The following is a 57,432-nucleotide window of genomic DNA, read 5'->3' as shown; positions in this document are numbered from 1 at the left end:
ATGCGCGGCATTCGATTTCGCGGCGGCTTCCACGATTTCACAATCGAGGCGGGAGGGGTGCGGATATTCCCCCGTCTGGTGGCAGCGGAACATCACACCTCGTTTATCGGTGAGTTGACGCCGAGCGGCAATGCGCAACTTGACCAGCTCCTGGGAGGAGGGCTCGAGCGCGGCACCAGTGCACTGCTCTTGGGCGCCGCCGGTGTCGGCAAGTCTTCTCTCGCGCTGACCTATGCGATCGCAGCGGCAGATCGCGGTGAGCATGCGGTGTTCTTTGCCTTCGATGAAGGTCGCGGTACGGTGGAGGCCCGGGCTCGAACGCTAGGCCTGCCCCTTGAAAGCCATCTGCAATCGGGACTCATCCGATTTAAGCAAATCGATCCCGCCGAGATGTCGCCCGGCGAATTCGCCGCCAATGTGCGCAACAGCGTCGAAAAGGATAACGCCCGAATTGTTATCATTGACAGTCTGAACGGCTACCTCAACGCAATGCCGGATGAGCGATTTCTCATCCTCCAGATGCACGAGCTCCTGAGCTACCTCGGACAGAAAGGCGTGCTGACCGTCCTGATCCTCGCTCAGCATGGGCTGGTCGGTCCGATGGAGACGGCTCTCGATATCAGCTATTTGAGCGATGCCGTGCTCATGCTGCGCTATTTCGAAGTCGGCGGAGCGGTGCGGCGTGCCCTCTCAGTCGTGAAGAAGCGCAGCGGCAATCATGAAAATTCCATCCGCGAGTTTCGTCTTGGCAGTGCCGGCATCACGGTAGGTCCTCCGCTGAGCGGGTTCAGCGGCATCTTTTCCGGGAATCCACGTTACTCGGGCACGGAGATGCCGGAAGGGCTGTCGGAATGAGCGCCGACCGCGATCATTGCGTCCTCGTGTTTGCTCCGATCGGCCGCGATGGACCGGCATCGGTCGAGCTTTTCCGTAATTCGAATCTCCTGGCAATCAATTGTCGTGGTCTGCCTGAACTGGTCAGCGAGATGTCGGCGGGCGTGGGCGCGGTGCTTCTCGCCGAGGAGGGCTTGTTCGGGAAGGATACCCAGCCGCTGGCACATTGGATCGAGCGGCAGCCACCCTGGTCCGACCTGCCCTTTGTCATTCTCACCAGCCACCGCGAGCAGCCGGCGGTGGTTGCCTGGCGCCGCAGCATCGTCGAGACGCTCCGCAACGTGTCGCTGCTCGAGCGCCCTGTTCAGCCGATCACGCTGACGAGCGCAATTCAATCCGCAATGCGGGCCCGCCGGCGGCAGTATGAAATTCGGACCTTGCTGCAAGCGCGCGAGCGGACGGCCCAGGAGCTCGAGAAGCTCGTGGTCGAGCGCACGCGCGCGCTAGAGGAGGCCAACACGCATCTGCGGGCCGAAATGGAAGAGCGCGCCCGCGTCGAGGAGACCCTTCGTCAGGCCCAGAAGATCGAGGCCATCGGACAATTGACCGGCGGAGTAGCTCACGACTTCAACAATCTGCTGATGGTGATCTCCGGCGGATTGGACATGCTCGACCGGCAGACAGATCCTGATCGGCGGCGTCGTCTGTTGGAAGGAATGGTTCAGGCGGCGCAGCGTGGTGCCGGCCTGACCAGGCAGCTTCTGGCTTTTTCACGGCGGCAGAAGCTCCGGCCCGAGGCCGTCGACATCCCAGCGCAGATCGGCGGCATGCGCGAATTGCTCGATCGGAGCCTGAGAGGCGACGTTCACGTCGAGTTCGATTTTCCGGAGGGGCTTTGGCCGGTTGAGGTCGATCCGGGAGAGCTCGAACTGGTCATTCTCAACCTGGCCGTCAACGCCCGCGATGCGATGCCGAACGGTGGCACGATCGTCGTCCGTGGCGAGAACCTGGCCGGCCTGAACGAGAACGAGATCGCGGGCGATTACGTTCGCCTGTCCGTGGTCGACAGGGGCGTTGGAATGAGCCCCGAGATCCTGGCGCGGGTCTTCGAACCGTTCTTCACGACCAAGGACGTCGGTAAAGGCTCAGGCCTGGGGCTTGCTCAGGTCCACGGATTTGCGACGCAGTCACGCGGAATGGTTCGAATAAAATCGATCGTCGACGAGGGCACCAGCATTGAGCTCTATTTGCCGCGATCCAGGAATGTCCCCTCGGGTGAACGGCATCTCATCGACCTGAACAGGGCGCGTCCCAAGAGGGCTAATCATGGCCGGGTTCTTCTCGTCGAAGACGACGACGAGGTCGCCGCGCTGGTCAGCGAGATGCTTGCGCAGCTCGGTTACCAGGTCACGCGCGCGGCCAGTGCCGCGGCGGCTCTCGGTGCCCTAGCGGACGGCCGCTCCGTCGATCTGGTGTTTTCCGATATCATGATGCCGGGCGGCATGAACGGTGTCGAACTCGCGTCCGAGATCAAGAGACGACGAAGCGACATCCCGGTCCTGCTGACGAGCGGATACGCCGAAGCCGCGGTTCACGACGCCGAAATGGCCGGCATCCGGATCCTGTCGAAGCCCTACCACATCGACGAGCTCGCCGCAGCGCTCAGCGCTGCAAAGTTGGACTTTGCGACAACCGCAGGATCTGCCTTAGCGAAGACTCGGGGCTGACCATTCGCGCGACAATCAACGGCGGGGCTATGGCTTGCGGGCGCCCCTCTGCAATTGTGCGCTCGGCCATCGTGCCGCGGCGTACAACAATGCGACGCACGAATGCAACGCGGTCGCCTCTCGGTTGCGAAGACACGCATTCGGCTCTGCGAGTTAAACATTTCCGCCGCTACGCTTGGGCTGTGATGATTGCCAAAATCGGCCCGCAAATGCAGCCACTTTCAGCCGCTATTTGAGACCATTTCAGCCAAACTGTTATTGGTTTCTTTGCAGGGGCAGGGACCTTCAGTTTGGAGCCCTGCAATGTTCAAGTCGGTTCTTTCCGCGTGTCTCGTCGTTGCCTTTAGTTTCGTCGCTTCTGAAGCACGGCCCTATCGCATTCATCAAGCAGCCGAATGCAACGTCACGATGCCCTGCGACTTCTCGTATTCGCAAACGCGCCGTGAGAGGACTTCCAGGTCGTTCCTAACTCCCAGGTCCTCACTCCAATCCTATCGCGCGACGCAACTGACAGCGGCCGACGCAGGCGGCGCCGCGACGGCGAGCCTCTCGGGCGGTCGCATCGTCGGTAGTCGTCCCGCAGGTTGCCCTTCCTCCTTCTGCGGCTGCGGGGCTGCTCTGCGCGTGTTCGGCCGTATCGTGCCGGAATTGAATCTTGCGTCGAACTGGCTGCGCTTCCCGCGGACATCACCCGCACCGGGAATGGTCGCAGCCCGACACGGACATGTGTTCGTCCTCGAGCAACACCTAAGCGGGGATACCTGGCTGGCTTACGACGCCAACTCGGGCGGACACGCGACGCGAATGCATGCGCGTTCATTGCGTGGCTACACGATCGTCAACCCGCGCGGCGGTTCGGTCGCTTGAGACGCCGGGCGACAGGTGCGTCACGAGACCTGGTGCGCCATCGCGCGAAACACCTTGTCAACCCCGCACTGAAGTAATATTCGTATTTACAGAAGTTCGGATAAGGCGTAGTTTGCGCGCATCCCAGCCTGCTACAAGGGCGTTTCGCGATCGTCACGAGACGTGGGCCGGGAGGCGGTGGCCGCGACTGCGTCGACGCGCTGGGCAGGCTGCAGGGCGGGTTTTCCCGTGAGCAGCTGCACACGCGGTACGACACGGCGCTGACAGCCTCCTCGTTCGGTCTCGATGGCGAGCGCACGCCAGGCATCGAGGACAGGGGCGGGGAGGTGCGCGGACGGCAAAATCGTGTGGTCCTGACGCCCGGGGTCTGTGCGTCAAGTCTTGTGGTGATGCTCTGCCCAACCGGGTCAGCACATCAGCCATCCGCAAGGCGACGGGGGCAATAGTGCATCGCTCCCCGGGGAGAGCGCGTCATAAGCCGTAAAACCATTCGCGCAGGGAAGGCCGGTTGCCGGCGTCACCTGTCGTCCACCCCGTGCGCGTCTTGCTCGCACACGGGACTACGGGTGCCAGCCGGCGCCCGGCCTTCCCTGCGCCCTTTCTTTCGAGAGGGTGCTAAGGCTAGAGCAAAGCTCGGGCAAAATGAGCCGCGAGAATGCGAAAGTGTGCCTGCAAGCCGGGAACGGGAATTGGGTGATCGCGACGGGACGATAGAGCTACGCGCTCTCCGTCTCCCGGTGCACGTCGTGCACAACGAGGCCCATGCCTTCGTCGGGCATCTTGATCCAGTCGCGGCGCTTCAGGGTGCGCTTGGTGTCTTCGTAGCCGGAGGTCCAGTGCTCGCGCATCGAGGTGCCCGAGAATTCGTGGTCCTTGGCGTCGCCCTCGTAGGCCTTCTGCTGGTAGATCAGATGCAGGATCGCGATCTCAGGCATGTGGCGCAGGCTCGACTTGAGTTTGCGCTCCTCCTCGGAGAGCTGCTCGTCGGGCAGCTTGGCCAAGGCCTTGTAGAGCAGGACCTTGAGGTTGTGGGTTCGGCGGTAGACGTCGGTGTTGTGGCGGGTGCGCGAGGAATACATGATGTCCTTGTGGCGGGCCATCACGTCCTGGATCGAGCGCGGCAGCACGCCGCGTGCGCTGAACAGGTCGACCTGGAACACCAGCGAATTGAGCGCGTCTTCCTGGTCGAGCAGGTGCTGAAGCGGCGTGTTGGAGACGATGCCGCCGTCCCAGAAATGATCGGTGCCGATCCGCACCATCGGCAGTGCCGGCGGCAGGGCGCCGGAAGCCATGATGTGCTCCGGCTCGATCTCGTCGTGGGAATTGTCGAAATAGATGAAATTGCCGGAGAGCACGTTCACGGCGCCGACCGCGAAGCGAACCTTCTTCTCGTTGATGAGGTCGAAGTCGACGAGCTCGAGCAGGCTCTCTTTCAGCGGCATCGTGTCATAATAGCTGGTGGCGGTCCGGGCGCCGACCGGGCTCAGCCAGGGATTGACCTGATGCGGGCTGAAGAAGCCCGGTTGGCCCATCGCCGACGTCATCCACGCGCTGGTGAGATTGCGCCACTGGCGGAAGATGTCTCCGTCAGGCGTGTAGTGCCAGATCTTGCGGTTGGTGATGCGCTCCCAGAAGATGCGCAGCGCCTCGAGCCGCTTCTCCGGCTTGTTGCCCGCGATGATGGCGGAGTTGATCGCGCCGATCGAGACGCCACAGACCCAGTCGGGCTCGATGCCGGCCTCGTGCAGCGCCTGGTAGACGCCGGCCTGGTACGCGCCGAGCGCGCCGCCACCTTGCAGCACCAGCGCAACGCGGTCGCAACGCTCGGGCCGCCAGCCTCGTGCGGGAGGCTGATGCGTCTGATGGGGCGGTTGCGGCGTCCGAGCGTCCATGGTGTGCCTCCTGGCAAGCATGGAGATCATGCTTCAATGACAGAGGCCAAACGATTGCGTCGGGCGGTGACGGCGTGATGACATTCTGGCGCCGATGCATCGCTTGCATGCACCATGACCGCCTTGGGAATGGCTGCGGTCGTGCGGCTGACGGAAATCCTTCACATCGAAGTCAATGACGGCGGCTAGCAATCTGCATCGCCGCCTGACGCTGCCGGGCGGGCATCACGTGAGCGCCACTAGAGGAGACCAGCGATGCGCAGGGAAGAGCTGCTGAGACTTCCGTCCATGCCGGCGGCCGGGCCGAGCTATCCGGCCGGGCCCTATCGCTTTGTTGACCGCGAATTCCTCGTCATCACCTACGAGACCGATCCGAACCTGATCCGCGCCGGCTTGCCGGAGCCGCTGGAGCCGATCGACCAGCCGATCGTGCATTACGAATGGATCAGGATGCCGGACTCGTCCGGCTTCGGCAGCTACACCGAATCCGGCCTCGTCATCCCCGCGCGCCTGCACGGCGAGGAGGTCAACTTCGTCTCGCAGATGTATCTGGACGATGATCCGCCGATCGCCGCCGGCCGCGAGATCTGGGGCTTTCCCAAGAAATACGCCCATCCCAAACTCGAGATCGTCAAAGACACGCTGACGGGCACGCTGGAATATGCCGGCCAACTCGTCGCCATGGGCACGATGGGCTACAAGCACGAGAGCATGGCCGGCAACGGCGATCTGACCCGGGCGACGCTGTCGAAAACGCAGATCAATCTGAAGATGATCCCCGGCGTCGACGGCCGCCTCGAGATCTGCCAACTGGTCGCGATCAACCTCATCGACATCGTGCCGAAGGGCTCCTGGATGGGGCCCGGCCGGCTGCATCTGGTGCCGCATGTCAATGCGCCCGTCGCCGATTTCCCGGTCCGCCGCTGCCTCGGCGCGCATCATTACATCGCCGACCTGACGCTGCCGTTCGGCCGCGTCGTGCACGACTACATCAGGGAAGCCGAGTTGGCCACCACCGGGCTGGCCGCCGAGTAGGGCGTCATCATCAAACTGTAACAATGCCGTAATTGAGTACCCGCGAAGGTCCGGGAGATGCCGTCAGCCATCTTCCGGAGCGGGGCATTCGTTGACGGTGGGAGTTGGTATGGCCGAGCCGGCTAAGCTTGTCAGCACGATATCGGATTCCGTGCCTTGCATTCCCGGCCTGGTGTGGGCATTCCGCCTCCACAGCGACGGCGGCGCCGAGGCGCTGCCGATCGACCAGCCGATCGAGTTCAGTCACGACGGCCGGCTCTGGTTGCATTTCAACCTCACGGACACGCGCGCACGGCCGTGGATCGCCGCATCACAGCTGCCGCCGCTCGCGCGCGAGCTCTTGCTGTCCAACGACACCTTCCAGCAGCTTCACGTCATCGACCACTGCGTCTACGGCGTGTTCTCCGACCTCGTGCGCGACATCGGCAGCGCGACGGAGGAGACCGCGTTCCTGCGCTTCGCCATGACCGAGCGGCTCCTGATCAGCGGCCGCCATCAGGCTCTGTGCTCGGCGGATGCGACACGGCGGGTGCTCGAAGGCGGCTACCGCGTCGACAATGTCGCCCATCTCCTCGAAAAGATCGTCGATGAGGTCGCCGACACGCTTGATAGGATGGCCGATAAGCTCGGTCAGGAGATCGACGAGATCGAGGAGCGGATTCTGGCCGACGACGCCAAGCCGGAGATGCGCCGCAATCTTGGCCGGCTGCGCCGGACCTGCGTCAGGCTGCATCGCCAGCTCACCGGCCTGCGTACGCTGTTCCATCGCCTCGACCAGAAGAACACCGACCACCTTTCGCCGGACCTGCGTATCCAGGCCGGCAAGCTGGCGCAGCGGCTGGACGGCCTCGACCACGACATCGTGGAGCTGCGCGAACGCAGCCGCCTGCTCGAGGAGGAGCTGCGCTTCAAGAACGAGGAGCAAAGCAACAACCACCTCCACACGCTCTCGATCGTGACCTCGCTGCTGCTTCCGCCGACGCTGATCACCGGCATCTTCGGCATGAACACCAAGGGCCTGCCTCTGACCGAGGTCGAGAGTGGATTTTTCTGGGCGGCTCTCCTGATGGCCTCGTCGGTCGGTGCGGCCTATCTCTTCATGCGGCGTACCGGTATCTTCAAGTAAAGCACGCCAGTCGGTATCAGCCGTGATCGGGACCGCACATCTATTTCCGCTGCGAAATGCGGCCGCGATTGTGCTGGCCTGGACGATGGCGAGCACCATCGCGCTGGCCGGCGCCAAGGACGAGAACGCGGCGGAGTGGCTAGCTCCAAAATGGTTCAACGAGTGGCATGACGGCCTCGCCAACAAGGGCCTGAATTTCGGCGCCGCCTACATCGCCGACAACATTGGAAATTTGTCCGGCGGCGTTAGGCGCGGCGCCATCCATTTCGGCCGGCTCGATCTTTCGGTCGATGCCGATCTCGACAAGCTGGTCGGCTGGAGCGGCGGCCGCTTCTACGCCAACGCGTTCGTGATCTACGGGCGAGGCCTCAGTCGCAACTACATCATGAATCTCGCGACCATCAGCGAGATCGAGGCGTTGCCGGACCAGCGGCTCTACAATGCCTATTTCGAGCAGAGCTTCTTCAACGACCGCTTGAACATCAGGGCCGGCCAGCAGGCCGCCGATGTCGAGTTTTTCGACAGCCAGACCGACGATCTCTTCATCAACGGCACCTTCGGCTGGCCCGCGATCAAGGCCTCGAACCTCCCGGCCGGCGGCCCGGCGCCGCCGATCGCGGTCCCCGGCATTCGCATCAAGGCCGCGCTGTCGGACCAGGTCACCCTGTTCGGTGCAGTGTTCAATGGCGATCCGTCAGGCCCGGGCAATCAGGATCCGCAGCTGCGCGACCATCATGGTCTTGCCTTCCGCGTCAACGACCCGCCTTGGGTGATCGGGCAGGTCCGCTTCAACTACGACCTCGATATCGGCGGCCGTTCGCTCGCCGGCAATTTTACGCCGGGCGCCTGGAAGCATTATGGCTCGTTCGACAGTCAGCGCTTCGCCACGGATGGGCGGTCGATCGCCGATCCCGACGGCAGCGGCATTCCGGCAAAGCTTCGCGGCAATTACGGTATCTTCGCGGTGATCGAGCAGGTGCTGTACCGGCCGCCGGAGGTCAGGGAGAGCACCACTTCGGCCTCGATCCCGGGTGTCACCGCGTTCGGCCGCATCGCCTACAGCCCGCCGGACCGCAACCTGATCGATCTCTATCTCGACGGCGGCATCGGCTTTGTCGGCTTCGTATCCGGTCGTCCGCTCGATCGCTTCGGCGTGGCGGCGGCCTACATGCGCATCTCGAACTCCGCGCGCAACCTCGACGTCGATACCCAATTCTTCACGGGCATCCAGAGCCCAGTGCGCAGCAACGAGACCCTGATCGAGATGATCTATGAGGCGCACATCAAGCCGGGCTGGCTGATCGCGCCGTACTTCCAATATGTGTTCCGTCCCTCGGGCGGCATCCCGAATCCGGACGACCCGAGCGGTGTTGCGCGGATTGGTGACGCCGCGGTCTTCGGCGTCACCACCACGATCAGGTACTAAGCCATCGCGGCTTGCGGCTTTGGCTTCGGTTGTCGCGAGAGCGTCAGCACGATCAGCGAGGCGAACACGCAGAGCGCGCCGGCGATGAAGAAGGCGGGCAGGTAGCTCTGATAGACCGTCCGCGAGAAACCGGCCCCGAAGGCGGCGGTGCCTGCACCGAGCTGGTGGCCGGCAAAGATCCAGCCGAACACCAGATTGGCGCGCTCGGGCCCAAATTTCTGCGCGGTGAGGCGCACCGTGGGCGGTACGGTTGCGATCCAGTCGAGCCCATAGAACATCGCGAAGATCGAGAGCCCATAGAACGAGAAATCGCTGAAGGGGAGGAAGATCAGCGAGAGCCCGCGCAGGCCGTAATACCAGAACAGCAAATAGCGGTTGTCGTAGCGGTCCGACAGCCAGCCCGACATGATGGTGCCGAAGAAGTCGAAGATGCCCATCGCGGCCAGCAAGCCCGCGGCCTGCACCTGCGGGATGCCGAAATCGAGGCACATCGGAATCAGATGCACCTGCACCAGGCCATTGGTGGATGCACCGCAGACGAAGAACGTCGCAAACAGGACCCAGAACGCGCTGCTCTTCGAGGCGTCGCGCAGCGTGCCGAGTGCAACGCCCGTGATCGAGCCATGGCTGACGGGCGGCGCGGGCAGGGGTGTGGTGCCTTTGTCGCCAAACGGGCGCAGGCCCACATCGCTCGGTCGGTCGCGCATCACGAGCAGGACCGCGAGGGCGGAAACACCGAGCGCGATGCAAACAAAACCGAGCGCAAGCCGCCAGCCGAAGCGTTCGGTGAGGCTCGCCAGCAGCGGCAGGAACACGAGCTGACCGGTGGCGACGCTCGCGGTCATGATGCCGACGACGAGGCCGCGCCGCGCCGCGAACCAGCGCGTCGCGATGGTGGCGCCCAGCACCAGCGCGGTCATGCCGGTGCCGATCCCGATCACGACGCCCCACAGCGCGACGAGCTGCCAGACCTCTGTCATGCCGAGCGAGAGCACCAGCGCCGAGACCACGATGAGCTGTGCGGTCAGGGTGACGTTGCGCAGGCCGTAGCGGTTGAGCAGGGCAGCCGCGAACGGCGCCATCAGCCCGAACAGGATGAAGCGGATCGACAGCGCGGAGGAGATCTCCGCCGTGCTCCAGCCGAACTCCTTCTGAAGCGGAACGATGAACACGCCGGGCGCGCCGACCGTTCCGGCGCTGATCAGCGCGGTGAGGAAGGTCACGCCGACCATCACCCAGCCGTAGTGGATATTGCGGCGGCCGAGCGTTGCCGCGAGCCAGTTCGAGATCATTGGGCCTCAATCTTGATGGGCAGGATTTGAAACACCTGCGCGAGTTTGCAGAATGGCACGGGACGCGTCCGTCTGAAATGACGGAGTTCCCTCATTTCCGGACTTTTACGTCAGTGCGTCAGGCGCTCCACCGCGATCGCGGTGGCTTCGCCGCCGCCGATGCAGAGCGCCGCCACGCCGCGCCTGAGGTTTCGCGCCTCGAGCGCATGCAGCAGCGTCACGATCAGCCGTGCGCCGGTGGCGCCGATGGGATGGCCGAGCGCGCAGGCGCCGCCGTTGATGTTGAGCTTGTCGCGGGGAATGCCGAGATCGCGCTGGGCCGCCATCGCCACCACGGCGAAGGCTTCGTTGATCTCGAACAGATCGACATCGCCGGCGCTCCAACCGATCTTGTCGAGCAGCTTGCGGATCGCCGGGATCGGCGCCGTGGTGAACCATTGCGGCTCCTGGCTGTGGGTGGCGTGGCCCTTGATCTCTGCGAGAGCCGGCAGGCCGCTGCGATCGGCGAGCGAGCGCTTCGTCAGCACCAGCGCGGCGGCGCCGTCGGCGTTGGCGGAGGAGGCCGCCGGCGTGATGGTGCCGTTGGCGCGGAACGCCGGCTTCAGCCCGGGGATCTTTGCGGGATCGACCTTGAGCGGATGCTCGTCATTGGCAACGATGCGGGGACCTGCCTTCTCGCTCAGCGTGATCGGCGCAATCTCGGCCTTGAACGCGCCGCCCTCGACCGCCTTGCGCGCGCGGCCCAATGTTTCCATCGCATAGGCGTCCTGGTCCTTGCGGGTGAACTGATAGGCTTCGGCGGTAGCCTCGCCGAAATCGCCCATGGAGCGGCCGGTCTCGTAGGCGTCTTCGAGGCCGTCCATCATCATGTGGTCGATGATGCGGTCGTGGCCGGCGCGGTAGCCACCGCGCGCCTTGGCGAGCAGATACGGCGCATTGCTCATGCTTTCCATGCCGCCGGAGACGACGATCTCGGCCGAGCCGGCGCGGATGATGTCGTGCGCCAGCATGGTCGCCTTCATGCCGGAGCCGCAGACCTTGTTCACGGTGGTCGCGCCGGTGGCGTCGGGCAAGCCGGCGGCACGCGCGGCCTGGCGCGCCGGGGCCTGGCCCTGACCCGCGGGAAGGACGCAGCCCATGAAGACCTCGTCGACCTTCTCCGGCGCAAGCTTGGCACGCTCGAGTGCCGCGCCGATCACGTGCGATCCGAGCTTGTGCGCGGGGAGCGGCGACAGCTCGCCCATGAAGCGGCCGAGCGGGCTACGGACGGCGGAGACGATGACGACGGGATCGGCGGCTTCGGCCATGGAGGAGACTCCCTAAAATGTCACATATGTAAGATTATGATCATCATATGATGCGGCGCAAAAAATGCAACTGCGTCGGGCATGAGAAAATCTTGTGGTTCGCATGAGATTTGGTCGTGCGAACGGAAGAGGTTGTCCCATAACCTGCTGTCATCGCCCGCGCAGGCGGGCGATCCAGTACGCCGAGGCGGTTGTGATTGAACCGATGGCGCTCGGAGTACTGGATGCCCCGCCTTCGCGGGGCATGACACCGTTGCTGATGGCTCTACCGCTTCCGATTCACAAACGCGCCCATTAGCCGCGTCGGCTCGTCCGTCAGGAACGACTCGCCGAAGACTTTGACGCTCAAATTCACCGACTCCGTCAGCGGCAGCTCCTCCCATTGCCGCAGTAGCGCTTTCTGCGAGCGCAGCGCCTCGGGGCCGCATTCGAGGAGGGCCTTCACGAGATGCTCGACCTCGGCATCGAGCCCGCCCTCCGGCGCGACCTTGTCGACCAGTCCCCACGCCAGAGCCGTCGCCGCGTCGATGTTCTCAGCGGTCATCACCAGCCAGCGCGCGCGGGCCCACCCGATCAGGCGCGGCAGCAGCGCGGCATGGATCACCGAGGGAATGCCGACCCGCACCTCCGGCATACCGAAATGCGCGTCATGGGCGGCGATGCGGAAATCGCAGGCGGCCGCGACTTCGAGCCCGCCGCCGAGGCACCAGCCGGGCATGCGCGCGATCATCGGGGCCGGGAAGGCGCGCACGGCCTCGCAGAGGTCGCGCAGGCGGCTGATGAAAGCCTCGGCGGAATTCTGGTCGAGCCTGGCCATCTCCTTGATGTCGGCGCCGCCGATCATGCTCTTCTCGCTCTGGCCGCGCAGCACCACAACCCGGATGCTGCGGTCGGACGAGAGCTGCTGCAAGCCTTCGCGCACCGCATCGGTGATGGGCGAGCCCAAAATGTTCAGCGAGCCGGCGTTGCAGATCGCGACATGAACGACGCCGCGCGCATCGCGCGTCACGCCGCAGTGGTGGTTGAGCATTTCCATGAGGGGATCTCTGAGTTCGTGGACGCGCGAATACGCCGGTCGGATCACACTTCCGGGCCGAAACGCATTGCTTGTCAAGCGGGCGGGGAGGGAGTTGCCAGCGCGAAGTCCGCGGCATAATATGATGTAAATCATACAAAGAGGCCGCAATGACCAACATCGATCAACTCGACCTGTTTTCGCCCGCGCAGCGGCGCGAGCGGGTGGTGGAGTGGCAGGTGCCTGCGCCGGTTGCGAAAGTGGCGATGGGCCTGTCAGGCATGGATGCGATGCTGGGCATCCGCGACGGAAGGCTGCCGCCGCCACCCTTTGCCAAGCTGATCGGCTTCGTCATGGCCGTGGTCGAGCCGGGCCGGATCGTCATGGAACTCGAACCGCGCGAGGATCTCGAGAATACCATCGGCCTCCTGCACGGAGCCACAGCCGCCGCGCTGATCGACACCGCCATGGGGTGTGCGATCTCGACCCGGCTGGAGCCCGGGCAGGGCTCCGTCACCCTCGATCTGAAAATGACCTTCCTGCGTCCGCTCTCGGTCCGGTCCGGGCTGATCTCCGCCGAAGGCAAGGTGATCAAGCTGGGACGCCAGACCAGCTACACCGAGGGCTTCGTCCGCGACGGTAAGGGGGCGCTTGCTGTGCACGCAACGGCGACCTTTTCCATGATCGGCAACAATTTTACCGGGAATTAATGCGCCGTCCGGCCGATATCCGTGTTATTAGATGACCTCCGACATTCAATGAGATCCGCATGCGCTATTCCCGGGAACACAAGCAGGAAACCCACGACCGCATCGTGAAGAAGGCTTCCGTGCGGCTGCGCGAAAAGGGTGCCCACGGCATCGGTGTCGCCGACCTCATGAAGGAAGCGGGCCTGACCCATGGCGGCTTCTATGCCCATTTCGATTCCCGCGAGGCGCTGGTGATCGAGGCGTTCGACTACGCCATGGATCGCTCGATGGAGCACTGGCGCAAGCAGTCCGATCAGGTCGCGCCGGAGAAGCAGCTCAATCAGATCGTCGAGACCTATCTCTCCACGGTGCACCGCGACAACCCCGGTCACGGCTGCTCGATCCCCGCGCTCGGCGCCGAGATCGCCCGGGAGAGCCCGAAGACGCGAAAGGCCTTTGCCGGCAAGCTCGACGAAATGATCGAGATGATCACGGACTTCATCCCGAATCTGCCGCGCAAGGCTGCGCGCAAGCAGGCGATCGCGACCCTGGCGACCATGGCCGGCACCATGTTGCTGGCGCGCATCGCCGGGTCGAGCGAGCTGTCGGACGAGGTGCTGAAGACTGGCAAGGACAGTGCGCTGGACGGCGCGCGGCGTGAGCCGAAGGCTGCGGTTGCGAAGAAGCCGAAGCAGAGTTAGGCCGAGGTGCCGTTGAATGTGTAGGGTGGGTTAGCCGAAGGCGTAACCCACCCTACGAAGTCCGCCCGGCAAACAACGTCCGCTCGCGCTCCACAATCTCGGAAATATAATCCGCCACCGCGCGGATCCGCGCCAGGTCCTTGCTGTCGGCGTGCATCAGCATCCAAAAGGTGCGGGTGATCGAGACCTCTTCCGCCAGCACCGCAATCAGCTTTGGATAGTCGGCCGCCATGAAGTGCGGCAGCACCGCAATACCGAAACCGGCGAGCGTGGCGTTGAGTTGCGCGATCAGATTGGCGCTACGCAAGCGTGCGGAGATCTTGGTCGACACCTGCGGCAGATAGTCCAGCTCGGGCGTGAACAACAGCTCTTCGATATAGCCGACGAAGCGATGCTGCGGCAGGACCTCGCGCGAGGTGATTTTCGGGAAGCGGTCGAGATAGGCGGGCGCGGCATAGAGTCCGAGCCTGTAGTCGAGCAGCTTGCGGCCGACGATGCGGCCTTCCTTCGGCATGGTCAGGCTGATGGCGATATCGGCCTCGCGCTTGGAGAGGCTGAACAGCCGCGCGGTGGCCACAAGTTGCAAATCGAGATCGGGATACCGGTCGGCGAACTGAGCGAGCCGCGGCGCCAGGAAGGCGGTCCCGAAGCCGTCGGGGGCGCCGATCCGCACCGTGCCGGTCAGCCGCGCCACCGAGCCACCGACCTGCTCCTGGTTGGCGACGATGGTCGATTCCATGGCTTCCGCGCTGTCGGCGACGCGCTGGCCCGCCTCTGTCAGCAGGTAACCGGTCTTGCGCCGGTCAAACAGCTTGGCCGAGAGGTGCTTTTCTAGCCGGTCCACGCGGCGGATCACGGTAGCATGGTCCACGCCGAGCTGCTTTGCCGCAGCCGAAACCGAGCCGCCCCGCACGATGGCCAGCACGAAGCGGAAGTCATCCCAGTCGATAGCGCCTTGATCCAGCATTTTCGCACATCTATGGTGCATTATCTCAGACTTGAATCCTATAAAATGCAGGTCGATAGGATTTGTCAAAGCGTTCAAGCTCGCCTTAAGGAGACGATTCCATGCGTTCAGTCGGACATTTCATTGGTGGCAAGGAGGTCAAGGGCACCTCGGGCCGCACCGCCGACGTTTTCGAGCCGATGACCGGTGACGTCCAGGCCAAGGTGGCGCTGGCGTCCAAGGCCGAGGTCCGCGCCGCCGTGGAAAACGCCCGCGCTGCTCAGCCGGAATGGGCTGCGACCAACCCGCAGCGCCGCGCCCGCGTCATGATGAAGTTCGTTGAGCTGGTGCAGCGCGACTACGACAAGCTCGCCGAACTGCTCGCCCGCGAGCATGGCAAGACCGTTCCTGACGCCAAGGGCGACATCCAGCGTGGCCTCGAAGTCGCGGAATTCTCCTGCGGTATCCCGCATCTGATGAAGGGCGAATACACCGAAGGCGCCGGCCCCGGCATCGACATCTACTCGATGCGCCAGGCGCTCGGTGTCGTTGCCGGCATCACGCCGTTCAATTTCCCGGCGATGATCCCGATGTGGAAGTTCGCGCCTGCGATCGCCTGCGGCAACGCCTTCATCCTGAAGCCGTCGGAGCGCGATCCCGGCGTGCCGATGATGCTTGCCGAGCTGATGATCGAGGCGGGCCTGCCGGCCGGCATCCTCAATGTCGTCAACGGCGACAAGGAAGCGGTCGACGCCATCCTCGACGATCCCGATATCAAGGCCGTCGGCTTCGTCGGCTCCACGCCGATCGCGCAATACATCTACGAACGCGCCGCCCAGACCGGGAAGCGCTGCCAGTGTTTTGGCGGGGCCAAGAACCACGCCATCATCATGCCCGACGCCGACATGGACCAGGCGGTCGACGCACTGATCGGCGCCGGTTACGGTTCGGCCGGCGAACGCTGCATGGCCGTGTCCGTCGCGGTCCCGGTCGGCAAGTCCACTGCCGACCGCTTGATGGAAAAGCTGGTCCCGCGCGTCGAGTCGCTCAAGATCGGCACCTCGATCGATCCGTCGGCCGATTACGGTCCGTTGGTGACGCGCGAGGCGGTCGAGAAGGTGAAGGGCTATATCGACATCGGCATCAAGGAAGGCGCGACGCTCGCCGTCGACGGTCGGGGCTTCAAGATGCAGGGCTACGAGAATGGCTTCTATCTCGGCGGTTCGCTGTTCGACAAGGTCACCAAGGACATGCGAATCTACAAGGAAGAGATTTTTGGCCCCGTGCTCTCGGTCGTGCGCGCGCATGACTACAAGGAAGCGCTGGCGCTGCCGTCGGAGCATGACTACGGCAACGGCGTTGCGATCTTCACCCGCGACGGCGATGCCGCGCGCGACTTCGCGGCCAAGGTCAATGTCGGCATGGTCGGCATCAACGTGCCGATCCCGGTGCCGATCGCCTATTACACCTTCGGCGGCTGGAAGAAGTCCGGCTTCGGCGATCTCAACCAGCACGGTCCGGATTCGGTCCGCTTCTACACCAAGACCAAGACGGTGACCTCGCGCTGGCCGTCCGGTGTCAAGGAAGGCGCGGAGTTCTCGATCCCGCTGATGAAGTAAGGCTGTAGCCCAGCCCGTCATTGCGAGCGTAGCGAAGCAATCCAGACTTTCTCCTCGGACACATTGGATTGCTTCGTCGCTTCGCTCCTCGCAATGACGAGAACAGTGAGCAGCCCATCATGCAGTTCGCTCTGAACGAGGATCAGATCGCGGTTCGCGACATGGCGTTGGCGTTTGCGGCGGAAAAGATCGCGCCGTTCGCGCTGCGCTGGGACGAGGAGAAGCATTTTCCCGTCGAAGTGATGCGCGAGGCAGCAGCGCTTGGCATGGGCGGCATCTATATCCGCGACGATGTCGGCGGCTCCGCGATGTCGCGGTTCGAGGCGGCGCTGATCTTCGAGGCGCTGGCGACGGGCTGTCCGACCACCTCGGCCTTCATCTCCATCCATAACATGGCGTCCTGGATGATCGATGCCTACGGCAGCGACACCCAGCGCCACACATGGTTGCCCAAGCTCTGCACCATGGAGCTGATCGCGAGCTACTGCCTGACCGAGCCGGGCGCCGGCTCGGACGCGGCAGCGCTGCGCACCCGCGCCGTGCGCGACGGCGATCATTACGTCCTCAACGGCCAGAAACAGTTCATCTCCGGCGCTGGCGGCACCGATCTGCTGGTCGCGATGGTGCGCACCGGCGGCGATGGCCCCGGCGGCATCTCGACGCTGGTGATCGACGGCAAGACGCCGGGCGTCTCGTTCGGCGCCAACGAGCGCAAGATGGGCTGGAACGCGCAGCCGACCCGCGCCGTGATCTTCGAGAACGCCCGCGTGCCGGTCGCCAATCGCTTGAGCGAGGAGGGTGTCGGCTTCAAGATCGCGATGGCCGGCCTCGACGGCGGCCGTCTGAACATCACGGCCTGCTCGCTCGGCGGCGCGCAGACCGCGCTGGACAAGGCGCGCGCCTACATGAAAGAGCGCAAAGCGTTCGGCAAGCGTCTCGACGAATTCCAGGCGCTGCAATTCAAGCTCGCCGACATGGCGATCGAACTCGAGGCCGCACGCACGTTCCTGTGGCGTGCCGCCGCCGCGCTGGATCGCAAGGACCCCGACGCCACCATGTTCTGCGCGATGGCCAAACGCTTCGGCACCGATGTCGGCTTTGAGGTCGCCAACCAGGCGCTCCAGCTTCATGGCGGATACGGCTATCTCAGCGAATACGGCATCGAGAAGATCGTGCGCGATTTGCGCGTGCACCAGATTCTCGAAGGCACCAATGAAATCATGCGGCTGATCGTGGCGCGCAAATTGATCGAGGGCGCACGATGAGTGGAGTGGAGGAGGGCGATCTGGTCGCACGGGTCGAGGGCTCGGCCGGCATTGTCAGGCTCAACCGTCCGAAGGCGATCAACGCCGTGACGCTGGAGATGTTTCGCGACATCGACAAGGCGCTCGACCGTTTTGAGGCCGATCCCGCCGTTGCCGTGATCGTGCTGGAAGGTGCCGGCGAGCGCGGCCTGTGTGCCGGCGGCGACATTCGCGCGCTCTGGGAGAGCTCGAAGGTCGACGGCGATCTCGGCAAGATTCTGTGGCGAGAAGAGTACATCCTCAACGCCCGGATCAAGAAATTCCCGAAACCCTATGTCGCCTTCATGGACGGCATTGTGATGGGCGGCGGCGTCGGACTCTCGGCGCATGCGAGCCATCGCATCGTCACCGACCGCACCAGGCTTGCGATGCCCGAGGTCGGGCTCGGTTTCTTTCCCGACGTCGGCGGCACCTGGCTGTTGTCACGCTCGCCGGGCGAGATCGGCACTTATTTTGGCCTGACCGGCCAGACCATGAACGGCCCCGATGCGATCCACGCCAGGTTTGCCGATGCGGAGGTACCGGCGGCCAAATGGCCCGAGTTGCGCGACGCGCTGACCAAGGTTCGCCAGGGCGTCACCGCGGCCGATGTCAGCAAGCTCATCAACGGTTTTGCGACGGGGGAGACCGCGGGGCCGGTCGCCGCAAAGGAGCCGGCGATCGACGCACTGTTCGGCTTCGACCGCATGGAAGACATTTTTGCCGCGCTGAAGCGCGACGGTTCCGAGTTCGCGCTGGCGACATTGAAGAGGCTCAACGAAAAATCGCCGCGCGGCATGGTGGTGACGCTCAAGCTGCTGCGGCTCGGGCGCACCGCGTCGAGCCTGGAAGAATGCCTGGTGCGCGAATATCGCGCTGCGCTGGAAGTTTTCCGCAGCGACGACTTTCGCGAAGGCGTGCGCGCCGCCGTGATCGACAAGGATCGCAATCCGACCTGGTCGCCGCCCCGCATCGAGGATGTCACTCCGGACCTGCTTGCGCCGTATCTCGCCGAGATTGGCGCCGACGAATTGAAGTTCAACTAACCAACGAAACGTTCAGCGGAGGAAACCAAGATGGCCACGATCGCATTCATCGGTCTCGGCAACATGGGCGGGCCCATGGCCGCCAATCTGGTCAAGGCCGGCCACAAGGTCGTCGCTTTCGACCTCGCCGAGGCCTCCCGGAACCAGGCCAAGGCCGACGGTGCCGGCATCGCCGACAGCGCGGCGGGCGCCGTGAGGGGCGCCGATGTGGTCGTCACCATGCTGCCGGCCGGCAAGCATGTGCTCGGCGTGTGGGGCGAGGTCGTGCCCGCCATGACCAAGGGCACGCTGATCATCGACTCCTCCACTATTGACGTCGAGAGCGCGCGCCAGGCGCATGCGCTGGCGGCCAAGTACGGGGTGCTTTCGGTCGACGCGCCGGTCTCCGGCGGCACCGGGGGCGCCAAGGGTGCGACGCTCACCTTCATGTGCGGCGGCGAGGACAACGCGTTTGCAGCGGCAAAGCCCGTGCTGGAGAACATGGGCAAGAAGATCGTGCATTGCGGCGGGGCCGGCGCAGGCCAGGCGGCAAAAATCTGCAACAACATGATCCTTGGCATTTCCATGATCGCCGTGAGCGAGGCGTTCGCGCTGGCCGAGAAGCTCGGGCTCTCGCACCAGGCGCTGTTCGATGTGGCCTCGACCTCGTCGGGCCAGTGCTGGTCGCTGACGACCTATTGCCCGGTGCCCGGTCCAGTGCCGACCTCGCCCGCCAACAACGGCTACAAGCCGGGCTTTGCCTCGGCGCTGATGGTGAAGGATCTGACGCTGGCGCAGGACGCGGCGAAGGCCGCGGGCGCCGCAACCCCGCTCGGCAAGCATGCGCAGGAGATCTATCAGTCATTCGACGCAGCCGGCCACGGCAGGGTGGATTTTTCCGGAATTATCGAGCACGTTAGGAGTCTAGCCGGGAAAGCTTGATGACGACATTTCAGGAAGCGCGCGCGCTTCTGCTTCACAACCGCACGGACTATGAGACAGCGGTCAAGGACTTCCGCTGGCCTGATCCGGTCCCCTTCAACTGGGCACTCGACTGGTTCGACGCCGAGCTGGCGGCGAATGCGGACAGCAAGGATCGTCCTGCGCTTTGGATCGTCGATGCCGCGCAGGACCGGCAGACCAAGCTCTCGTTCGGGGCGTTGTCACGCCGCTCCAACCAGGTCGCGAATTTCCTCCGAGCACAGGGCTTGAAGCGCGGCGATCATCTCCTGCTGCTGCTCGGCAATGTCGTTCCGCTGTGGGAGACGATGCTGGCCGCGATCAAGCTCGGCGTCGTCGTGATTCCCGCAACGACGCTGCTCACCGCCGACGAGCTCCGCGACCGGCTCGATCGCGGCAAGGCGAAGGCGGTGGTGGCAGCGCAGGACCAGGTTGCGAAGTTTGCCAGTCTTGGCGCCGAGAATATCGTCCGCATCGTCGTAGGCGAGGCCTCCGATGGCTGGCTTTCCTATGATGACGCGGCAGAGGCGTCGGAGAGCTTTGCAGCGGACGGTCCGACCAACGCTGACGACCCGATGCTGCTCTATTTCACCTCGGGCACCACCGCAAAGCCAAAACTGGTTCGGCACAGCCAGCGCAGTTATCCCGTCGGCCATCTCTCGACCATGTATTGGATCGGGTTGAAGCCCGGCGACGTCCATCTCAACATCTCCTCACCCGGCTGGGCCAAGCATGCCTGGAGCTGCTTCTTCGCGCCGTGGAACGCGGGCGCAACCGTCTTTGTGGCCAATCAGCCGCGCTTCGACGCCAAGGGGCTGCTTGCCACCATCGGCCGCTGCGGCGTCACTACGCTGTGCGCGCCGCCGACGGTGTGGCGGCTGTTCATCCAGGAGAACTTGGCGTCGTTCAAGGTGGCCTTGCGCGAGGTCTGCGGCGCCGGCGAGCCGCTCAATCCTGAGGTGATCGACCAGGTGCAGGCCGCCTGGGGCCTCACCATTCGCGACGGTTACGGCCAGACTGAAACGACGGCGCTCGCCGGCAACTCGCCGGGGCAAAAGATCAAGATCGGCTCGATGGGCCGGCCGCTGCCGGGCTATCGCGTGCAGGTCAGCGACGCCGATGGTCATCCGGCCAAGGAGGGCGAGGTGGCTCTGGTGCTCGGCGAAAACCGTCCCGCCGGCCTGATGCAGGGCTATCAGGGCGACAACGGCGGGCTGTCCGGCGCCGAAGGCGAGCTCTATCGCAGCGGCGACGTCGTGTTCGAGGACGATGACGGCTATCTCACTTTCGTCGGCCGGTCCGACGACGTGTTCAAATCCTCCGACTATCGCATCAGCCCGTTCGAACTTGAGAGCGTGTTGCTCGAGCACGAGCTCGTCGCGGAAGCCGCAGTCGTGCCGAGCCCGGATCCGATCCGGCTCGCGATTCCCAAGGCCTTTGTGCTGCTGACATCCGGCGCGGAGCGCTCGCCGGAAACCGCGCTCTCCATCTTCAAGCATCTGCACACGCGCCTGGCGCCGTTCAAGCGCATCCGCCGCCTCGAGATCGTCACGGAGCTGCCGAAGACGATCTCGGGTAAGATCCGCCGCGTCCAGCTCAGACGTCTCGAGCGTGACGACGATCGCAACGATCCCCTGCGCGGCCGGGAATTCCGCGAAGAGGATTTTCCGGAGCTGCCGAAAACACGGAGTGAGACCTAAGTGAACGAAGTCTGGAAGAAGCCGCCGATTACGCTTCAGGCCTACCAAGCCATGGTCGGCAAGGAGATCGGCGTGTCGTCATGGCACCTGGTCGATCAGCCACGCATCGACACCTATGCCGACGTGATCGAGGATCATCAGTTCATTCACGTCGACCCGGAGCGTGCGAAGAAGGAGACGGCGTTCGGCACCACCATTGCGCACGGTTTCCTGACGATGTCGCTGCTGTCGATCATGTCCTACGAGGTGATGCCCGTCATCGCGGGCACCACGATGGGCGTCAACTACGGTTTCGACAAGCTGCGTTTCATCTCGCCGGTGCGTTCAGGAAAACGCGTTCGCGGCCGTTTCGTGTTGGCGGAAGCCAAGCTGCGCAAGCCGAATGAATTGCAGTCGCGCACCAACGTCACCGTGGAGATCGAAGACGAGGACAAGCCCGCGCTGGTCGCGGAGTGGCTGGGATTGATCTATTTCGCCTGACGCCGCCTGACGCCGCCTGTCGTTGCCAGGCTTGACCCGGCAAGCCATGGCTGCTCAAAAGCTGTTCAAATCGCTCGCGAAGCCTTCTCACCCTCTCCCCCTGCGGGAGAGGGTGGCTTCGCGGAACGCGAAGCCGGGTGAGGGGTATCCCTCCACGAGCTCCGCTGTCGATGGAGACCCCTCATCCGGCGCCGTAGCCAACGCTACGCGTTGGCGTTTTAACTGGGAACGGCGGCCGTTGGCCGCCTATGCCACCTTCTCCCACGAGGGGAGAAGGAAGAAGAAGCAGGAACTGCACTCATGGCAATCAGGTTCGACGGACGCGTCGCCATCGTCACCGGCGCGGGCAATGGTCTCGGCAAGGCGCATGCGCTGGGATTGGCGAGCCGCGGCGCCAAAGTCGTGGTCAACGATTTCGGCGGCGCGCGCGATGGCAGCGGCGGCTCGCTGTCGCCGGCGGAAGCCGTGGTCGAGGAGATCCGTAAAGCGGGCGGCATCGCCATGGCCGACGGCGCCGACGTCTCCAATTTCGAGCAGGTCACCGCGATGGTTGAGCGCGCCACCAAGGAGTGGGGCAGCGTCGACCTCTTGTGTGCCAATGCCGGCATTTTGCGCGACAAGTCGTTCGGCAAGATGGAAGCGGCCGATTTCCAGAAGGTGCTCGACGTGCACCTCGTCGGCACCTTTTATTGCTGCAAGGCGGCCTGGGCCGGCATGCGCGATCGCAACTATGGCCGCATCGTCCTGACGACGTCGTCCTCCGGCCTCTACGGCAATTTCGGCCAGGCCAATTACGGTGCGGCCAAGTCCGGCATGGTCGGCCTGATGAACGTGCTGGCGGAAGAGGGCCGCAAGACCGACATCCGTGTCAACATCATCTCGCCGACGGCGGCAACCCGCATGACGGAAGAGCTGCTGCCGCCGCAGGCGCTGCAGTTGATGAAGCCGAACGCGATCACGCCCGCGGTCGAGTACATGCTGAGCGAGGACGCGCCGACCCGCACCATCATGGGCGCCGGCGCCGGCTCGTTCGCGGTAATCAAGATCGTCGAGAGCGAAGGCATCAACCTGCCGGAATCCGAGTGGACCCCGGACGCGGTCGCGGCGCATTTCGCCGAGATCAGCGACATGTCGAAGGCGAAGGCGCTGCAGGGGGCTTTCGAGCAGACGCAGAAATATGTGGCGCAAGCCGCTGCGCGTGCCGGGGTAAAACTCTGACAGCCGTGGCCGTCATCGGCGCCGGCCCTGCCGGGCTGATAGCGGCCGAAGTGCTCGTGCAGGGTGGTGCTCGCGTCACCGTCTACGATTCGATGCCGTCCGCTGGCCGGAAATTCCTGATGGCCGGCCGCGGCGGGCTCAATCTCACCCACAGCGAACCGCTGCCGCAGTTCATCACGCGCTACCGCGAGGCGGCGCAGAGGTTGCAGGCTGCGATCGACGCGTTTCCGCCGGACGCGCTGCGCGCGTGGAGCGAGGCGCTGGGCGAGCCGACTTTTGTCGGCTCCAGCGGGCGTGTGTTTCCGAAAGCGTTCAAGGCGTCGCCCTTGCTGCGCGCCTGGCTGCGACGCCTCGATGCGGCCGGCGTCCGCTTTGCCTTTCGCCAGCGCTGGATGGGGTGGGATAGAGACGGACAACTGGTCTTTGACACACCCGGCGGCGGCGCCGCCATCGCCGCGGATGCCACGGTGCTGGCACTCGGCGGCGCAAGCTGGCCGCGACTAGGCTCCGATGGCGGCTGGACGACGATCCTCGCCGACAAAGGCGTTGCGATCTCGCCGCTGCGGCCGGCGAACTGCGGCTTCACCGTCGCCTGGTCCGAAATCTTCAGCACGCGCTTCGAAGGCCAACCGCTCAAGGCCATCGCGCTGTCCTTCGGCCCACAGCGCGCGCGCGGCGAGGCCATGATCACAACCGGCGGGATCGAAGGCGGGGCGATCTATGCGTTGTCGGCCGAACTGCGCGAGGCGATTGCGGCGAACGGCGAAGCGGTCCTGCACGTCGCGTTGCGGCCGGATGTCCATCATGGCGAACTCGTCCAGCGCCTATCCGCCGCGCGCGGCAAGCAATCGTTCTCCAATTTCCTGCGCAAGGCTGCACAGCTGTCTCCGGTCGCGGTCGGGCTGTTGCAGGAAGCTGCCATCAGTGCCGGCCAGTCGTTGTCGGCGATGTCGGCTGAGCGATTGGTGGAGCTCATCAACGCCGTGCCGGTCAAGCTCACGGGCGTCGCGCCAATCGCGCGCGCGATCTCCAGCGCCGGCGGGATTTCCTTCGATGAACTCGACTCGGAATTCATGATCCGCAAGCTGCCGGGCGTGTTCGCGGCCGGAGAGATGCTGGACTGGGAGGCGCCGACGGGTGGCTATTTGCTCCAGGCCTCGTTCGCGACGGGGGCTGCGGCGGGTAGGGGTGTGTTGCGACGGCTCGCCCAATTGTCGCCCTGACCATCCCGTCATGACGTTCGGGTCCGGGTTGCGAGATCCGTGAGGAGGCCGAGCACGCCGAAGCTTGCCGCCACTGCGCAGACCATCGTCCAGCCGCCAAAACTCCAGGCCAGCGATGCCGCCGCCGCGCCGACGCCACCGCCAATGAAGAACAGCGCGACGAACAGGCCGTTCATGCGACCGCGGGCCTCGGGGCGCAACAGGTTGATGGCGCGACGGCCCAACGTCTGGTCGGTGGTGATGCCGACGTCGAGCAGGATCGTGCCGAGGCTCAGGACCAGCAGACCGGTGATCTGGGATTCAAGCACGCTCGCCCAGGCACAGAGCGCAAGCGACCCGATGATGAGCAGATGGGCGGCAAAGAACATCGGCCGCGCCCGGCCCCTGTCGCCCCAGCGGCCGGCCATCGGTGTCGCCGCGGCGCCCGCCACGCCGATCAGTGCGAAGGCGGCAACTCCCTTGGCGTCGAGGTCGAACGGCGCCTCCGGCAGCCGCAGCGCGACCGCCGACCAGAACGCCGTGAAGGAAGCCATGACCAGCGATGCGGTCCAGGCCCGCACGCGGAGCACGGGCTCTTCGCGGAGCAGTCTTGGAAAGGACAGGAGCAAGTCGGCGTAGCTCGCGCGTCCCGTCGGTTGAAGGGTTGGAAGGTAGCGGGCGAGCGCGCAGGCAAGCAGGGTCATCAGAATGGCCGAGACGACATAGTAGGCGCGCCAGCTCCAGAGATCGGCGATCAGGCTCGCCGCAGGTCGCGACAACAGGATGCCGATCATCAATCCGCCCATCACCTCGCCGATGGCCTGGCCGCGGCGATCCGGCGCCACCATCGATGCGACAAGCGGAACCATCATCTGGATCGCCGCGCAGCAGGCGCCGAGGATGAAGGTGGCGAGCAGCAGGAGCGCGGGCGTCGGCGCGAGCGCCGTCGCCACGGCGGCGAGGATCGCGCAGCCGAGCGTGCGGAGGATGACAAGCCGGTTCTCGACCAGATCGAGCAGAGGCACGAGCAGCAGCAGGCCGAGTGCATAGCCGAGCAACGTCAGCGTGCTGATCAGGCCCGCCTGCCACGCGGGCATGGACATTGACCGGCCGATCAGGCCGAGCAGGATCTGCGGCGCGAACAGATTGGTGACGACGACACCGGCGGTGATTGCGCCGAGCCAGATCAGGGGCCGCTCGGCGAGTTGGTTTCGGGAGGCAGGCCTGGTGGCTTCGGAGGTAGTCATGGGACCTCGCAGCTGTGGCGCGAGACCCTTTAAGCGGAGTGGTCAATATGCTACAATTCAAATAAGCCGATAAAGAATATGCGGGTTTGTTATGAATACCCATGACCTCGTCGCTTTCGTCGCCGTCGTCGAGACCGGATCGATTGTCGCAGCTTCGGCGCGTCTCAATCTCACCCAGCCTGGCGTGACCCGACGTATCCAGAATCTCGAGGAGATGCTGGGGGCGCAGCTTCTGGATCGGCTCTCGAAGCCCCTGAAGCCGACGGCGGCGGGCCATGAAGCCTACGAGCAGGGCAGGCGCCTGCTCAGGATGCTGGACGACCTCAAGTCGGGCGTGGCCAACGACGGAATGGTTCGCGGCGAGTTCAGGCTCGGTCTGACGCCGTTTCTCTCGGAGGCGGGCCTGACCGCACCACTCGATGCGGTGCGCGCCGAATTTCCCGCGCTGGCGGTGCGGGTGGTCTCCGGTTGGTCGCCGAACCAGCTCGAGCGTGTCTGCCGCAACGAGCTCGATGCGGCCGCGATTTGTCTCCCCGACGGTGCAGTGCCGCCCGCCGATCTCGCGGCCGACGATCTCGGCGCGCAGCCCGTCGTCTTCGTCGTCGCACGAGAGATGAAGATCCCGCGCACCGTCGACCTGGAACGGCTGTCCCAACTGTCGTGGGTAATCAACCAGGATGGCTGTGGATTTCGCGATACGCTGAAGCGAAAATTCGATGCCTCGCATCTGCCGTTCAACATCGCGGTCGAGGCGCTGGATAGTGAGCTTCGCCTGTCGCTGGTGTCGCGTGGTCTCGGCGTCGGGCTGGTCACCCCGATCGCCCTGAAACGCAGCGCATTTCGCGACAAGCTCAAGCCGGTCGCTGCGCGCGACTTCAAACCCGCGGTGCGCGCATGGGTGGTGCATCGCGCCCCCGCCGGTCGGCTGGAGCGGCCGATCAAACTCTTCCGCGATGGATTGGTCCGGGAACTCCAGGCACTGATCGGGGGCTAGCTACCTCAGCTTCCCCCGTGCCGCCACCGGCAGCGTGCCGATGATCTCCTCGCCGCGCACCATCACCACTTCGTCCATCATGTTGACGACGACGCAGACATGATTTGGCACGACCCGCACGATGTCGCCGACATTCGGCCGGGTGTTGCTGCGGGAGAGGTCGAGGAAGCCGTGCTCCTCGGCGAAGCGTGCGATCTTGGCTTCGGGGTGCTCCAGGATGAGGCCGTGGCCGTCGAGGCCGCCGGTGTCCGTCGTCAGAGTCTCCGAGCCGGCGTCGAGGATGCCGCGCTCAGGCGCGGCGCGGCTGACCACGGTCGAATAGATGTGCAGCGCGCAGTCGTCCCAGGTGGCGACGCCGGCCGCGACCTGCATGCGGTCGTTGTAGATGTAGGTGCCGAAGCGATGCTCGGTGCCGCCCTTGAGCTTGCCGAGGTTCTTCAGGTTCGGCGTCCCGCCGGTCGAGACGATTTTTGCATCCAGCCCGTGTGCGCGCACGCCGGCCAGAGCTTCGTCATAGAATTTTTGTGCGTCGGCCCAGCCGGTCTCGGTCGGATACATCATGAAGCCGGCGAATTGCAGTCCCTTGGATGCGGCAATCTCCTGCGCCAGGGCAATCGCCTCGGCGGGCGTCTCGACGCCGGCGCGCTTGCGGCCGGTATCGCATTCGACCACGACCGACAGCGGTCGGCCTGAGGCCGCAGCGGCCTTGGGCAGGCCGGCAACGACGGTCGAATTGTCCGCGGCGACCGTCATGTTGGCCTTCGCCTGCAGCGCCCCTAACCGCGCCATCTTTTCTTCGCCGAGCAAATTGTAGCTGATCAGGATGTCGTCGATCCCGGCATTGACCATGATCTCGGCTTCACCGAGCTTCTGGCAGGTGATGCCCTTCGCGCCGGCCGCGATCTGCATCCTCGCGATCGTGGGGTTCTTGTGCGTCTTGATGTGGGGACGGTTGGCAACTCCGGCGTCGTCGCAGGCCTTCTGGATCCGCGCGATGTTGCGCTCGACCTTGTCCATGTCGATGACGGCGCAGGGCGTGCCGTATTCGCGGGCGATCTTGGCGGCAAGGGTCGTTGTCATGGAAGTCTCTGAGTTGGCGCGCATCCCGTTTGCAAAAGCGGTGCCCACTTTTGCGAAATGCACGCTAGGCCTGTTCAATCTCTTCGCGCCGCACTTCGAGCTCCAGCCATTTGTCCTCGGCCTCGGCCAGTTCCTTTTGCGCCTTCGTCAGAGCGTCGGAGGCCTGATCGAAGCGCTTGCGATCTTTCCGGAACAGATCGGGGTCGTCAAGGAAGCGCTGCTGCTTGGCGATCTCGGCCTGCAGCTTGGCGATGGTCTTGGGCAACGTCTCCAGCGCGTGTTGCTCGTTGAAGGTCAACCGTCGCTTCGCGACGCCGGAAGGCGCGACGGTTCGCTGCTCTCTCGTCTCTTCGACGGCCTTCGCTGTCGCGCGCTTCACGTCAGCGCCGCGCTGGGCGAGCATGTCGGTATAGCCGCCGGCATATTCGAGCCAGCGTCCGTTGCCCTCGGGCACGATCACAGACGTCACCACGCGGTCGAGAAAATCGCGATCGTGGCTGATCAGAATCACGGTGCCCTCGTAGTCGCTGAGCATTTCCTCGAGAACGTCGAGGGTCTCCAGGTCGAGGTCGTTGGTCGGCTCGTCCAGCACCAGGAGGTTCGAGGGCTTCGCCAGGGCGCGCGCCAGCATCAGCCGGCCGCGTTCACCGCCCGACAGCACCTCCAGCGGCGTGCGCATCTGTTCCTGGGCGAACAGGAAGTCCTTCATGTAGCTGACGACGTGCTTCGGCTTGCCGCCGACCATGACATGGTCGCCGCGGCCGCCGGTCAGCGCCTCGGCCAGCGTCGTCTTCGGATCGAGACTTTCCCGATGCTGGTCGAGCGTCGCCATCTCGATGTTGGCACCGAGCCGTATGCTGCCGCTGTCCGGTGCGCTGCCGCCGGTCAGCATCTCGATCAGCGTGGTCTTGCCGGCGCCGTTCGGGCCGACGATGCCGATGCGGTCGCCGCGCTGGACGCGGATCGAGAAGCCGTCGACGATCTTTCGCTCGCCATAGGACCGGCTGATATTCTTGGCCTCGATGACGAGCTTGCCGGATTTGTCGGCTTCGGCAGCCGCGAGGTTGGCGTTGCCCGTCGCGCCGCGATGGGTGCGGCGCTGGTCGCGCAGCGCGTGGAGATTGCCGAGTCGCTTGACGTTGCGCTTGCGGCGGCCCGAGACGCCGTAGCGCAACCAGTGCTCCTCGTTGACGATCTTGCGGTCGAGCTTGTGTTGGTCGCGCTCTTCCTCCGCGAGCACCTCGTCGCGCCAGGCCTCGAAGGCGCTGAAGCCGCGGTCGATCTGCCGGATCTGGCCGCGGTCGAGCCAGGCGGTGCTGCGCGAGAGATTGCCCAGGAAGCGCCGATCGTGGCTGATGATCACCAGCGCGCAGCGGCGGCTCTCCAGTTCGCCCTCCAGCCATTCGATGGTCGGAAGATCCAGATGGTTGGTAGGCTCGTCCAGCAGCAGGATATCGGGCGAGGGCGCCAGCACGCGCGCCAGCGCGGCGCGGCGCGCTTCGCCGCCGGAGACATGCGCCGGATCTTCTTCACCGCTGAGACCGAGCTGCTCGACCAGATTGCGCGCCTGATAATGGTCGTCGCCGGCATTGAGGCCGGCCTCGACATAGGCCAGCGTGGTGGAGAAACCGGAAAAATCCGGCTCCTGCGGCAGGTAGCGGATGGTGGCGCCGGGCTGCACGAAGCGGCTGCCGCCATCCGGTTCGACCAGGCCGGCCGCGATCTTGAGCAGCGTCGATTTGCCGGAACCGTTCCGGCCGATCAGGCAGACGCGCTCGCCGGTCGAAACCGACAGCTCGACGCCCGCCAGGAGCGGCGTGCCGCCGAAGGTCAGCTTGATATCGCGCAGTTGAATCAGCGGTGGCGCCATGCGGTGTCTCAGTCCTGTCTTGTTGCGGCCTGATCGGCGCGGCGGCGCTGGATGCGGCGGACGGTCTGGTCGAGCGTCGACAGAAACGTCGAGCGGTCGCGCGGCGAATAGGATTTCGGGCCGCCGGTGACTTCGCCGGCCGAGCGCAGATCGGTCATCAGGTTGCGGACCGCGAGCGTCATCCCGATCGACTCCTCGGTGAACGCCTTGCCGTTGGACGCAATCACATCGGCGCCGGCCTTCACGCAGCGGCTCGCGAGTGGAATATCCGAGGTAATGACGATATCGCCGGGCCCGGCACGTTCCGCGATCCAGTCATCGGCTGCGTCCATGCCCGACCCCGCGGCGACCCGCTCGATCAGCGGATCCTGGGGCACGCGGATGAAATTGCCCGCGACCACGCTCACGGGCAGGCCGTGTCTGCCGGCGACGCGATAGATCTCGTCCTTCACCGGACAGGCGTCGGCGTCGACATAGATGCGGGTGGTGTTTTGAGGGTTCGTCATTGTCCGTAGATGGGGCTTGCGAAGCGGTTCCGCAGCAGCCGCGTGGTAGCCCATTCGGGCCGCAAAGGCGAGGGGATTGACCCCGGTTCCTCAGGGCCTACGATCGGCCCGAAACGACAAGAAATTGGGGAAAGCCAAGCCATGCCGAACCGGCTCGAGACCTATCGTGTCGAGGCCTACAACACGGCCAAACAGTCCGAAAACAAGATGCATGACGACAATGTGGCGCGCCGCTTCGGGTTTTCCGGCGGGCTGGTCCCCGGCGTCGACGTCTTCGCCTACATGATGCATGTGCCGGTGGCGCGCTGGGGCCGCGATTTCCTGTCGCGCGGGCTGATCGAGGCGCGTTTCATCAAGCCGATCTATGACGGCGAGACCGCCGAAATCGATGCGACCGAGCACAACGGCCTGCTCACCATCGAGGTGTTCAGCCGCACCGAGCTCTGCGCGACGGGGACGGCGTCGCTGCCGGCGATTGCGACTGCGGTGTCGTTGAGCGACTATGTCGCAGTCCCAGCAGTCGCGGAGCGCAAGCCGGTCAGCCCGGCAACATTCGAGACCGGCAAATGGCTCGGTACGACGCCGCGCCGCTGGGCCGGGCAGGATGCCGCCGACTATCTCGCCGACATCCGTGAGGCCGATCCGATCTTCGCGCGCGAGGGGCTCGGCCACCCCGGCCTGATCCAGCGCGTCATGAACCGCGTGCTGGTGGACAACACCATTCTCGGCCCGTGGATCCATGTCGGCAGCCGCATGCAATTGGTGTCAGCCGCGCGCGCCGGCGACGAGATCACCGCGCGGGCAAAAGTCACCGCGAATTACGAGAAGAAAGGCCACCGCTTCGTCGAGCTCGACGCGCTGGTGGTCGCAAACGGCACGACGCCGCTGGCGCACTGCCAGCACACCGCGATCTACCAGCCGCGCGAGCAGGCGGCGGCGTAGGCACGGGGTAAGGGCACAGCGCGTCCTCACGCGCGCTGTCATTCCACGCGAAGGCGCGGAATCCAGTACGCTGAGGCATCTCCGTATCCCACGACCGTCTCTGGAATACTGGATCGTCCGCCCCAGTGCGCAAGTGCGCACAAGACGGACGATGACAGCGGTGTTTCTGGCGACGATGGAATGCCCTCTACGCCGCTTTCCCCTTCGCATCCTGGATCGCGCGCCACACACGCTCCGGCGTCAGCGGCATGTCGATGTGCTTGATGCCGTAGTCGGAGAGCGCGTCGATCACTGCGTTCACGACCGTGGACAGGCTGCCGGCGCAGCCGGCTTCGCCGCAGCCCTTGCTGCCGAGCGGATTGGTCGTGGCCGGCACCGGGTGGTCGCCGACAGTCATGTTCGGAACGTCCTCGGCGCGGGGCAGTGCGTAGTCCATCAGCGAGCCCGTGATCGGCTGGCCGCTCTCGTCGTAGCGAACGTGCTCCATCAGCGCCTGGCCGATGCCCTGGACGACGCCGCCATGGAGCTGGCCCGCGACCAGCAGCGGGTTGATCACCGTTCCGAAATCGTTGACCGCGCTGTAGCGCACGATCTGCACCACGCCGGTCTCGGGGTCGATCTCGACTTCGGCGACATGGCAGCCGTTCGGGAAGGCCGACGGCACCGGTTCGCTGGTGTGATCGACGTCGAGGCTGTCGGGCACGCCCTCAGGCATCTTGCTGTCATGCAGGCGTTTGGCGAGCTCCATGATGTCGACGCTGCGATCGGTGCCGGCGATCGTGAAACTGCCGCCTTCGAATTCGATGTCGGCTTCGGATGCCTCCAGCATGTGCGCGGCGGCGCGCTTGCCCTTTTCAATCACGAGCTTGGCGGCGCCCACGATCGCCATGCCGGTCGCGGTGATCGAGCGCGAGCCGCCGGTGCCATTGCCGGTGTGCACGATGTCGCTGTCGCCCTGCACCAGCTTGACGCTGTCGAAGGGGACGCCGAGCTGCTCGCACAGCACCTGCGCGAACGGCGTGGCGTGGCCCTGACCGTAATCGAGCGTACCGGTGATGAGCTGCACCGAGCCATCGGGATCGAACACGATCTTGCCGAGCTCGACGCCGGGAGGTGCGGTCACCTCCAGATAGGAACCGACAGCGATGCCACGCAGCTTGCCGGCCTTCTTGCTCTCCTTCTTGCGCTTGGCAAAGTTCTCGTGGTCGGAGATTTCGAGCGCCTTGTTGAAGACAGCCTGGAAGTCGCCGCTGTCATAGGTGACGCCGGAGGACGCGGCGAAGGGCATCTGGTTTTGCTTGATGAAGTTGCGCTTGCGCATCGTCAGGCGGTTGATGCCCATCTCGTCGGCGGCGCGGTCGATCAACCGTTCCATGTAGTAGTTGGCCTCGGGCCGTCCGGCCCCGCGATAGGCGCCCATCAGCGTGGTGTTGGTCAGCACCGTCTTGATATCGACGGCCATCAGCGGCGTGCGATAAACGCTGGAAAAGTTCTTGCTGGTGTTGAGCGAGAGCGGACTGGGAGCAACGCCAGTGATGTAGGCTCCGAGATTGCCGTAGCCCGAGAGCTTGGCGGCGAGGAAATGCCCCTCGGCGTCCAGCGCGAGCTCGGCGTGAATCTTCTGCGCACGGCCGTGGCTGTCGGACAAGAAGCTGGTCGAGCGTTCGTCCAGCCATTTCACCGGCCGCCCCAATTCCTTGGCCGCGTAAAGGATGCACATGTACTCGGGATAGTTGACGTTCTTCATGCCGAAGGACCCGCCGACATTGGCGGTGAGGATGCGCACCTTTTCGTTCGGCACCTTCAGGTTCTTGGCGAGGTTGGCGCGGTTGCCGGCGACGCCCTGCGTCGGCATCTGGATGGTGTAACGCTCGGTCTTCTTGTCGTAGGAGGCAAGGCCGGCGCGCGGCTCCATCGAGACCACGGCGACACGGGTGTTTTCGATGTCGACCTTGGTCACGTGAGCGGCGCCGGCGAAGGCCGCATTGACCTTCTCGATGTCGCCATAGTGGTAGTCGAGCGCGACATTGTTCGGGATGTGGTCGTAGAGCTGCGGCGCGCCGGGTTTGGCGGCTTGCTCGGGATCGGTCACCGCCGGCAACGGCTCGATGTCGAGCTCGACCGCCTCGGCCGCGTCGCGCGCCTGGGCCAGCGTCTCCGCCACCACGAAGGCGACGGGATCGCCGACGAAACGGACCTTGTCGGTTGCGAGCGGCTGGCGGTTGGTCTGGAGCAGGGGCGAGCCGTCGCGGCTCTTCAGCGGCAGGCCGCAGGTGAAGGGGCCGTAGCCGGCCGCATCGAGGTCTTTGCCGGTCCAGACCCCTAGCACGCCCGGTATCGCCCTGGCTGCGTCGACGTTGATGCCGCGAATGACGCCGTGGGCATGGGTCGAGCGGACGATCACGGCATAGGCCTGGCCGGGCAGGTTGAAATCGTCGGTGTAGCGGCCCTTGCCGCGCACCAGCGTATCGTCCTCCTTGCGGCGGACCGGCTGCCCGACACCATATTTTTGCAGTGCAATAGCGTTTTCGAGCGTGGAGGATTTGGTGTGTTCTTGCATGGAATTGACCTGAAAAGCCGGCAATTGCGCGGTTTTGGGGGGCGCCTGGGGACCGGACCCCTCAAAAATAACCCACCGGCCCGTTCACGACAACGCACGAATGGGCATGGTCCCATGTGATGCGTTGTTGCGCAGGATTGGTGCGCTGCTAATGTTTCAGGCGAAAAAGCAATTCCAGATCGGCCCAACCGGCCGCGGAAAGACAATTTGTATGAATGACCACACGCGGCTCCGCGACGGCCTTGCGCCGCACGGTGAGCTGGGGTCGATGGCGGCGGCGTTCGCCACTGAACCGGCCGTCGGCGCGCAAGCGCCGGGAACCGGCGTCTACGCGGCGCTCGACCTCGGCACCAACAATTGCAGGCTCCTGATCGCCTGTCCGACCCACGACGGCTTCCGCGTGGTCGATTCCTTCTCGCGCATCATCCGGCTCGGCGAGGGCGTCTCGGCAACGGGGTGCATCAGCGAGGCCGCGATCGAGCGCGCCATCGTGGCGCTCGGCATCTGCCGCGACAAGATCAACCTGCGCAAAGCGCGGCGGTTGCGGCTGATCGCCACCGAAGCCTGCCGCGCCGCCTCGAACGCCGAAGGCTTTCGCAGCCGCGTCGCTGCCGAGACCGGAATCGAGCTCGAGGTAATCGACCGCGAGACCGAGGCGGCGCTCGCCGTGCTCGGCTGCTCGCCGCTGGTCGATCCCAGGGGGCGCGGCGCAATCCTGTTCGACATCGGCGGCGGCTCGACCGAGCTGGTACGGATCGAGCGTGACGCCGCAAATCCGGAGCCGCGCATCAAAGCCTGGATGTCCATTCCATTCGGCGTGGTCACGCTTGCCGAGCAGTTCGGCGGACGCGACGTGACGCCGGAGATCTACGCCGCGATGGAGCGCGAGGTCGCCCATCACATCAGGCCGTTCGCCGAACAGCATGGCGGCGATCTCGCCGACATGCATCTGCTCGGCACCTCAGGCACGGTGACGACGCTCGCCGGCATCCATCTCAACCTCGCGCGCTACGACCGCCGCCGCATCGATAGCGTCTGGATGAACGATACCGACGTCACCGCGACTATCAACAAGCTGCTCGGCATGAGCTACGAGGAGCGCGCCGCCAACAGCTGCATCAGTATCGAGCGCGCCGATCTCGTGCTGGCCGGCTGCGCCATCCTCGACGCGATCCGCCGCGCCTTTCCGCTGCCGCGCCTGCGCGTCGCCGACCGGGGCCTCCGCGAAGGCATGCTGGTCGAGATGATGCGCGAAGACGGCGCGCTCAGGAGCTGGTGAGATGGCCAAGGACACCACCGGCCGCTTGCACGTCCAGGTCAAGACCCACGGCAAGCGAAAATTGTCGTCGAAGCTCTGGCTGGAGCGGCAGCTCAACGATCCCTATGTGGTGAAGGCGAAGGCGCTGGGTTATCGCTCGCGCGCCGCTTTCAAGCTGCTGGAGATCGACGACAAATACCGGCTACTCAAGCACGGCATGGCGGTGGTCGATCTCGGTGCGGCGCCGGGTGGCTGGAGCCAGATCGCCGCCAAGCGCGTCGGCTCGGTCGACGGCAAGGGCAAGGTCATCGCAATCGACCTGCTGGAAATCCCCGAAATCGCCGGCGTCGAGTTCGCGCAGCTCGACTTCATGGACAATGACGCGCCGGACAAGCTCAAGGCCATGCTCGACGGCGGCGCCGACATCGTGATGTCCGACATGGCCGCCAACACCACCGGCCACCGCAAGACCGACCAGCTTCGCATCGTCGGCCTGATCGAGACCGCCGCCGCGTTCGCCTGCGATGTGCTGAAGCCGGGCGGGACCTTCCTGGCGAAGGCGTTCCAGAGCGGCGCCGACGCCGAGCTGCTCGCCCAGCTCAAGCGCGATTTCGCAACAGTGCGTCACGTCAAGCCGGCCGCAAGCCGTGCAGATTCCTCGGAGCGCTACGTGCTGGCGACGGGATTTCGGGGCGGGGCGACGGAATAGCAACAAACTCCGTCATTGCGAGGAGCTCTTGCGACGAAGCAATCCAGACTGTCTCCGCGGAGGGATTCTGGATTGCTTCGCTTCGCTCGCAATGACGAGATAGGCTACCCCAGCCGCTGATCCCGCACGTCCTGGGTATCCTCGGTCGCGGCTTTGACGGCCGCCTTGGCCGCGCCCTTGCCGGCACCCTTGCGGCTCGCGATCTCCACGGCCTTGCGGCCGGAGACTTCGTGGCCGGCATCGGCGGGCATCTGCCAGAAGAACCAGCTCGATGCCGCCGAGGTGAGCGCGACCACGACGAAGGCCGGCGCGAACACGGTGGCGTTGAGCTCGCTGACGTGGCTGAGCCACATCGTCGTCTCCACGGACGCGGCGCCGACGGCGACGCCGGCCGAGACCGCGAGCTGCTGGTTGACGCTGACGAGCGTGGTGGCGCGGCTCATCTGCGCCTGCTCGACCTCGGCATAGGCAACCGTGTTGATCGCGGTGAACTCGAGCGAACGGAAGAAGCCGCCGACCACCAGGATGATCATGATGATCAGCAGCGGCGTCGTCACGGTGAAGAGGGCGCAGGCGGCGAGAAAGACGGCACTGATGATCGCGTTCACCGTCATCAGGTTGCGGAAGCCGAAGGCGCGGATGATGCGTGCGGCCAGCGCCTTCATGCCCATGGCGCCGAGCGAGGAGCCAAACGTGACGAGGCCGGACTTGAACGGCGAGAGGCCGAAGCCGATCTGCATCAGCAGCGGCAACAGGAACGGCAGCGCGCCGATGCCGAGCCGGAACATGAATCCGCCGAGAACGGCGGCGCGTAGCGTCGGCAGCCTCAGCAGCGTGAAGTCCAGCACCGGCGACCCCGTTCGCCGCGCGTGAAGGACATACAGTGTCATCGAGATTGATCCGCCGACGACCAGGGCGGCAACTGTGCTCCATGGCAGCAGATTGAGTCCGGCAACCGACAGCCCGAAGGCGATGCCGGCGAGCCCGAGGCCCGCGAGCACCATGCCGTAGAGGTCGAACGGCTCTCGTTCCTCGCTTTTGATGGGATCGATGAAGCGCAAGGCCATGAAGATGCCGAGCAACCCGATCGGGATGTTGATCAGGAAGATCCAGTGCCAGGACGCATAGGTCGTGATGAAGCCGCCGAGCGGCGGCCCGATCACGGGGCCGATCAGGGCAGGAACCGTCACCCACGCCATGGCATTGACCAGCGCGCTCTTATCGACCGACCGCAACAGCACGAGGCGCCCGACCGGCGTCATCATCGCCCCGCCCATGCCTTGCAGGATGCGCGCGAACACGAAATCGGTGACCGATGTCGAGAGCGCGCAGCCGACCGAGCCGACCATGAATACGCCGACGGCAATCGCAAACACCATGCGCGCGCCGAACCGGTCGGCGGTCCAGCCGCTCGCCGGGATGAACACCGCAAGCGACAGCAGATAGGAGGTGATCGCGAGCTTGAGCGTCAATGGGCTGGTGCCGATGTCGGCTGCGATCGCGGGCAGCGACGTGGCGATCACCGTCGAGTCCATGTTCTCCATGAAGAGAGCAGTGGCCACGATCAGCGGAATGACGCGTTGCTTGTCGACCATAACGGATTGGTAATGGAAATCGGAAGGAAGGGCGAGAATTGCGGCTTATCACCGGCACTGGGCCGCGACCATTGCGGATCGACGCATAGCACCTAAATCCTGCGTGACCCGAGGTGAGTGCGCCCGCGCCGGAGACCGTGATGATCGGCCGGCACGGGGACGCCGTTCGCCAGTACGAGGCGCCGCGAGGCTATCCCCCGCTGAATCTGCCTAAAAAGCCTGTGCATGGCTGGCCGGCGGTCCGATTTGCTTTGATTCGTCGTCCACCCGTGCTATCGACCCGCGTCAACCCCACCGATGGGCTCCGATTCTCCGGCGTTGCCGCAAGGTACGCCGAGGGCGGCGCTCATCCATAGCTATTTGCGGCAGGGCCGCGGAAGGAGTTGGCACATGGCCACCGTGCAACAAGGCATTCGCGAAGCCCTTACGTTCGACGACGTGCTGCTGAAGCCGGGCCTGTCCGACGTCATGCCGGGCGAGGTCGACATCCGCTCTCGCGTCACCCGCGCCATTCCGCTCAACATCCCGATCATGGCCTCCGCCATGGACACGGTCACCGAAGCCCGCATGGCGATCGCCATGGCGCAGGCCGGCGGCATCGGCGTCATCCACCGCAATTTCGATCCCGAAGGGCAGGCCGCCCAGGTGCGGCAGGTCAAGCGCTACGAGTCGGGCATGGTGGTGAACCCGCTCACCATCAGCCCCGACGCCACGCTGGACGACGCGCTCAAGCTGATGAGCGATCACGGTATCTCCGGCATTCCCGTCGTCACCGGTGCCGGCAAGTCCACGCCGGGCAAGCTGGTCGGCATCCTCACCAACCGCGACGTCCGCTTCGCCACCGACCGCCAGCAAAAAATCTCCGAGCTGATGACGCATGAAGGTCTCGTCACGGTGCGCGAGAATGTCAGCCAGGACGAGGCACGGCGGATGCTGCATCAGCACCGCATCGAGAAGCTGCTCGTGGTCGACGAGCAGTATCGCTGCGTCGGTCTGGTCACCGTGAAGGACATGGAGAAGGCGGTCGCCCATCCGCTGGCCTGCAAGGACGCGCAGGGCCGCCTGCGCGTCGCCGCCGCCACCACGGTCGGTGATAGCGGCTTCGAGCGCACCGAGCGGCTGATCGATGCGGGCGTCGATCTCGTCGTGGTCGACACCGCGCACGGTCATTCCCGTCACGTGCTCCATGCGGTCAACCGCATCAAGCGCCTGTCCAATTCCGTGCAGGTCGTTGCCGGCAACGTCGCGACCTCGGAGGGTGCGCAGGCGCTGATCGATGCTGGCGCGGACTGCATCAAGGTCGGCATCGGCCCGGGCTCGATCTGCACCACGCGCATCGTCGCCGGCGTCGGTGTGCCCCAGCTCACCGCGATCATGGATGCGGTGGAAGCGGCGAAGAAGTCCGACATCCCCGTGATCGCCGACGGCGGCATCAAGTTCTCCGGCGACCTTGCCAAGGCGCTTGCTGCCGGTGCCGACATCGCGATGGTCGGCTCGTTGCTCGCCGGCACCGATGAGACGCCCGGTGAGGTGTTCTTGTGGCAGGGCCGCTCCTATAAGGCCTATCGCGGCATGGGTTCGGTCGGCGCGATGGCGCGCGGCTCGGCCGACCGCTACTTCCAGCAGGACATCAAGGACACGCTCAAGCTCGTGCCCGAAGGCATAGAAGGCCAGGTGCCTTACAAGGGCCCGGTCGGCAACGTCATGCACCAGCTCGCCGGCGGCCTGCGCGCCGCGATGGGCTATGTCGGTGCAGGCACGCTCCAGGACTTGCACAAGAAGGCGCAGTTCGTGCGTATCACCGGCGCGGGCCTGCGCGAGAGCCACGTCCACGACGTCACCATTACGCGCGAGGCGCCGAACTATCCGGGCGGGGGTTAGGCGCTCCACATTCCGCTGTCATGCCCCGGCTTGACCGGGGCATCCAGTACGCCGCGGCCTCTCGGCTCAACCACGACCGCCTCTGGAATAGTGGATCGCCCGATCAAGTCGGGCGATGACAGCGAGGGCGCGGTTGGTGTGTACCAAACTCCATTTGCGGCGCTGTCCTGCAACTACGCTCCGTCGCTTTTGTATTGACGTGCTCCGCTCCCTCCGCTTCCGTTCGCGCCGAAGCATAATCAGGAGGAAGCCAACATGTCCCAAGGCAAACGCATCGTTCTCGCGGCGCGTCCCGTCGGCGAGCCAAAGCCGTCCGATTTCCGCATCGAGGAATTCGCTGTACCGACGCCCGCCGCAGGCGAAGTCCTGCTGCGCACGATCTGGCTCTCGCTCGATCCCTATATGCGCGGGCGCATGAGCGACGGTCCGTCCTACGCGACCCCGGTGCCGGTCGGCGGCGTGATGGAAGCCGGTACGGTCTGCGAGGTCGCAGCCTCCAACAATCCGAACTTCGCCAAGGGCGACATCGTACTCTCGCGCGCGGGCTGGCAGACGCACGCGATCTCCGACGGCAAGGGGCTGAACAAGATCGACCCGAAGCTCGCGCCGATCTCGACGGCCGTCGGCGTGCTGGGCATGCCCGGCATGACCGCCTACACGGGCCTGCTCGATATCGGCAAGCCGCAAGCGGGCGAGACCGTCGTCGTCGCCGGTGCCTCCGGTGCGGTCGGTTCGGCCGTGGGACAGATCGCGAAGATCAAGGGCGCACGCGCGGTTGGAATCGCCGGCGGCAAGGACAAATGTGATTTCGTCGTGAAGGAGCTCGGCTTCGACGCCTGCATCGATCACCGCGATCCCGATCTCGCGGCGAAGCTGAAGGACGCCTGCCCGAAAGGCATCGACGTCTATTTCGAGAATGTCGGCGGCGCCGTGTTCGAGGCGGTCTTCCCGCTGCTCAATGCGTTTGCGCGCGTACCCGTCTGCGGCCTCATCGCCCACTACAACGACACTGAAGCGAAGCCGCCGAAATGGGCCGCCAGCATGATGCGCGCGACGCTGACCAAGCGGCTGACCTTCCGCGGCTTCATCGTCTCCGACTTCGCCTCCCGCCATGGCGACTTCCTGCGCGACATGTCCGGCTGGGTCCGCGAGGGCAAGGTCAAGTACAAGGAGTTCGTCACCGAGGGCCTGGAGAGCGCGCCTGAGGCCTTCATGGGCCTTCTGAAGGGGGCCAATTTCGGCAAGCAGCTGGTGCGGGTCGGGCCGGACAAAGCTTGATCGGCCGCCTCGGCCCCCCTCGGGGGCCGGGTATGGTTAACAAATAGTGACCGATCGGCCACACCCGCCCGCAAAAGCCGCGGGTGTGACCGTCGGTTCATTGACGGGCTCGCGAAGGCATTGAATCATTGCGCATATTTCAGGTGCGATGATGTTAGAGCTTGTTGTTTTCTGCGTAATCCTTGTGGCCGCCGGTTATTGGGCGACGATGTTTGTCATGGGCCGTCGCGACGACGTGATTCATGGCAAGTTCGTCCATACCGAGGACGTGTTCGCGCTATCTGCGATGCCCACACCCACGCCGCCATTCCCCAAGCGCCCGGTCAAAGCCGCGCGGCCTGCCATTATTCAGCCCGCCAACACCGGGGCCAAACCGGTGAACAGCGACGCGCTGCAGTCCTTGCTTGCCGCGATCCAGCAGGATCTCAAGAGCGTCGCTTGAGCAGCCATGGGAAGCGCTAATGCGCACCGCCCATCTGGGCGAGCAGCTCCTCGATATCGATATCGACCTGGCCGGCGGCCCTGACGTGGCGAACCTCGAAGGCGTCGGGCTGGAAGCGGTACTCCACGAGCCCGACCTCCTTGATCGCGATCCGGTCCTGGCGCTTGTCGTTGATCTTGAAGCCGGCCGAGGGCGCCCAGACGTGGCGGGTGTGGCGCCAGGTGAAGTCGCGCCGCTGGTGCACGTGACCGCTGGCGATGAGGCGCAGGTCGACATGCGCAAACATCCCGATCAGCCGCGCGCGTGCCGGCTGCGGCACGTAGCGGATCGAGGTCTCCGGCGTCTCGGGGTCGTCGGGCAGGTTGAGAAACAGCGGCTTGTGTACGAACAGCGCGACCGGCCTGCCGTTCGTGCGCGAAACTTCCGAGGCGAGCCAGTCGAACTGCTCGGCCTCGAAGGCGAGCCCTGAATTCATCACCAGCGAATTGACACCGATGAAGCACCAGCCCGCGGCCTCGAACGACCAATGGTCCTCGCCGATGATCTCGCGGAATTGCTGGCGATGCGCTTCCGCGACCGGCGGCTTCGGCGCAGGGCCGATCGCGGTCGGATTGTCGCCGATGTCGTGATTGCCGGGGATGTAGCGGCAGGCGACGGGCAGGGCATCGTGCAGGGCCTTGGCGAATTCGACATCGTCGCGGCTGGTCGGCCCGTCGAACGAGACATCGCCGGTGTTGACGACGAGATCGGGCCTATCGGTGTCGATATGCTCACTGAGCGCCTGGAAGTTTGCGATCAGGCCGGGGAAGCGCCGGCCAAGATGGGTGTCGGAGATCTGCGTCAGGCGAAATTCGGACATGTATCGATCATAGGCCACGCCCGACGTCGGAACGATGACGGCGGGTCCGCGGTCAGCGATCGAACAAAGTTTAAAGCACGCGATAGCGGATCGTGTAGGCGTCCTGCGGCGCGACCGGGCTTGCCAGCGGCGAGGCGATGCGGTCGGCGAGGTGCCAAGGACCGAACTGAGGACCGAACTGAGGGCCGAACTGCTCGGAGCGATGCGGCTCGGCCGGCAGGCGAAGGCGGAATTCGAAGGTGCCCTTGCCGGGCAGGTTCACGACCAGCACGCGGTCCGCGGTGCGGTGGTTGAGCGCCACCGCGCCGCGCAGCACGGAGCGGCCATCACCGAGCTCCTTCACGCCCTCGACCAGCGCCAGCGTCTGGTTGCGGTCGGTATGCAGCTCGATCTGGGTGTCGGTCGCCGCCGCCAAGGTCTCCCTGGGCATGCTGATCTCGAACTCGACCGCGGGTTTCGATGGATTGAGGCCGAGATAGGCCAGCGCGGCATGGCGCATGTCGTAGGCGGCAAACGCGAACAGCGCGAGGGCGGCGAGCGCAGCGACGCCGTGCCTGAGGACATCTCGCCAGGTCCGATAGCTCATTCGGAAGTAGACCGTCATCGCCAGCGCCACCGCAAGCGCCGTCGCGATGCCGGCCAGCGCCGACATCAGGATGCCGAACTGCCCGTCGGCGGACTCGGTCAAAGCGCCGGTCAGGCTGGCATCAGGCTGAAGAGGGTGTTCATGGCGGTCTCTCGCCTTGCGCGCCCCGAGGGGCAAAATCGCTTTAACTGTCGACCGTTGGTCGCCTCATCGGGAACGCCGGTTCAACTCGTTGATTGTCAGGACCAGCGGTGACCGCTAAGGGACGCTAGCTATGCCTTCCGCCGGATGGGAAAATCCCGGGAAATTCCGATGTCCATTCAAATGGTTTTGCTGCCGGTCTTCGTGCAGGTCGGTCTCACCTTCGCGCTCCTGATCGCCATGGCGATGGGACGCCGGCGCGCGCTCGTCTCCGGCGAGACCAAGAGCCGCGACATTGCGCTCGGCGAGCCCAACTGGCCCAAGGGCGCCACACAAATCGCCAATTGCTACCGCAACCAGTTCGAGCTGCCGGTGCTGTTCTACGCCCTGATCGCGCTGGCGCTCCCGTTGCGCCATGCCGATCTGTTCATCGTGCTGATGTCCTGGGTGTTCGTGGTGACGCGCTTCGTCCATGCCGGAATCTTCGTCTCCTCCAACAATCTCGGCCGCCGCTCCACGATCTGGCTCGCCGGCGTGCTTGTCCTGCTCGCGATGTGGATCTACTTCGCGTTGAAAATGCTGTTGCTGATCTAGGCGCTACTCGCCGATCCTGATCTGAAAGATTCAAATGACTCCCGCTGCCCGGCTGTCCGCAGCCATCGAACTGATCGACACCATCGAGAAAGACCGCGTGCCTGCGGCCAAGGCGCTGAAGGAGTGGGGCACCGCGCACCGCTTCGCCGGCTCCGGCGACCGCGCCGCCATTGCCGGCCTCGTCTGGGACGTGCTGCGCCGCTACGCCTCGAGCGCCTACCTGATGGATTCGAACACCGCGCGGTCGCGGCTGATCGGCATGCTTCGCCTCGAGCGCAACATGGATACGGCCACGATGGCCGCGCTGTTCGACGGCAGCCGCTTTGCCCCGGCGCCGTTGACCGAGGCCGAGCAGGCCGCGCTCGCCTCGCGGTCGCTGGAAGGTGCCCCGGCCGCGATCGCCGGCGACTATCCGGAATGGCTGGATCCGTACTTGGCAAAAGCCTTCGGCGACGAGCGCGTCGCGGAGGCGGCCGCGATGGCGAGCCGGGCGCCGCTCGACCTGCGCGTCAACACGCTAAAATCCAATCGCGACAAGGTGCTGGGGGCGCTTGCTCATCTTCATGCAAAACCGACGCAGTGGTCCGCAACCGGCCTGCGCATCGAGCTTTCGGCCGATGCACGCAACCCCGGCATCCAGGCCGAAGAGGATTTCATCAAGGGCGCCATCGAAGTGCAGGATGAGGGGTCGCAGCTTGCGGCTGCCTTGACCGCGGCAAAACCCGGCGAGCAGGTGATCGATCTCTGTGCGGGGGCCGGCGGCAAGACGTTGGCGCTCGCCGCGATGATGCAGGGCAAGGGCCGGCTGATCGCGACCGACAGCGACAAGCGGCAGCTTGCGCCGATCCACGACCGCCTGTCGCGCGCCGGCGTCCACAATGCCGATGTGCGCACGCCCAAGGGCGAGGCCGATCCGCTGGCCGAGATCAGCGCCACCGCCGACCTCGTCGTGATCGACGCGCCCTGCACGGGAACCGGAACCTGGCGCCGCAACCCCGATGCCAAATGGCGCATGCGCCCGGGCGCCCTGGAGATTCGCTTGCGGGACCAGACCGAGGTGCTCGAGCGCGCGGTTCCGCTGGTCAAGGCCGGCGGCCGCATCGCCTACATCACCTGCTCGGTGCTTTCGGAGGAGAACGGCGAGCAGGTGAGGGCGTTCACTGGCCGCCATCCTGAGTTCGCGGTGGTGCCGCCAGAGCAGACCGCGAGCGTGCTCTGGGACAAGGCGGAGGAGTTTGCGCAAGCCGCGCTGCAATCGCCGGAAGGCTGGCTGATGACGCCGCGGCGGACCGGGACGGACGGGTTCTTCGTCTCGGTCTTGAAGAAGGCATAGCCCTCCCCGTCACCGCGGGTTGCGGCGGCCCCCAAAACAAAAACCCCGCAAACCGGAACCCGGTCGCGGGGTTTTCTAACTTGACGTTCTGCCGGTACGTCCGTGGTCAGAACGGTGCGCTGGCGTTAGCCGACGCGGAGATTGTCAGCCGAGGACTTGCCGCTGCGACGATCGGCGACGATGTCGAACGAGACCTTCTGGCCCTCATTGAGGGTCGACAGGCCGGCGCGCTCGACGGCGCTGATGTGCACGAACACGTCCTTGTCGCCGTCATCCGGCTGAATGAAACCAAAACCCTTTTGATTGTTGAACCACTTCACGGTGCCCATAGCCATGGGAATTTCCTTTGCTTAAGAAGTTAACACGCGGACCGGTACGCACTATTGCGCCCATAGTCCTGATCAGTCGATGTTGGAGAAATCATCTGAAGCGTGCGCGCCCGTCAGCAACGAAGCGAAGCGGCCCAGTCGTTCGGCCAAGTATCGATGATCACAATATAGCGAGATTTTGGGGCCACTTCAAGGCACCACCCGTCGCTCGGAATGTCGCCGCATTTTGCTATTTTGCGGTGCAAATTAACCCTTCCGGGGCGCCTCAATCGACGATAAACAGCGTCGCCCCCGTCGCGGTCGAGGACCGGTGCGCTGCGTCGCCGAAATCCGAGACCTGATAGCTCATCCCCGCCGTGAGCTTGAACTTGCGGCCGTCGCGCAGCTCGCTGTCGAGCTCGCCCTGCAGCACGTAGAGCACGTGGCCGCGGTCGCACCAATGGTCGGCGAGATAGCCCGGCGTATATTCGACCATCCGCACCCGGAGATCGCCGATGTTGAGCGTGCGCCACTGGGCTTGCCCGGTCTCGCCGGGATGGATGGTCGGCTCGACCTTGCTCCAGTCGGTGACGGTGAAGGGGGAGGTGGGGAGCTTCATGGGGAGGGTCCTGTCTCGGTGCCGGCGCCGGTGTTGTTAGCGTATGCGCTCGCCACAGTCTCCGTCATTGCGGCGCCCGCACTATCGCGCTTGGGGCATGCTCACGCCTGACACGCGCTGTCATCGCCCGCGAAGGCGGGCGATCCAGTATTCCAGAGGCCGCACTAATTGAATCGACAGGCCGTAGCGTACTGGATTCCCCGCCTTCGCGGGGAATGACAGCGGTGGGTGAGCGTCAGCCCACCAAATGATTCGCCGATCCCTGCACGATCTTTCCGGCCGCATTCACCCGCAGATATTCGCAGATCCGCTTTCCCCGCTCGTTCTCGTAGAACACCACCACGCTATCTGGGCTGACGAACAATTCGATGAGCGAGAAATGCAGCTCCGGCAACAGGGCGAGCGCCTTGCTCCAATAGGCCCGCAACGAATCCTTGCCGCGGACGGTGCCGCTTTCATCGAATCCCATCGCGGGGATGCGGTCCGAGGTCATCACGACGTCCTCGGCATAGAGCGTGAGCACGCGCTCGAGATCGCGTGCGTTCCAGGCCTCGACCCAGGTGCGGCCGAGCGCGGCGAGATTCGACGGCTGATGATGGTGTGGCATGACGTTCTCCCTGATCGGCCCTTGGTGAGTGGCGGGCCATATTAGGTCAATGATACTTACCTATATCGATTTGTCCATGCCCAAAGAAGAATGTGGGCGCGCGGCCCGCGCGGTTGCGGGAAAAGCCCCCGTCGCGTATCTGCTTGCCATGACAGCAGCACAGACCGACCGCTCCGCGTCGACGCCCTCGGTGGCCTCGGCGCACGACAAGATTCTCATCGTCGACTTCGGCAGCCAGGTGACGCAGCTGATCGCGCGTCGCGTGCGCGAGGACGGCGTCTATTGCGAGATCGTCCCGTTCAACAAGGCCGAACAGGCCTTCAACGAGATGAAGCCGAAGGCGGTGATTCTCTCCGGCGGCCCTGAATCGGTGCATGAGGCCGGCTCGCCCCGCGCGCCGCAAGCGATCTTCGATTCCGGCGTGCCCGTGATGGGCATCTGCTACGGCCAGATGGCCATGGCGGAGCAGCTCGGGGGCACCGTCGAGGGCGGCCATCACCGCGAATTCGGCCGCGCCGATGTCGAGGTGAAGGCGCCGAGCAAGCTGTTCGAGGACGTCTGGTCACCAGGCGGCAAGAACCAGGTCTGGATGAGCCACGGCGACCGCATCACCAAGATGCCGCCGGGCTTCTCGGTGGCCGGCACCTCGCCGAACGCGCCGTTCGCGATCATCCAGGACGAGACGCGCAAATATTACGGCCTGATGTTCCACCCCGAAGTGGTGCACACGCCCGATGGCGCCAAGCTGATCCGCAATTTTGTCCGCAAGATCGCCGGCCTTTCCGGCGACTGGACGATGCGCGCCTTCCGCGAGGAGGAGATCGCCAAGATCCGCGCCCAGGTCGGCAAGGGCAGGGTGCTTTGCGGCCTCTCCGGGGGCGTCGATTCCGCGGTCGCGGCCGTGCTGATCCACGAAGCGATCGGCGAGCAACTCACTTGCGTGTTTGTCGACCACGGCATGCTGCGCCTCGACGAAGCCAAGACCGTGGTCGATCTGTTCCGCCACCACTACAACATCCCGCTCGTGCACGTGGATGCCTCGAAGCAGTTTTTGGGCGAGCTCGAAGGCGTCACCGACCCGGAAGTGAAGCGCAAGACCATCGGCCGCCTCTTCATCGAGGTATTCGAGGCGGAGGCCAAGAAGATCGGCGGCGCCGACTTCCTCGCGCAAGGCACGCTCTATCCTGATGTGATCGAGAGCGTCTCCTTCACCGGCGGCCCCTCGGTGACGATCAAGTCGCACCACAATGTCGGCGGTCTCCCCGAGCGCATGAACATGAAGCTCGTCGAGCCCCTGCGCGAGCTGTTCAAGGACGAGGTGCGCAAGCTCGGTCGCGAGCTCGGCCTGCCCGAAATCTTCGTCGGCCGCCACCCGTTCCCAGGCCCCGGCCTCGCCATCCGCTGCCCCGGCGACATCACGCGCGAAAAACTCGATATCCTGCGCAAGGCCGACGCCGTCTACATCGACCAGATCCGGAAGCACGGCCTCTACGACGACATCTGGCAGGCTTTTGCGGTGCTGCTCCCGGTCAAGACAGTCGGCGTCATGGGCGACGGCCGCACCTACGACTTCGTCGTGGGCCTGCGCGCCGTCACCTCAACCGACGGCATGACCGCGGATTTCTACCAGTTCGATATGAAGTTCTTGGGCGAGACCGCCACGCGCATCATCAACGAGGTGAAGGGCGTGAATAGGGTGGTGTACGACGTGACGAGCAAGCCGCCGGGGACGATTGAGTGGGAATAGGGGGATAGCGGCGGCCCGATTGGCCTTGTTAATGCCGTCGGAGTAATGCTCTGCCAGTAGGATGGGTAGAGCGCAGCGAAACCTATCGGAATCGCAGAACGAGATTGACGGGTGTCGCTTCCGACGAGTTTAATTGAGTTATGGCATTTGGGGTATTCATCCATCGATCCGACTCGATCTACGATGACAGCCCGGCTGAACGTTATCAGTTTCCCAGTCAGTACCTGCGTCGTGTTGAAGCCTGCATTGACGATTGGGTCATCTATTATGAACCGAGCAAGGTAGCTGAAACGCGAGGCTACTTTGCGATTGCAAGGGTTCAGCAAGTGATTCCGGATCCCGGTACTTCCGGGATGTACCTCGCGGTGATCGAGCCAGGAAGCTATCTCGATTTCGCCAATCCGGTCCCCTTCAATGGGTCGAACGGACCAGTAGAGCGGGGTGTTTTGAACGAGCAGGGACGGATTTCGGGACGGGCTCAGTCCGCTGTCCGTCCACTTTCGCTCGAAGATTTCAATAGAATATGCGCCCTTGGTTTCGCCGAGAACGTGCCGTTATTGCCGCGGCGTGACGACGATGTCCGACCGCTCGATTTAAACGAGGAGCAGGCGCCGTTCAGGTTCGACCAACAACGCGACCGCGTCAGCCTGACTGTATCGAGAATTTTGCGTGACCGGATTTTCCGCCGGATCGTGCTCCGGGCCTATGATGAGCGTTGCGCGATCACCGGGCTGAAGCTCATCAATGGAATGGGGCGCGCCGAGGTGGCCGCCGCCCACATCCGACCAGTCGAGGCGAACGGACCGGATATCGTTAGTAACGGGATTGCTCTTTCAGGCACCGCGCATTGGATGTTCGATCGTGGTCTCATTAGTTTGGCGGATGATCTGGAGATATTGATCTCACGTCAGACAAACGATCGCGAGAGCGTAAGATCGGTCGTCAACAAGACCGGCCACGCGCTTGAACCGCGGCGGCCATTGGATCGTCCACATCCACATTTCCTGAAATGGCATCGCGAGCACTGCTTCAAGCAATAGGTATCGATAGGAATATGTTGGATTAGGGAATTGCGGTGACAGTGCATAAAAGCTTGCAATGCGCGCATGACCGCGGACTTTTACCAGTTCGACATGAAGTTCTTGGGCGAGACCGCGGCGCGCATCATCAACGAGGTGAAGGGCGTGAACCGGGTGGTCTACAACGTGACGAACAAGCAGCCTGAGACGATTGCGTGGGAGTAGTGGGAAAGGCTGCTACGGCGTGGTCTGGCGTAGGTTTTGGTCCTTTCATAGCTGGGTCCTCTTCAAAGTGACTTCCACTAACCTGATGGAGGCCAAACTTCGATCCTGCTTTCGCCAAGTGAGTAGTGTGGCGTATTGCGGCGTGCAGAAAGGTCGGAGCTGGTGGCCCCAAGCCTCAGGTGACGGGAGGCGGCTGATGACGCAAAGCGGTCCATGAGTTCTGGAAAGGCCTCATTGGCTCCCGCTGGCTGGCCCCAGGTCGAGCTTCCTATCGGCGGCTACATCCAAGCCGAGCAGGTACCCCAAACGCGTCGCGGTCGCGCCCGCGCACGCGCCGGCCACCTCAAACGGAGGCGCCTGGGACGAGCGGCGTTGACGCGTCGCGCCGGTCGTAACGTACGGTCGGGGTCTGAATTGCAACGATCTCCTCGCCGACTGTCGGGTGCACGGCCATGACCGACATAAAGTCTTTCATAGTGGCTCCGCTGCCGACGGCGATGGCTAGCACCTGGATCATCTCGCTGGCCTCATCAGCGAAGATATGGATCCCAAGGATCCGGTCAGACTCGCAATCCACGACGACCTTCAGAAGCCTGGCCTCGCAATCGCCCGTTACGGCTGCCTTCAGCGGGCGGAAGCGGACCTTGTAGACGTCGACAGCAAGGTATTGCGCCCTCGCTTCCAGCTCCGTCAGGCCAACGGTGCCGATCTCGGGGCTGGAGAAGACCGCGGTCGGCACATTGGAGTAGTCGACCTGCCAAGCTTTCTTGCCAAACACGGTGTCGGCGAACGCATGGCCCTCGCGTATCGCGACTGGCGTCAGGTTGAATTGGTTCGACACATCGCCCACCGCGTAGATGTTCGGAATGTTTGTGCGCGAGTTTGCGTCGACAATGATAGCGCCGTCTGCCCCAGTCTTGACCCCTGCGCGGTCGAGCCCGAGCGAGGTCGTGTTCGGGGTGCGGCCGAAGGCGAGCAGCACCTGGTCGGCCACCAGCCTTCCGCCTTGTTCGGTGGTAACGTCGATTCCTCCTGAATGGTCGCCACCGCCGACGCCCGTGTGCCGTCGTCGGAGGCGGCGGATGCTGTCGCCGAACATCAGTTTAATGCCACGGTTCGTGTAGGACGCGGCGACCGCCTGGCGCACGTCCTCGTCAAAGCCGCGGAGCACATTGCTCCCGCGACAAACGACGGTGACGTCGCTTCCCAGCGCGGCAAACAGACCGGCAAACTCCATCGCGATGTATCCAGCGCCGCCGATGACAAGCTTTCTCGGGAAAGTCTTCAAGTCGAAGACGCCGTCGGAGGTGATACCGAGTTCAATGCCTTCGAAGGGAGGCAGTTCGGGGTGTGCGCCCGTCGCGATCAAGATCGTGCGCGCGCGTACGCGGCGGCCGTCTTCGAGGAGGCGCACCGTATGCGCATCCTCGAGCACAGCGCGAGATCTCACGACCTCTACGCCCGCGCCTTGTTGACCGGTGACGTAGAGCCCCTCCAGCCGCGTGATCTCCCGGTCCTTCGCGGCGACTAATGACGGCCAATCGAAATGCGGGACTGAAAAGCGCCAGCCGAATTCCGCGGCCTCGTCGAACGAGTCGCTGAAACGGCTCGCGTACACGAACAATTTCTTCGGCACGCAGCCGCGGATGACACATGTCCCTCCCAGCCGATACTCCTCGGCGAGCATCACTTTGGCGCCGTGTCCCGAGGCGACGCGCGCGGCGCGGATGCCTCCCGACCCCCCGCCAATCACGAACAAGTCGACGTCGAACTCCGCTTCACTGCAAGGTGCTGGCGCCTTCGCCGATTTTGACACGCCTGGGGAGTCCTGCAATAAATCTGTGTCGTTCAAGTCAGTATCCAATCCATTCTATGCCGCCGGTCGAAATGCGTGCGCTGATCGCACGGTCCGCGCATGCGCGAGGGCGAACGTCCGTCTACACCTGCTCTCACTCCGGCATTCAAATGGCCGAGAGTGAAGCCACACGCTGCCAGCTCGAACTTTGATGCATCGTGTTTTTGGACTTCGGCTCAGCGCATCCCTCGACGATCAGTGCAGCCGTGCGGCCTCGCTCCGGAACCACGCCTGCTTTCGGCGGCGAGCGTTCGCATGCGGTCAAGCTCTCCTGGTCGTCTCGAACAGGAACCATGTGCGATGTTCCGCCTCGTCGATCCAGTTTTCGATCAGGCTGGCCGTGGCTACATCGCCGTGCTCGTCGCAAACATTGCGGGTCTGCCGCATGCGTTGCGTGAGTGCCAGGTTGTCTTCCTTCAGCTCGGCCAGCATGTCTTCGGCAGTGACGAAATCCGCGTCATTGTCCGCGATATGCTTCACCGTCGCGATATGGCCGATCGAGCGGATCGTTGTGCCGCCGATCTTGCGCGCTCTTTCCGCGATGTTGTCCGTCATCGCGAAAATCTGCGCAGCCTGCGCGTCAAGAAGGAGGTGATAATCCCGGAAATGTGGGCCTGATATGTTCCAATGGAAGTTCTTGGTCTTGACGTAAAGCGCGAACACGTCCGCCAGAAGCACAGTGAGGGCGGCCGAAATATCCTTGGTGGCGTTGCAGCCGAGATTACTCGGCGTGTCGAGCGGCGCCTCGCGGCGCTTTCTCGCATCCTCAATCCTCATTTTGTTGCCTCCTTCAGGGTTGATGCAGCCTTACTATTCGCGGAGGATGGCTCTGAACTAGCAATTGTGCGAATTCGAGCTGCACGTTTGCGGAAACTCGGCCCTTCGACGTGAACGACAGGGTCGATTCCGCCGTCGATGAGTGTCTACTCAGGCTACTTCGGCTTGCGCCAGGACTCCCTTAGTCAGCTTCAGATCGTCGACCAACATCCCCGTGCCGTGGCGCGCGAGCGCCTGGGTCGGGGCGTTGGTATTGCCACTGGTGATGTTCGGCATGATAGAGGCGTCGATTACCCGCAGACCGTCGACCCCGCGGACCCTAAGCCTTGCATCGACCACAGATCGCGCATCCTGGCCCATCCGGCACGTCCCGACCGGGTGAAACATAGTCGTCACGACACGCTTCACCCATTCGCCGATCTCGGCGTCCGACTGGAGGCGCGGGCCGGGCTCGATCTCTTCCGCGATCACTGGCGCCAGCGACTCCTGCTCCATGACCTTGCGGACCGCGCGCACCGCTTCCACCGCAGCCCTCAGGTCTTCTTCCTCGCCCATGAAGTTCGGGTTGATGAGCGGCATCGATCTCGGGTCGCTGTCGGCCAGCCGCACCCAGCCACGACTCTTCGGCTGAAGCACCACGAGTTCGAAGGTGATGCCCGAGCGGTCGCCCGTCGGGCTGATTCCATCGGCCGCAATGATAGGCACGTGATAGCATTGGATCGTCGGTTCGGCGGCGAAGTCCGACGGATTCCAGTGAGAAACCGTCTCGATGCCGTTACCCGACGCCGGACCATCCTTAGTGACGTAGTAGCGTAAGCCCGCCTTCACGGTTCCGAGACCCTGCGCGGCTGCCTGATAGCCGAGATCGCCGTTTACATAGGCACGGACCGGCACGATGCAGTGGTCGTGGAGATTTTCGCCCACCTCCGGAGAATCGACTACCGCGGTGATGCCGTGCTGGCGCAGCTGCTCGGCTGGCCCGATGCCCGAGTGCATGAGGATCATTGGGCTGTGGACCGTGCCGGCCGACAGCACGACCTCGTCGGCCATGATCCTTTCCAGACCGTTGTTCATGAGCTCAACGCCAACGGCCCGCTTGTTCTCCACGATGATGCGAACGACGGTCTTGCCGGTGAGAAGGGTGACGCGGCCAGAGGCGAGGTGCGGACGCAGATAAGCATCGACCGCACTGCACCGCCGCTGATTTCCGACCGTTGACTGCACAGGCGAGACGCCTATCTGGCTCTCGCCGTTATAGTCGGGATTATAGGGAAGCCCATATTCCTGGAAGGCTTTGAGGCAGTATTGGTTCAGCTTGTTGATGCCTTTCGGCAACTGGACCGACAGGCCACCATCGATTCCGTGATATTCGTCGTGAAAGGTGTCGTTGTGTTCCTGCGCCATGAAGACGGGAAGCAGGTCCTCATACGACCATTTGCCGGTGTCGCCGACCGCGACTTGCCACGCGGCGTAGTCGCGTATTTGGCCACGCACGTAACACATCGCATTGATCGAGGAGCCGCCGCCGAGCACCTTGCCTGAGCGATAGGCTCGCTTCGTGCCGTGCAGGGGAATCGTTTCGTATTTCCAGACATGCCGGTCGTGGGCCAGCATTTTTGCGAAGCCGGCAGGAATATGGATGAACGGATCGTGATCCATGTCGCCTGCTTCGATAAGCGCGATCGACGCATCGGTCTGTTCGGCGAGATGACTCGCAACGACGCAGCCGGCCGCGCCCGCACCAACAATGAGAATGTCATAAGCTTCCTGGGACATCAGTGTCTTTCTTTTCGCGCCATTTGTGTCGTTCAATCAACACCCGTAGCCGGAGCACCGCCACAGCGGTGCCTGATCCTGAAATTGATTGGACCATGCTTTTTTTTGGGAGAATGACCTTGCAACGCTCGCTTGGGAAATCACCTCTCGCCATAGAGTCGATAGACGATCGTTATTGCCGCTCGCCGCGCGACGTGATGCCGTGCGAGGAATGCCATCAGCCGCATGGCACTTCGAAACCGACGTTGCATTCTGCAGAGAAGTCTAAGCCGCGTTTCAGTCGCTGTATTGGCAATCATGACGTCGCGGATTGCGTAGCTGGTGCCGCGAAGGTCGCGCAGGGAGCCTCGGGAAAGACGAGAACGGACAAAAGGCGCGAGGCATGGCAGGTTGGCGATGCGGCACCAGAGTATGATTCACGAATCTAGGATGCGACTCGAGATGTCCACTTCCGACAGATAAGGAAATCGTCCTTTCGGCTGGCCGGATGTGCGCTACCAAAGCGGACGCGGAAGCCGCAGCCGGGGAGGTCCGCATTGAGGGAGAGCGGACGCGGAGCAGGGCAGGTCAAGATTTTCCGCTCTCTGACACTTAGGAAACAGCGATGCCCTTTGATTGTCTGGAGGCAGTACCTTCGAAAGAACTACTCGCTACTCTTGCCCAGCGGAGGCCGCCGCCACAGTGCTCACGAAGAGATCCTGTAGCGATTTGGGCGACAGCTCGACCGGGCTTGCGTTCGGGCTGCCCAGCGGAGCAGCATTGTCGGTAGTGATGAGATTAGTCACTCGCAATTCTTCCGGGGACAGTTCATGTAAATCTTCCCAGGGCGGAACGTTTAGCGAAAGTGATAGCAGATCACCCGCGCCGCCCATGTCGAAGGTGTACTTGGCGAGACGTCCGATATCGCGCTCCACAGTGGTGAGATCATCCGCGGTGTAGCTCGCGGCTCGTGCATTGTCAGCGCAGTAGCTCAACCAGATTTGATGCACGCGGACATGCGCCCGTTCAGGCACGTAACGCGACTTGCCCGACAGCAGCAGAAAAACGCACATGGACTCGCAGTAGGCCTCGGGCGACACGTGGGCCCGCTCGCCACGTGCGCTGGGAGTAAGCACAGTCCCCCCAACGGTCGTGACCATTTCGAGCGCCCGAAACCGCTGTCCGAGCGCGATCGCGTCATTGACCGACCCGCCGCTGGAATCCAGCACGATCGTTTCACCCTTGAGCTGATGATCGTGCGCGAAGGCATCGAAATCGCTTGGGGTCTCGGCGGTGATGATGCCGACTGCGCTGACCCAGCTCCGGCAATTCGGCTGACAGGCGACCCAGCTGAAATTCATCGGCAAACCTCGTTTTTCGAGGACCACGCCGGCATACGCCGAGCAGCTCAGCATGGCGACCAGGCCGAGCAACGCGATGCAACGGCTGGCGGCGCTGAGCAACATCCAAGCCCCGGTGGCCGGCCAGCGAGCAAGCATGATTTCCTTTACCTCGGCCGGTTATCGGGTGGGGTTAGTCGCGTTAGGACGTATATGCACTGGCAGCAGCCGGCGCTGCCACTCCTGCGATGCAGCTCCAGAACCGAATCTCGGCCAACGCTGATGCTTGGCACGCCATTTCGGGCCGGGGCCCCGCATGTCGCGCAGCTCGGGTCGGTAGCTGTCCCGCACGTCCATAATTAGGTTGCGAATGACACTGGCGAACTCCGAGACGAACTCAGCCGTCCTACGAGCAAAATCCGAAAATGCGGTTGCAGCCATCGTGATCATGGATGAACCTCTCCTGTTTCTCTTGCCGCTCAACACATCGGCCGTTATGCCCAAGCCTAGCCTCAGAGAGACGGGCCAAGCCATTGCACAGAGGTTGACCCTCACCTGACCTTTGGCTGAGAAGATCACACCAAGGTTTACGTCGTGGCCACGAGAGCCTTGCGCCTGATGGAAACGTCGCATCTGCTTCATGGCGCATTGTCGCTCTCAGCAGGGCCAATCTAACTGGCTACTCGTTTTACGATCCGTCTAAAGCTTTAGTTGATAGGCGTGGTCAGAGGGTCGTCATTGGTGTCGAGGACGAAGACAGCGAGCAGCTTTGCCGGCTCGGTCTTGCTCGCGTTGCGGCTGATCGAATGGATATCGCCCGGCCCTTCGGACCAGCTCTCGCCTGAGCGATAGATGCGCGTCTCGCCGTCATTCACCTTCGACTCGATCGCGCCCGAAATCACATAGGCGTAGATGAAGGCCGACTTCGCGTGGGTGTGGGGCACGGAGGCCGCGCCGGGCGTGTAATCGACTTCCACGGCGATCAGCGACTTGCCAGGCATATTGGGAATGGCCGCCTCGAAGTTCTTTGTGACGGCTTGCGCTTTACTATCGTGGGCGTAGATGGGGCCCGTGATCGAGAAGGCCAGCGCGGCGCAGGTGGCGGCGATGGTGGTACGGATGTTCATGGGCTTTCTCCTTCTTCCTACAGGATGGTCTTCCTTCTTCATCGTTTCCTCCGGCCTTGCCGGTCTGCTGATTAAGCCACCAAAGAGGTTAGTCTGGCGGGATGAAGTCGACGTGGGGCCCTGGCTCAATAATGAACACCGCGAGCGTGGCGAGAACGCACGCGACCGCGGCGACAGCCATCGCCATGTGGAATCCCCAGAACAGCTGTGCACCGCCCTGCTTCAGGACGCCGCCGAGCAGGGCAATGGCGAAGAGGGATCCGGCCCGTGAGACCGCGCTGTTGATACCAGACGCGGTTCCGGCGCGATCAGGCTCGACGGAGGTGAGGACGAGGGTGGTCAACGGTGCGATTGCCAGGCTCATGCCCAGCGATACCAGGAAGATGGAGGGGAAGATGTCCGCCCAATAGGTCGCGTTTGAACCGACACGGAGCGTCAGGGCGCATCCCAAGGCGACAACGGCGCCGCCGGCGAACAATGGCAAGCGCCGGCCGTACTGGCGGCAGAGCATGCCGGCGAGCGGGGAGATGACCGTAATCAGCACTTGCAGCGGAATGAAGGCCAGGCCTGCGACCTTCGTCGGCAGGTGCGCGCCCCGAATCATCACGAACGGGATCAAGGTTAGCGTGACCGTCAACGCTCCATAGAGAAGCGCCGTGAACAGGTTCGCGCCGACGACCGACCGCGAGGCGAAGAGGGACGGGGGCAGCATGGCCTTGTCGCCCAGTCGCCGTTCGGTCAGGATGAGGCCGGCTAAGCCGCCCAAACCGACGATCAGGGTGACGAGCACCCAAAGGTTCAGACCGGAGCCGTTCGTCAGACTGGTCAGCCCTGCGCCTAGCCCGCCGAGCCCGACTGTCGAAAAGACCGCGCCACCGACGTCGACCTGGGTGTGGCTGGCCGGGCAGTCCTCCGGTATCCACACGGTGCCTACGGCCAGCGCGACGGCGACTGCGGGCAGCAGCATCAGAAAAGTCGTCCGCCAGGACCCGTGATCGAGGATCACGCCGGCAATCGCGGGCGCGACGCCGCTGGCGACAGCCGCGGCGGCGGACCAGATGCCCACTGCATGGGCTTTCTTCTCGGCGGGAAAGGCCTGCCCGAGCAGGGAAAGGCCGTTGGGTAGGATAAAGGCTCCGCCCAAGCCTTGCAGGAACCGGGCGACGATGAAAACGACAAAACTCGGGGCGAAGCCAATCGCCGTCGCGCCCAGGCCAAAGAGAGCTATCCCCACGAGGAAGATCCGCTTCTGACCGAACCGGTCACCCAGAGCGCCGGCGGCCAGTGTCAAGGCCGCGAGCGGCAGGAGCTCGGCGTTCATCACCCACTGCAGGTCGAGCGGCGAAAGGCGCATATCTCGCCCAATCGCCGCGAGCGCGACAGTGACGACGGCGCTGCTGACAAACACAAGGCAGCTGCCCAGGCTCGAGGCAGCGAGCACCTTTGTGCTGCCCTGCGCGCCTTGGCTTTCGTGGGCCATGATATCGATCCCGCGCGGCTCGTAGGCGAGGCTCGTTTCCTCAAGCATGATTCTGACCTTCACCGGTTGGGCGCCGGATCGGAAAAGAGTTGCAGCGGATCGGGATGCTGTGCCGGCCAGCGGGTGAAAATTGGATGATTGAGTGTCACTTTCTGCTCCCAGATAGCGGGCCGAGCTGCGCCAGGATGAGTGAATCTTTCCCCTGGATGTGTGCCGAGACGTCACCACGATCCAAAAGGCGACGATGATCCACGAGCAACGGAGAACCGCTCGCCCATCCCCGAGTCCTCACGGACGAACACGGATGATCGTCTTCCCCGCGCTTCGTTCGCTCTGCTTGAAGGCGGCGGCATC

The 57,432-nt window shown here is 64.1% G+C and carries 50 protein-coding genes and 1 pseudogene (2 of these 51 cut by a window edge); 28 read left to right on the top strand and 23 right to left on the bottom strand.

The annotated features are described in order from the left end of the window. The 3 genes from FXB41_RS23160 to FXB41_RS40940 all read left to right on the top strand — a co-directional run. Positions 1–855 carry the 3' portion of an ATPase domain-containing protein gene (locus FXB41_RS23160; RefSeq protein WP_035992861.1) on the top strand. Its footprint begins 660 nt before the window's first position, so 855 of the gene's 1,515 nt are visible here — the last part of the coding sequence; the start codon falls outside the window, past its left edge; its stop codon occupies positions 853–855. Beyond that, positions 852–2,561: a response regulator gene (locus tag FXB41_RS23155; protein ID WP_219683329.1), complete on the top strand. Its 1,710-nt coding sequence runs from the start codon at positions 852–854 to the stop codon at positions 2,559–2,561. The genes FXB41_RS23160 and FXB41_RS23155 overlap by 4 nt, the downstream gene beginning before the upstream one ends. Positions 2,562–2,864: 303 nt before the next feature. Then, positions 2,865–3,428: a hypothetical protein gene (locus FXB41_RS40940; RefSeq protein WP_007592281.1), complete on the top strand. Its 564-nt coding sequence runs from the start codon at positions 2,865–2,867 to the stop codon at positions 3,426–3,428. Positions 3,429–4,144: 716 nt separating this feature from the next. On the opposite strand, the gene FXB41_RS23145 is transcribed toward FXB41_RS40940, so the two are convergent. Further along, on the bottom strand, positions 4,145–5,320 hold the full coding sequence (locus tag FXB41_RS23145; RefSeq protein ID WP_219683328.1) for a patatin-like phospholipase family protein: 1,176 nt from the start codon (positions 5,318–5,320) through the stop codon (positions 4,145–4,147). A 255-nt stretch (positions 5,321–5,575) separates the two neighbouring features. On the opposite strand from FXB41_RS23145, the gene FXB41_RS23140 reads away from it, so the two are divergent. From FXB41_RS23140 to FXB41_RS23130, 3 genes are all read left to right on the top strand, one after another. Then, positions 5,576–6,355 (top strand): acetoacetate decarboxylase, encoded by a 780-nt coding sequence (locus tag FXB41_RS23140; protein ID WP_219683327.1) that lies wholly within the window; start codon positions 5,576–5,578, stop codon positions 6,353–6,355. A 109-nt stretch (positions 6,356–6,464) separates the two neighbouring features. After that, positions 6,465–7,481 (top strand): transporter, encoded by a 1,017-nt coding sequence (locus FXB41_RS23135; protein WP_219683326.1) that lies wholly within the window; start codon positions 6,465–6,467, stop codon positions 7,479–7,481. A gap of 22 nt (positions 7,482–7,503) precedes the next feature. Next, positions 7,504–8,907, top strand: coding sequence for a carbohydrate porin (locus tag FXB41_RS23130; RefSeq protein WP_219683325.1), 1,404 nt, complete (start codon positions 7,504–7,506; stop codon positions 8,905–8,907). On the opposite strand, the gene FXB41_RS23125 is transcribed toward FXB41_RS23130, so the two are convergent. The 3 genes from FXB41_RS23125 to FXB41_RS23115 all read right to left on the bottom strand — a co-directional run bounded on the left by FXB41_RS23125 (position 8,904) and on the right by FXB41_RS23115 (position 12,542). Further along, positions 8,904–10,199: an MFS transporter gene (locus FXB41_RS23125; protein ID WP_219683324.1), complete on the bottom strand. Its 1,296-nt coding sequence runs from the start codon at positions 10,197–10,199 to the stop codon at positions 8,904–8,906. The genes FXB41_RS23130 and FXB41_RS23125 overlap by 4 nt on opposite strands. A 110-nt stretch (positions 10,200–10,309) precedes the next feature. Continuing rightward, positions 10,310–11,506, bottom strand: a complete 1,197-nt coding sequence (locus tag FXB41_RS23120) for an acetyl-CoA C-acyltransferase (protein ID WP_219683323.1) — start codon at positions 11,504–11,506, stop codon at positions 10,310–10,312. Positions 11,507–11,771: 265 nt separating this feature from the next. Beyond that, positions 11,772–12,542, bottom strand: a complete 771-nt coding sequence (locus FXB41_RS23115; protein WP_219683322.1) for an enoyl-CoA hydratase — start codon at positions 12,540–12,542, stop codon at positions 11,772–11,774. 149 nt (positions 12,543–12,691) lie between these two features. On the opposite strand from FXB41_RS23115, the gene FXB41_RS23110 reads away from it, so the two are divergent. Both FXB41_RS23110 and FXB41_RS23105 read left to right on the top strand, forming a co-directional pair. Beyond that, entirely contained in the window at positions 12,692–13,231 is a 540-nt protein-coding gene (locus tag FXB41_RS23110) for a PaaI family thioesterase (protein WP_219683321.1), read from the top strand. Between the two features lie 59 nt (positions 13,232–13,290). Beyond that, the gene (locus FXB41_RS23105) at positions 13,291–13,911 is read left to right on the top strand and encodes a TetR/AcrR family transcriptional regulator (RefSeq protein WP_219683320.1); all 621 of its coding nucleotides are present in this window, start codon (positions 13,291–13,293) and stop codon (positions 13,909–13,911) included. Positions 13,912–13,963: 52 nt separating this feature from the next. Here FXB41_RS23105 and FXB41_RS23100 read toward each other — a convergent pair whose 3' ends face one another. Beyond that, positions 13,964–14,878: a LysR family transcriptional regulator gene (locus tag FXB41_RS23100; RefSeq protein WP_219683319.1), complete on the bottom strand. Its 915-nt coding sequence runs from the start codon at positions 14,876–14,878 to the stop codon at positions 13,964–13,966. 101 nt (positions 14,879–14,979) lie between these two features. On the opposite strand from FXB41_RS23100, the gene FXB41_RS23095 reads away from it, so the two are divergent. The 8 genes from FXB41_RS23095 (at position 14,980) to FXB41_RS23060 (ending at position 24,365) form a co-directional block, all read left to right on the top strand. Continuing rightward, positions 14,980–16,476, top strand: coding sequence for a CoA-acylating methylmalonate-semialdehyde dehydrogenase (locus FXB41_RS23095; protein WP_219683318.1), 1,497 nt, complete (start codon positions 14,980–14,982; stop codon positions 16,474–16,476). A gap of 119 nt (positions 16,477–16,595) precedes the next feature. Beyond that, a complete protein-coding gene (locus FXB41_RS23090; protein ID WP_219683317.1) occupies positions 16,596–17,741 on the top strand; it encodes an isobutyryl-CoA dehydrogenase in 1,146 nt (381 codons plus the stop codon). After that, positions 17,738–18,805: an enoyl-CoA hydratase/isomerase family protein gene (locus tag FXB41_RS23085; RefSeq protein WP_219683316.1), complete on the top strand. Its 1,068-nt coding sequence runs from the start codon at positions 17,738–17,740 to the stop codon at positions 18,803–18,805. Before FXB41_RS23090 ends, FXB41_RS23085 begins: the two co-directional genes overlap by 4 nt. Positions 18,806–18,835: 30 nt before the next feature. After that, the gene (gene mmsB / locus FXB41_RS23080) at positions 18,836–19,726 is read left to right on the top strand and encodes a 3-hydroxyisobutyrate dehydrogenase (protein ID WP_219683315.1); all 891 of its coding nucleotides are present in this window, start codon (positions 18,836–18,838) and stop codon (positions 19,724–19,726) included. Further along, positions 19,726–21,444, top strand: coding sequence for an AMP-binding protein (locus tag FXB41_RS23075; RefSeq protein ID WP_219683314.1), 1,719 nt, complete (start codon positions 19,726–19,728; stop codon positions 21,442–21,444). The genes mmsB and FXB41_RS23075 overlap by 1 nt, the downstream gene beginning before the upstream one ends. Next, a complete protein-coding gene (locus FXB41_RS23070; RefSeq protein ID WP_219683313.1) occupies positions 21,445–21,924 on the top strand; it encodes a MaoC family dehydratase in 480 nt (159 codons plus the stop codon). Positions 21,925–22,224: 300 nt separating this feature from the next. Then, positions 22,225–23,142 carry an SDR family NAD(P)-dependent oxidoreductase gene (locus FXB41_RS23065; protein WP_219683312.1) on the top strand — a complete coding sequence of 306 codons (918 nt, stop codon included), beginning with the start codon at positions 22,225–22,227 and terminating at the stop codon, positions 23,140–23,142. Next, positions 23,139–24,365, top strand: coding sequence for a BaiN/RdsA family NAD(P)/FAD-dependent oxidoreductase (locus FXB41_RS23060; protein WP_007592246.1), 1,227 nt, complete (start codon positions 23,139–23,141; stop codon positions 24,363–24,365). The genes FXB41_RS23065 and FXB41_RS23060 overlap by 4 nt, the downstream gene beginning before the upstream one ends. 8 nt (positions 24,366–24,373) lie before the next feature. Here the strand turns inward: FXB41_RS23060 and FXB41_RS23055 are convergent, their stop codons facing one another. Then, positions 24,374–25,591: an MFS transporter gene (locus FXB41_RS23055; RefSeq protein ID WP_219683311.1), complete on the bottom strand. Its 1,218-nt coding sequence runs from the start codon at positions 25,589–25,591 to the stop codon at positions 24,374–24,376. Positions 25,592–25,682: 91 nt separating this feature from the next. On the opposite strand from FXB41_RS23055, the gene FXB41_RS23050 reads away from it, so the two are divergent. After that, positions 25,683–26,585, top strand: coding sequence for a LysR family transcriptional regulator (locus FXB41_RS23050; RefSeq protein ID WP_007592243.1), 903 nt, complete (start codon positions 25,683–25,685; stop codon positions 26,583–26,585). Here FXB41_RS23050 and FXB41_RS23045 read toward each other — a convergent pair whose 3' ends face one another. The 3 genes from FXB41_RS23045 to FXB41_RS23035 all read right to left on the bottom strand — a co-directional run bounded on the left by FXB41_RS23045 (position 26,586) and on the right by FXB41_RS23035 (position 30,041). Beyond that, positions 26,586–27,665 (bottom strand): alanine racemase, encoded by a 1,080-nt coding sequence (locus tag FXB41_RS23045; RefSeq protein ID WP_219683310.1) that lies wholly within the window; start codon positions 27,663–27,665, stop codon positions 26,586–26,588. 64 nt (positions 27,666–27,729) lie between these two features. Further along, positions 27,730–29,535 carry an ABC-F family ATP-binding cassette domain-containing protein gene (locus FXB41_RS23040; RefSeq protein ID WP_219683309.1) on the bottom strand — a complete coding sequence of 602 codons (1,806 nt, stop codon included), beginning with the start codon at positions 29,533–29,535 and terminating at the stop codon, positions 27,730–27,732. An 8-nt stretch (positions 29,536–29,543) separates the two neighbouring features. Then, entirely contained in the window at positions 29,544–30,041 is a 498-nt protein-coding gene (locus tag FXB41_RS23035) for a YaiI/YqxD family protein (RefSeq protein ID WP_219683308.1), read from the bottom strand. A gap of 141 nt (positions 30,042–30,182) precedes the next feature. Here FXB41_RS23035 and FXB41_RS23030 point away from each other — a divergent pair, with 141 nt between their 5' ends. Continuing rightward, the gene (locus tag FXB41_RS23030) at positions 30,183–30,983 is read left to right on the top strand and encodes a hypothetical protein (RefSeq protein WP_219683307.1); all 801 of its coding nucleotides are present in this window, start codon (positions 30,183–30,185) and stop codon (positions 30,981–30,983) included. Between the two features lie 187 nt (positions 30,984–31,170). Here FXB41_RS23030 and FXB41_RS23025 read toward each other — a convergent pair whose 3' ends face one another. Further along, entirely contained in the window at positions 31,171–33,543 is a 2,373-nt protein-coding gene (locus tag FXB41_RS23025) for a xanthine dehydrogenase family protein molybdopterin-binding subunit (protein ID WP_219683306.1), read from the bottom strand. Between the two features lie 211 nt (positions 33,544–33,754). Between FXB41_RS23025 and FXB41_RS23020 the strand changes: the two genes are divergently transcribed. Both FXB41_RS23020 and FXB41_RS23015 read left to right on the top strand, forming a co-directional pair. Next, positions 33,755–34,822, top strand: a complete 1,068-nt coding sequence (locus tag FXB41_RS23020; protein ID WP_219683305.1) for a Ppx/GppA phosphatase family protein — start codon at positions 33,755–33,757, stop codon at positions 34,820–34,822. Between the two features lies 1 nt (position 34,823). After that, positions 34,824–35,510 (top strand): RlmE family RNA methyltransferase, encoded by a 687-nt coding sequence (locus tag FXB41_RS23015; RefSeq protein ID WP_007592230.1) that lies wholly within the window; start codon positions 34,824–34,826, stop codon positions 35,508–35,510. A gap of 104 nt (positions 35,511–35,614) precedes the next feature. On the opposite strand, the gene FXB41_RS23010 is transcribed toward FXB41_RS23015, so the two are convergent. Then, complete coding sequence (locus FXB41_RS23010; protein ID WP_007592228.1) at positions 35,615–37,105, bottom strand: MFS transporter; 1,491 nt, start codon at positions 37,103–37,105, stop codon at positions 35,615–35,617. Positions 37,106–37,495: 390 nt separating this feature from the next. On the opposite strand from FXB41_RS23010, the gene guaB reads away from it, so the two are divergent. The 3 genes from guaB to FXB41_RS22995 all read left to right on the top strand — a co-directional run bounded on the left by guaB (position 37,496) and on the right by FXB41_RS22995 (position 40,706). Beyond that, positions 37,496–38,986: an IMP dehydrogenase gene (guaB, locus tag FXB41_RS23005; protein WP_007592224.1), complete on the top strand. Its 1,491-nt coding sequence runs from the start codon at positions 37,496–37,498 to the stop codon at positions 38,984–38,986. Positions 38,987–39,241: 255 nt separating this feature from the next. Next, on the top strand, positions 39,242–40,264 hold the full coding sequence (gene curA, locus FXB41_RS23000; RefSeq protein WP_219683304.1) for an NADPH-dependent curcumin/dihydrocurcumin reductase: 1,023 nt from the start codon (positions 39,242–39,244) through the stop codon (positions 40,262–40,264). Between the two features lie 151 nt (positions 40,265–40,415). Continuing rightward, positions 40,416–40,706, top strand: a complete 291-nt coding sequence (locus FXB41_RS22995) for a hypothetical protein (RefSeq protein WP_219683303.1) — start codon at positions 40,416–40,418, stop codon at positions 40,704–40,706. Positions 40,707–40,722: 16 nt separating this feature from the next. On the opposite strand, the gene FXB41_RS22990 is transcribed toward FXB41_RS22995, so the two are convergent. Together FXB41_RS22990 and FXB41_RS22985 are read right to left on the bottom strand one after the other, a co-directional pair. Beyond that, a complete protein-coding gene (locus FXB41_RS22990) occupies positions 40,723–41,565 on the bottom strand; it encodes a metallophosphoesterase family protein (protein ID WP_219683302.1) in 843 nt (280 codons plus the stop codon). 70 nt (positions 41,566–41,635) lie between these two features. After that, on the bottom strand, positions 41,636–42,253 hold the full coding sequence (locus FXB41_RS22985) for an acriflavin resistance protein (protein ID WP_246649063.1): 618 nt from the start codon (positions 42,251–42,253) through the stop codon (positions 41,636–41,638). Between the two features lie 210 nt (positions 42,254–42,463). Here FXB41_RS22985 and FXB41_RS22980 point away from each other — a divergent pair, with 210 nt between their 5' ends. Both FXB41_RS22980 and FXB41_RS22975 read left to right on the top strand, forming a co-directional pair. Beyond that, entirely contained in the window at positions 42,464–42,886 is a 423-nt protein-coding gene (locus FXB41_RS22980) for an MAPEG family protein (RefSeq protein ID WP_007592199.1), read from the top strand. 34 nt (positions 42,887–42,920) lie between these two features. Continuing rightward, on the top strand, positions 42,921–44,219 hold the full coding sequence (locus FXB41_RS22975; RefSeq protein WP_219683301.1) for an RsmB/NOP family class I SAM-dependent RNA methyltransferase: 1,299 nt from the start codon (positions 42,921–42,923) through the stop codon (positions 44,217–44,219). Between the two features lie 125 nt (positions 44,220–44,344). Here the strand turns inward: FXB41_RS22975 and FXB41_RS22970 are convergent, their stop codons facing one another. The 3 genes from FXB41_RS22970 to FXB41_RS22960 form a co-directional block, all read right to left on the bottom strand. Beyond that, positions 44,345–44,554 carry a cold-shock protein gene (locus tag FXB41_RS22970; protein WP_007592195.1) on the bottom strand — a complete coding sequence of 70 codons (210 nt, stop codon included), beginning with the start codon at positions 44,552–44,554 and terminating at the stop codon, positions 44,345–44,347. A gap of 259 nt (positions 44,555–44,813) precedes the next feature. Further along, a complete protein-coding gene (locus FXB41_RS22965) occupies positions 44,814–45,146 on the bottom strand; it encodes a DHCW motif cupin fold protein (RefSeq protein ID WP_219683300.1) in 333 nt (110 codons plus the stop codon). A 235-nt stretch (positions 45,147–45,381) separates the two neighbouring features. Then, positions 45,382–45,753 (bottom strand): nuclear transport factor 2 family protein, encoded by a 372-nt coding sequence (locus FXB41_RS22960; protein WP_007592190.1) that lies wholly within the window; start codon positions 45,751–45,753, stop codon positions 45,382–45,384. Positions 45,754–45,901: 148 nt separating this feature from the next. On the opposite strand from FXB41_RS22960, the gene guaA reads away from it, so the two are divergent. From guaA to FXB41_RS22945, 3 genes and pseudogenes are all read left to right on the top strand, one after another. Then, entirely contained in the window at positions 45,902–47,500 is a 1,599-nt protein-coding gene (gene guaA / locus FXB41_RS22955) for a glutamine-hydrolyzing GMP synthase (protein ID WP_198288294.1), read from the top strand. 140 nt (positions 47,501–47,640) lie between these two features. Further along, positions 47,641–48,540, top strand: coding sequence for an HNH endonuclease (locus FXB41_RS22950; RefSeq protein WP_219683299.1), 900 nt, complete (start codon positions 47,641–47,643; stop codon positions 48,538–48,540). A gap of 66 nt (positions 48,541–48,606) precedes the next feature. Beyond that, positions 48,607–48,744: pseudogene (locus tag FXB41_RS22945) on the top strand (GMP synthase (glutamine-hydrolyzing)); the annotation flags it as partial. A 343-nt stretch (positions 48,745–49,087) separates the two neighbouring features. On the opposite strand, the gene gorA reads toward FXB41_RS22945, so the two are convergent. The 7 genes from gorA to FXB41_RS22910 all read right to left on the bottom strand — a co-directional run. Then, on the bottom strand, positions 49,088–50,560 hold the full coding sequence (gene gorA / locus FXB41_RS22940) for a glutathione-disulfide reductase (protein ID WP_219683348.1): 1,473 nt from the start codon (positions 50,558–50,560) through the stop codon (positions 49,088–49,090). Positions 50,561–50,860: 300 nt separating this feature from the next. Then, entirely contained in the window at positions 50,861–51,376 is a 516-nt protein-coding gene (locus tag FXB41_RS22935) for a Dps family protein (protein WP_219683298.1), read from the bottom strand. Between the two features lie 150 nt (positions 51,377–51,526). Beyond that, positions 51,527–53,152: a GMC family oxidoreductase gene (locus FXB41_RS22930; protein ID WP_219683297.1), complete on the bottom strand. Its 1,626-nt coding sequence runs from the start codon at positions 53,150–53,152 to the stop codon at positions 51,527–51,529. Positions 53,153–53,802: 650 nt separating this feature from the next. Then, the gene (locus FXB41_RS22925; protein ID WP_246649062.1) at positions 53,803–54,597 is read right to left on the bottom strand and encodes a COG3904 family protein; all 795 of its coding nucleotides are present in this window, start codon (positions 54,595–54,597) and stop codon (positions 53,803–53,805) included. A 581-nt stretch (positions 54,598–55,178) separates the two neighbouring features. Continuing rightward, a complete protein-coding gene (locus FXB41_RS22920; protein ID WP_219683347.1) occupies positions 55,179–55,598 on the bottom strand; it encodes a cupin domain-containing protein in 420 nt (139 codons plus the stop codon). Positions 55,599–55,686: 88 nt separating this feature from the next. Beyond that, positions 55,687–57,126 (bottom strand): MFS transporter, encoded by a 1,440-nt coding sequence (locus FXB41_RS40935; RefSeq protein ID WP_311985872.1) that lies wholly within the window; start codon positions 57,124–57,126, stop codon positions 55,687–55,689. 240 nt (positions 57,127–57,366) lie between these two features. Continuing rightward, positions 57,367–57,432, bottom strand: partial view of an MFS transporter gene (locus tag FXB41_RS22910; RefSeq protein WP_246649061.1) — the 3' portion only. The gene runs 1,251 nt beyond the window's last position; 66 of the gene's 1,317 nt are visible here — the last part of the coding sequence; its start codon lies beyond the right edge, outside the window — the gene reads right to left on this strand; its stop codon occupies positions 57,367–57,369.

Origin of the sequence: Bradyrhizobium canariense, from assembly GCF_019402665.1 — a bacterium.
GTDB lineage: Bacteria > Pseudomonadota > Alphaproteobacteria > Rhizobiales > Xanthobacteraceae > Bradyrhizobium > Bradyrhizobium canariense.
Note: the sequence above shows the minus strand (reverse complement) of the source record. Positions and strands in the feature narration are given on the sequence as shown.

Coding starts and splice junctions, on each gene's coding strand:
- FXB41_RS23075 (WP_219683314.1), top strand. CDS start 19,726: ATGACGACATTTCAGGAAGCGCGCGCGCTTCTGCTTCACAACCGCACG.
- FXB41_RS23155 (WP_219683329.1), top strand. CDS start 852: ATGAGCGCCGACCGCGATCATTGCGTCCTCGTGTTTGCTCCGATCGGC.
- FXB41_RS23055 (WP_219683311.1), bottom strand. CDS start 25,591: ATGACTACCTCCGAAGCCACCAGGCCTGCCTCCCGAAACCAACTCGCC.
- FXB41_RS22920 (WP_219683347.1), bottom strand. CDS start 55,598: ATGAACATCCGTACCACCATCGCCGCCACCTGCGCCGCGCTGGCCTTC.
- FXB41_RS23050 (WP_007592243.1), top strand. CDS start 25,683: ATGAATACCCATGACCTCGTCGCTTTCGTCGCCGTCGTCGAGACCGGA.
- curA (WP_219683304.1), top strand. CDS start 39,242: ATGTCCCAAGGCAAACGCATCGTTCTCGCGGCGCGTCCCGTCGGCGAG.
- FXB41_RS22980 (WP_007592199.1), top strand. CDS start 42,464: ATGTCCATTCAAATGGTTTTGCTGCCGGTCTTCGTGCAGGTCGGTCTC.
- FXB41_RS23135 (WP_219683326.1), top strand. CDS start 6,465: ATGGCCGAGCCGGCTAAGCTTGTCAGCACGATATCGGATTCCGTGCCT.
- mmsB (WP_219683315.1), top strand. CDS start 18,836: ATGGCCACGATCGCATTCATCGGTCTCGGCAACATGGGCGGGCCCATG.
- FXB41_RS23085 (WP_219683316.1), top strand. CDS start 17,738: ATGAGTGGAGTGGAGGAGGGCGATCTGGTCGCACGGGTCGAGGGCTCG.
- FXB41_RS23125 (WP_219683324.1), bottom strand. CDS start 10,199: ATGATCTCGAACTGGCTCGCGGCAACGCTCGGCCGCCGCAATATCCAC.
- guaA (WP_198288294.1), top strand. CDS start 45,902: ATGACAGCAGCACAGACCGACCGCTCCGCGTCGACGCCCTCGGTGGCC.
- FXB41_RS23020 (WP_219683305.1), top strand. CDS start 33,755: ATGAATGACCACACGCGGCTCCGCGACGGCCTTGCGCCGCACGGTGAG.
- FXB41_RS23090 (WP_219683317.1), top strand. CDS start 16,596: ATGCAGTTCGCTCTGAACGAGGATCAGATCGCGGTTCGCGACATGGCG.
- FXB41_RS22925 (WP_246649062.1), bottom strand. CDS start 54,597: ATGTTGCTCAGCGCCGCCAGCCGTTGCATCGCGTTGCTCGGCCTGGTC.
- FXB41_RS22935 (WP_219683298.1), bottom strand. CDS start 51,376: ATGAGGATTGAGGATGCGAGAAAGCGCCGCGAGGCGCCGCTCGACACG.
- FXB41_RS23065 (WP_219683312.1), top strand. CDS start 22,225: ATGGCAATCAGGTTCGACGGACGCGTCGCCATCGTCACCGGCGCGGGC.
- FXB41_RS23010 (WP_007592228.1), bottom strand. CDS start 37,105: ATGGTCGACAAGCAACGCGTCATTCCGCTGATCGTGGCCACTGCTCTC.
- FXB41_RS22970 (WP_007592195.1), bottom strand. CDS start 44,554: ATGGCTATGGGCACCGTGAAGTGGTTCAACAATCAAAAGGGTTTTGGT.
- FXB41_RS22960 (WP_007592190.1), bottom strand. CDS start 45,753: ATGCCACACCATCATCAGCCGTCGAATCTCGCCGCGCTCGGCCGCACC.
- FXB41_RS23110 (WP_219683321.1), top strand. CDS start 12,692: ATGACCAACATCGATCAACTCGACCTGTTTTCGCCCGCGCAGCGGCGC.
- FXB41_RS22995 (WP_219683303.1), top strand. CDS start 40,416: ATGTTAGAGCTTGTTGTTTTCTGCGTAATCCTTGTGGCCGCCGGTTAT.
- FXB41_RS23040 (WP_219683309.1), bottom strand. CDS start 29,535: ATGGCGCCACCGCTGATTCAACTGCGCGATATCAAGCTGACCTTCGGC.
- FXB41_RS23140 (WP_219683327.1), top strand. CDS start 5,576: ATGCGCAGGGAAGAGCTGCTGAGACTTCCGTCCATGCCGGCGGCCGGG.
- FXB41_RS23115 (WP_219683322.1), bottom strand. CDS start 12,542: ATGGAAATGCTCAACCACCACTGCGGCGTGACGCGCGATGCGCGCGGC.
- FXB41_RS40935 (WP_311985872.1), bottom strand. CDS start 57,126: ATGCTTGAGGAAACGAGCCTCGCCTACGAGCCGCGCGGGATCGATATC.
- FXB41_RS22965 (WP_219683300.1), bottom strand. CDS start 45,146: ATGAAGCTCCCCACCTCCCCCTTCACCGTCACCGACTGGAGCAAGGTC.
- FXB41_RS23025 (WP_219683306.1), bottom strand. CDS start 33,543: ATGCAAGAACACACCAAATCCTCCACGCTCGAAAACGCTATTGCACTG.
- FXB41_RS23045 (WP_219683310.1), bottom strand. CDS start 27,665: ATGACAACGACCCTTGCCGCCAAGATCGCCCGCGAATACGGCACGCCC.
- FXB41_RS23100 (WP_219683319.1), bottom strand. CDS start 14,878: ATGCTGGATCAAGGCGCTATCGACTGGGATGACTTCCGCTTCGTGCTG.
- FXB41_RS22975 (WP_219683301.1), top strand. CDS start 42,921: ATGACTCCCGCTGCCCGGCTGTCCGCAGCCATCGAACTGATCGACACC.
- FXB41_RS40940 (WP_007592281.1), top strand. CDS start 2,865: ATGTTCAAGTCGGTTCTTTCCGCGTGTCTCGTCGTTGCCTTTAGTTTC.
- FXB41_RS23120 (WP_219683323.1), bottom strand. CDS start 11,506: ATGGCCGAAGCCGCCGATCCCGTCGTCATCGTCTCCGCCGTCCGTAGC.
- guaB (WP_007592224.1), top strand. CDS start 37,496: ATGGCCACCGTGCAACAAGGCATTCGCGAAGCCCTTACGTTCGACGAC.
- FXB41_RS23030 (WP_219683307.1), top strand. CDS start 30,183: ATGCCGAACCGGCTCGAGACCTATCGTGTCGAGGCCTACAACACGGCC.
- FXB41_RS23035 (WP_219683308.1), bottom strand. CDS start 30,041: ATGACGAACCCTCAAAACACCACCCGCATCTATGTCGACGCCGACGCC.
- FXB41_RS23105 (WP_219683320.1), top strand. CDS start 13,291: ATGCGCTATTCCCGGGAACACAAGCAGGAAACCCACGACCGCATCGTG.
- FXB41_RS23145 (WP_219683328.1), bottom strand. CDS start 5,320: ATGGACGCTCGGACGCCGCAACCGCCCCATCAGACGCATCAGCCTCCC.
- FXB41_RS22930 (WP_219683297.1), bottom strand. CDS start 53,152: ATGTCCCAGGAAGCTTATGACATTCTCATTGTTGGTGCGGGCGCGGCC.
- FXB41_RS23095 (WP_219683318.1), top strand. CDS start 14,980: ATGCGTTCAGTCGGACATTTCATTGGTGGCAAGGAGGTCAAGGGCACC.
- FXB41_RS23015 (WP_007592230.1), top strand. CDS start 34,824: ATGGCCAAGGACACCACCGGCCGCTTGCACGTCCAGGTCAAGACCCAC.
- FXB41_RS22950 (WP_219683299.1), top strand. CDS start 47,641: ATGGCATTTGGGGTATTCATCCATCGATCCGACTCGATCTACGATGAC.
- FXB41_RS22990 (WP_219683302.1), bottom strand. CDS start 41,565: ATGTCCGAATTTCGCCTGACGCAGATCTCCGACACCCATCTTGGCCGG.